The sequence below is a fragment of the Streptomyces sp. NPDC043896 genome, from assembly GCF_056435605.1.
In genome coordinates this window covers 1-54581 of the sequence record NZ_JBWKEE010000028.1, presented here as the reverse complement: position 1 = coordinate 54581, position 54581 = coordinate 1, and the positions used below count along the sequence as shown (strand labels likewise).

56 protein-coding genes and 1 tRNA gene (1 of these 57 running past the window's edge) are annotated in these 54581 nt (G+C 73.3%); 31 read left to right on the top strand and 26 right to left on the bottom strand.

The genetic code is table 11. From position 1 onward, the window contains the following. Nucleotides 1-207 carry the 3' portion of a putative protein N(5)-glutamine methyltransferase gene (locus tag AC069X_RS31905; RefSeq protein ID WP_478734166.1) on the top strand. 579 nt of this gene lie to the left of the window's left edge, so only the last 207 of its 786 coding nucleotides appear in the window; its start codon lies beyond the left edge, outside the window; it ends in the stop codon at nt 205-207. A 59-nt stretch (nt 208-266) separates the two neighbouring features. Continuing rightward, on the top strand, nt 267-1181 hold the full coding sequence (locus AC069X_RS31900) for a sigma-70 family RNA polymerase sigma factor (protein ID WP_478734164.1): 915 nt from the start codon (nt 267-269) through the stop codon (nt 1179-1181). Between the two features lie 87 nt (nt 1182-1268). On the opposite strand, the gene AC069X_RS31895 is transcribed toward AC069X_RS31900, so the two are convergent. After that, nucleotides 1269-2174, bottom strand: coding sequence for an NAD(P)-dependent oxidoreductase (locus AC069X_RS31895; RefSeq protein ID WP_478734072.1), 906 nt, complete (start codon nt 2172-2174; stop codon nt 1269-1271). Between the two features lie 84 nt (nt 2175-2258). Here AC069X_RS31895 and AC069X_RS31890 point away from each other — a divergent pair, with 84 nt between their 5' ends. Continuing rightward, nucleotides 2259-2627 carry a winged helix-turn-helix transcriptional regulator gene (locus AC069X_RS31890; RefSeq protein ID WP_478734070.1) on the top strand — a complete coding sequence of 123 codons (369 nt, stop codon included), beginning with the start codon at nt 2259-2261 and terminating at the stop codon, nt 2625-2627. Nucleotides 2628-2727: 100 nt separating this feature from the next. Here AC069X_RS31890 and AC069X_RS31885 read toward each other — a convergent pair whose 3' ends face one another. Next, the gene (locus tag AC069X_RS31885; RefSeq protein ID WP_478734068.1) at nt 2728-3390 is read right to left on the bottom strand and encodes a maleylpyruvate isomerase N-terminal domain-containing protein; all 663 of its coding nucleotides are present in this window, start codon (nt 3388-3390) and stop codon (nt 2728-2730) included. A 294-nt stretch (nt 3391-3684) separates the two neighbouring features. Between AC069X_RS31885 and AC069X_RS31880 the strand changes: the two genes are divergently transcribed. The 3 genes from AC069X_RS31880 to AC069X_RS31870 all read left to right on the top strand — a co-directional run bounded on the left by AC069X_RS31880 (nt 3685) and on the right by AC069X_RS31870 (nt 5149). Then, nucleotides 3685-4107 (top strand): helix-turn-helix domain-containing protein, encoded by a 423-nt coding sequence (locus AC069X_RS31880; protein ID WP_478734066.1) that lies wholly within the window; start codon nt 3685-3687, stop codon nt 4105-4107. A 23-nt stretch (nt 4108-4130) separates the two neighbouring features. Continuing rightward, complete coding sequence (locus tag AC069X_RS31875) at nt 4131-4694, top strand: hypothetical protein (RefSeq protein ID WP_478734064.1); 564 nt, start codon at nt 4131-4133, stop codon at nt 4692-4694. A 116-nt stretch (nt 4695-4810) separates the two neighbouring features. Then, nucleotides 4811-5149 (top strand): DUF2516 family protein, encoded by a 339-nt coding sequence (locus tag AC069X_RS31870; RefSeq protein WP_478734062.1) that lies wholly within the window; start codon nt 4811-4813, stop codon nt 5147-5149. Nucleotides 5150-5173: 24 nt separating this feature from the next. Here AC069X_RS31870 and AC069X_RS31865 read toward each other — a convergent pair whose 3' ends face one another. The 3 genes from AC069X_RS31865 to AC069X_RS31855 form a co-directional block, all read right to left on the bottom strand. Further along, nucleotides 5174-6436, bottom strand: coding sequence for a PP2C family protein-serine/threonine phosphatase (locus tag AC069X_RS31865; protein ID WP_478734060.1), 1263 nt, complete (start codon nt 6434-6436; stop codon nt 5174-5176). Between the two features lie 299 nt (nt 6437-6735). Beyond that, nucleotides 6736-7848 carry a C40 family peptidase gene (locus AC069X_RS31860; RefSeq protein ID WP_478734058.1) on the bottom strand — a complete coding sequence of 371 codons (1113 nt, stop codon included), beginning with the start codon at nt 7846-7848 and terminating at the stop codon, nt 6736-6738. 233 nt (nt 7849-8081) lie between these two features. Next, a complete protein-coding gene (locus AC069X_RS31855; protein ID WP_478734057.1) occupies nt 8082-8894 on the bottom strand; it encodes a class I SAM-dependent methyltransferase in 813 nt (270 codons plus the stop codon). Nucleotides 8895-9117: 223 nt separating this feature from the next. On the opposite strand from AC069X_RS31855, the gene mshA reads away from it, so the two are divergent. Beyond that, the gene (gene mshA, locus AC069X_RS31850) at nt 9118-10500 is read left to right on the top strand and encodes a D-inositol-3-phosphate glycosyltransferase (protein ID WP_478734055.1); all 1383 of its coding nucleotides are present in this window, start codon (nt 9118-9120) and stop codon (nt 10498-10500) included. Continuing rightward, nucleotides 10493-11002, top strand: coding sequence for a type III secretion system chaperone family protein (locus AC069X_RS31845; protein WP_478734053.1), 510 nt, complete (start codon nt 10493-10495; stop codon nt 11000-11002). The genes mshA and AC069X_RS31845 overlap by 8 nt, the downstream gene beginning before the upstream one ends. A 65-nt stretch (nt 11003-11067) precedes the next feature. Here AC069X_RS31845 and AC069X_RS31840 read toward each other — a convergent pair whose 3' ends face one another. Next, nucleotides 11068-12351, bottom strand: a complete 1284-nt coding sequence (locus tag AC069X_RS31840) for an MDR family MFS transporter (protein WP_478734051.1) — start codon at nt 12349-12351, stop codon at nt 11068-11070. A gap of 138 nt (nt 12352-12489) precedes the next feature. Between AC069X_RS31840 and AC069X_RS31835 the strand changes: the two genes are divergently transcribed. Both AC069X_RS31835 and AC069X_RS31830 read left to right on the top strand, forming a co-directional pair. Then, complete coding sequence (locus tag AC069X_RS31835) at nt 12490-13248, top strand: phosphoglyceromutase (protein ID WP_478734049.1); 759 nt, start codon at nt 12490-12492, stop codon at nt 13246-13248. 151 nt (nt 13249-13399) lie between these two features. Beyond that, on the top strand, nt 13400-13843 hold the full coding sequence (locus AC069X_RS31830) for a hypothetical protein (RefSeq protein WP_478734047.1): 444 nt from the start codon (nt 13400-13402) through the stop codon (nt 13841-13843). A 77-nt stretch (nt 13844-13920) separates the two neighbouring features. Here the strand turns inward: AC069X_RS31830 and AC069X_RS31825 are convergent, their stop codons facing one another. Further along, on the bottom strand, nt 13921-14070 hold the full coding sequence (locus AC069X_RS31825; protein ID WP_165365008.1) for a hypothetical protein: 150 nt from the start codon (nt 14068-14070) through the stop codon (nt 13921-13923). Between the two features lie 108 nt (nt 14071-14178). Beyond that, the gene (gene phoU, locus AC069X_RS31820; protein WP_007265512.1) at nt 14179-14856 is read right to left on the bottom strand and encodes a phosphate signaling complex protein PhoU; all 678 of its coding nucleotides are present in this window, start codon (nt 14854-14856) and stop codon (nt 14179-14181) included. Between the two features lie 206 nt (nt 14857-15062). Between phoU and phoR the strand changes: the two genes are divergently transcribed. Next, nucleotides 15063-16313: a two-component system sensor histidine kinase PhoR gene (gene phoR / locus AC069X_RS31815; protein ID WP_478734044.1), complete on the top strand. Its 1251-nt coding sequence runs from the start codon at nt 15063-15065 to the stop codon at nt 16311-16313. A gap of 5 nt (nt 16314-16318) precedes the next feature. Beyond that, nucleotides 16319-16990 carry a two-component system response regulator PhoP gene (gene phoP, locus AC069X_RS31810; protein WP_466527820.1) on the top strand — a complete coding sequence of 224 codons (672 nt, stop codon included), beginning with the start codon at nt 16319-16321 and terminating at the stop codon, nt 16988-16990. A gap of 83 nt (nt 16991-17073) precedes the next feature. Here the strand turns inward: phoP and AC069X_RS31805 are convergent, their stop codons facing one another. Further along, the gene (locus tag AC069X_RS31805) at nt 17074-17751 is read right to left on the bottom strand and encodes a copper chaperone PCu(A)C domain-containing protein (protein WP_478734042.1); all 678 of its coding nucleotides are present in this window, start codon (nt 17749-17751) and stop codon (nt 17074-17076) included. Between the two features lie 555 nt (nt 17752-18306). On the opposite strand from AC069X_RS31805, the gene AC069X_RS31800 reads away from it, so the two are divergent. From AC069X_RS31800 to AC069X_RS31775, 6 genes are all read left to right on the top strand, one after another. Beyond that, nucleotides 18307-18789: a CarD family transcriptional regulator gene (locus AC069X_RS31800; protein ID WP_003953493.1), complete on the top strand. Its 483-nt coding sequence runs from the start codon at nt 18307-18309 to the stop codon at nt 18787-18789. Between the two features lie 447 nt (nt 18790-19236). Then, nucleotides 19237-19983, top strand: a complete 747-nt coding sequence (ispD, locus tag AC069X_RS31795) for a 2-C-methyl-D-erythritol 4-phosphate cytidylyltransferase (RefSeq protein WP_478734040.1) — start codon at nt 19237-19239, stop codon at nt 19981-19983. Continuing rightward, a complete protein-coding gene (gene ispF / locus AC069X_RS31790) occupies nt 19973-20470 on the top strand; it encodes a 2-C-methyl-D-erythritol 2,4-cyclodiphosphate synthase (protein ID WP_125813842.1) in 498 nt (165 codons plus the stop codon). The genes ispD and ispF overlap by 11 nt, the downstream gene beginning before the upstream one ends. Nucleotides 20471-20585: 115 nt before the next feature. Next, entirely contained in the window at nt 20586-21986 is a 1401-nt protein-coding gene (cysS, locus tag AC069X_RS31785; RefSeq protein ID WP_478734038.1) for a cysteine--tRNA ligase, read from the top strand. A 100-nt stretch (nt 21987-22086) separates the two neighbouring features. Further along, nucleotides 22087-23058, top strand: coding sequence for a 23S rRNA (guanosine(2251)-2'-O)-methyltransferase RlmB (gene rlmB, locus AC069X_RS31780; RefSeq protein WP_478734037.1), 972 nt, complete (start codon nt 22087-22089; stop codon nt 23056-23058). A 156-nt stretch (nt 23059-23214) separates the two neighbouring features. Further along, nucleotides 23215-24780 (top strand): DoxX family protein, encoded by a 1566-nt coding sequence (locus tag AC069X_RS31775; protein ID WP_478734035.1) that lies wholly within the window; start codon nt 23215-23217, stop codon nt 24778-24780. 144 nt (nt 24781-24924) lie between these two features. On the opposite strand, the gene AC069X_RS31770 is transcribed toward AC069X_RS31775, so the two are convergent. The 4 genes from AC069X_RS31770 to AC069X_RS31755 all read right to left on the bottom strand — a co-directional run bounded on the left by AC069X_RS31770 (nt 24925) and on the right by AC069X_RS31755 (nt 29113). Beyond that, nucleotides 24925-25695, bottom strand: a complete 771-nt coding sequence (locus AC069X_RS31770; RefSeq protein ID WP_478734033.1) for a nucleotidyltransferase family protein — start codon at nt 25693-25695, stop codon at nt 24925-24927. Nucleotides 25696-25750: 55 nt separating this feature from the next. After that, complete coding sequence (locus tag AC069X_RS31765) at nt 25751-26164, bottom strand: hypothetical protein (protein ID WP_478734031.1); 414 nt, start codon at nt 26162-26164, stop codon at nt 25751-25753. A gap of 190 nt (nt 26165-26354) precedes the next feature. Next, complete coding sequence (locus tag AC069X_RS31760; RefSeq protein WP_478734029.1) at nt 26355-27431, bottom strand: ABC transporter ATP-binding protein; 1077 nt, start codon at nt 27429-27431, stop codon at nt 26355-26357. 299 nt (nt 27432-27730) lie between these two features. Next, entirely contained in the window at nt 27731-29113 is a 1383-nt protein-coding gene (locus AC069X_RS31755; protein ID WP_478734027.1) for an RNA-guided endonuclease InsQ/TnpB family protein, read from the bottom strand. Nucleotides 29114-29274: 161 nt separating this feature from the next. Here AC069X_RS31755 and AC069X_RS31750 point away from each other — a divergent pair. Beyond that, nucleotides 29275-29347, top strand: a tRNA-Thr gene (locus AC069X_RS31750). A gap of 87 nt (nt 29348-29434) precedes the next feature. On the opposite strand, the gene AC069X_RS31745 is transcribed toward AC069X_RS31750, so the two are convergent. Continuing rightward, entirely contained in the window at nt 29435-30814 is a 1380-nt protein-coding gene (locus tag AC069X_RS31745) for an NAD(P)/FAD-dependent oxidoreductase (protein WP_478734025.1), read from the bottom strand. Nucleotides 30815-30949: 135 nt separating this feature from the next. Between AC069X_RS31745 and AC069X_RS31740 the strand changes: the two genes are divergently transcribed. Both AC069X_RS31740 and AC069X_RS31735 read left to right on the top strand, forming a co-directional pair. Further along, nucleotides 30950-31771, top strand: coding sequence for an aminoglycoside phosphotransferase family protein (locus AC069X_RS31740; protein WP_478734024.1), 822 nt, complete (start codon nt 30950-30952; stop codon nt 31769-31771). A gap of 56 nt (nt 31772-31827) precedes the next feature. After that, nucleotides 31828-32301, top strand: coding sequence for an N-acetyltransferase family protein (locus tag AC069X_RS31735; protein ID WP_478734022.1), 474 nt, complete (start codon nt 31828-31830; stop codon nt 32299-32301). Nucleotides 32302-32376: 75 nt separating this feature from the next. Here the strand turns inward: AC069X_RS31735 and AC069X_RS31730 are convergent, their stop codons facing one another. The 4 genes from AC069X_RS31730 to AC069X_RS31715 all read right to left on the bottom strand — a co-directional run bounded on the left by AC069X_RS31730 (nt 32377) and on the right by AC069X_RS31715 (nt 36674). After that, complete coding sequence (locus AC069X_RS31730) at nt 32377-33369, bottom strand: zinc-binding dehydrogenase (protein WP_478734162.1); 993 nt, start codon at nt 33367-33369, stop codon at nt 32377-32379. A gap of 196 nt (nt 33370-33565) precedes the next feature. Then, nucleotides 33566-34069, bottom strand: coding sequence for a hypothetical protein (locus tag AC069X_RS31725; RefSeq protein WP_478734020.1), 504 nt, complete (start codon nt 34067-34069; stop codon nt 33566-33568). A 94-nt stretch (nt 34070-34163) separates the two neighbouring features. Continuing rightward, the gene (locus AC069X_RS31720; RefSeq protein WP_478734018.1) at nt 34164-35255 is read right to left on the bottom strand and encodes a M4 family metallopeptidase; all 1092 of its coding nucleotides are present in this window, start codon (nt 35253-35255) and stop codon (nt 34164-34166) included. Between the two features lie 195 nt (nt 35256-35450). Further along, on the bottom strand, nt 35451-36674 hold the full coding sequence (locus AC069X_RS31715) for a serine hydrolase domain-containing protein (protein WP_478734016.1): 1224 nt from the start codon (nt 36672-36674) through the stop codon (nt 35451-35453). Between the two features lie 229 nt (nt 36675-36903). Between AC069X_RS31715 and AC069X_RS31710 the strand changes: the two genes are divergently transcribed. After that, a complete protein-coding gene (locus AC069X_RS31710) occupies nt 36904-37692 on the top strand; it encodes a GbsR/MarR family transcriptional regulator (protein ID WP_478734014.1) in 789 nt (262 codons plus the stop codon). Here AC069X_RS31710 and AC069X_RS31705 read toward each other — a convergent pair. Together AC069X_RS31705 and AC069X_RS31700 are read right to left on the bottom strand one after the other, a co-directional pair. After that, a complete protein-coding gene (locus tag AC069X_RS31705; protein ID WP_478734013.1) occupies nt 37689-38312 on the bottom strand; it encodes a response regulator in 624 nt (207 codons plus the stop codon). The two genes, AC069X_RS31710 and AC069X_RS31705, sit on opposite strands and share 4 nt — an antisense overlap. Further along, a complete protein-coding gene (locus AC069X_RS31700) occupies nt 38309-39628 on the bottom strand; it encodes a sensor histidine kinase (RefSeq protein WP_478734011.1) in 1320 nt (439 codons plus the stop codon). The genes AC069X_RS31705 and AC069X_RS31700 overlap by 4 nt, the downstream gene beginning before the upstream one ends. Before the next feature lie 374 nt (nt 39629-40002). Here AC069X_RS31700 and AC069X_RS31695 point away from each other — a divergent pair, with 374 nt between their 5' ends. The 3 genes from AC069X_RS31695 (at nt 40003) to AC069X_RS31685 (ending at nt 42810) form a co-directional block, all read left to right on the top strand. Further along, nucleotides 40003-40533 (top strand): GlcG/HbpS family heme-binding protein, encoded by a 531-nt coding sequence (locus tag AC069X_RS31695; RefSeq protein ID WP_478734009.1) that lies wholly within the window; start codon nt 40003-40005, stop codon nt 40531-40533. A 28-nt stretch (nt 40534-40561) separates the two neighbouring features. Next, nucleotides 40562-41965 carry a M1 family metallopeptidase gene (locus AC069X_RS31690; protein WP_478734007.1) on the top strand — a complete coding sequence of 468 codons (1404 nt, stop codon included), beginning with the start codon at nt 40562-40564 and terminating at the stop codon, nt 41963-41965. A gap of 128 nt (nt 41966-42093) precedes the next feature. Further along, complete coding sequence (locus tag AC069X_RS31685; RefSeq protein WP_478734005.1) at nt 42094-42810, top strand: serine/threonine protein kinase; 717 nt, start codon at nt 42094-42096, stop codon at nt 42808-42810. A gap of 61 nt (nt 42811-42871) precedes the next feature. On the opposite strand, the gene AC069X_RS31680 is transcribed toward AC069X_RS31685, so the two are convergent. Beyond that, nucleotides 42872-43417 (bottom strand): GNAT family N-acetyltransferase, encoded by a 546-nt coding sequence (locus tag AC069X_RS31680; protein ID WP_478734003.1) that lies wholly within the window; start codon nt 43415-43417, stop codon nt 42872-42874. Between the two features lie 83 nt (nt 43418-43500). Further along, nucleotides 43501-44076, bottom strand: a complete 576-nt coding sequence (locus AC069X_RS31675) for a TerD family protein (protein ID WP_478734001.1) — start codon at nt 44074-44076, stop codon at nt 43501-43503. A gap of 143 nt (nt 44077-44219) precedes the next feature. Between AC069X_RS31675 and arfB the strand changes: the two genes are divergently transcribed. Next, a complete protein-coding gene (gene arfB, locus AC069X_RS31670) occupies nt 44220-44645 on the top strand; it encodes an alternative ribosome rescue aminoacyl-tRNA hydrolase ArfB (protein ID WP_478733999.1) in 426 nt (141 codons plus the stop codon). Between the two features lie 24 nt (nt 44646-44669). Here the strand turns inward: arfB and AC069X_RS31665 are convergent, their stop codons facing one another. After that, on the bottom strand, nt 44670-45155 hold the full coding sequence (locus AC069X_RS31665; RefSeq protein ID WP_478734160.1) for a flavin reductase family protein: 486 nt from the start codon (nt 45153-45155) through the stop codon (nt 44670-44672). Between the two features lie 402 nt (nt 45156-45557). Here AC069X_RS31665 and cdgB point away from each other — a divergent pair, with 402 nt between their 5' ends. Both cdgB and AC069X_RS31655 read left to right on the top strand, forming a co-directional pair. Next, complete coding sequence (gene cdgB / locus AC069X_RS31660) at nt 45558-47300, top strand: diguanylate cyclase CdgB (protein ID WP_478733998.1); 1743 nt, start codon at nt 45558-45560, stop codon at nt 47298-47300. Nucleotides 47301-47368: 68 nt separating this feature from the next. Continuing rightward, nucleotides 47369-48379, top strand: a complete 1011-nt coding sequence (locus AC069X_RS31655; RefSeq protein WP_478733996.1) for a CBM35 domain-containing protein — start codon at nt 47369-47371, stop codon at nt 48377-48379. A gap of 12 nt (nt 48380-48391) precedes the next feature. On the opposite strand, the gene AC069X_RS31650 is transcribed toward AC069X_RS31655, so the two are convergent. The 3 genes from AC069X_RS31650 to AC069X_RS31640 form a co-directional block, all read right to left on the bottom strand. Then, on the bottom strand, nt 48392-49309 hold the full coding sequence (locus tag AC069X_RS31650; RefSeq protein WP_478733994.1) for a 1-phosphofructokinase family hexose kinase: 918 nt from the start codon (nt 49307-49309) through the stop codon (nt 48392-48394). A 103-nt stretch (nt 49310-49412) separates the two neighbouring features. Beyond that, nucleotides 49413-50564 carry an N-acetylglucosamine-6-phosphate deacetylase gene (gene nagA, locus AC069X_RS31645; RefSeq protein ID WP_478733992.1) on the bottom strand — a complete coding sequence of 384 codons (1152 nt, stop codon included), beginning with the start codon at nt 50562-50564 and terminating at the stop codon, nt 49413-49415. Then, the gene (locus AC069X_RS31640; RefSeq protein WP_478734158.1) at nt 50564-51496 is read right to left on the bottom strand and encodes an ROK family protein; all 933 of its coding nucleotides are present in this window, start codon (nt 51494-51496) and stop codon (nt 50564-50566) included. The genes nagA and AC069X_RS31640 overlap by 1 nt, the downstream gene beginning before the upstream one ends. A gap of 210 nt (nt 51497-51706) precedes the next feature. Here AC069X_RS31640 and AC069X_RS31635 point away from each other — a divergent pair, with 210 nt between their 5' ends. From AC069X_RS31635 to otsB, 3 genes are all read left to right on the top strand, one after another. Next, nucleotides 51707-53008, top strand: a complete 1302-nt coding sequence (locus tag AC069X_RS31635) for an extracellular solute-binding protein (RefSeq protein WP_478733990.1) — start codon at nt 51707-51709, stop codon at nt 53006-53008. Between the two features lie 55 nt (nt 53009-53063). Beyond that, a complete protein-coding gene (locus AC069X_RS31630; RefSeq protein ID WP_478733988.1) occupies nt 53064-53363 on the top strand; it encodes a DUF3263 domain-containing protein in 300 nt (99 codons plus the stop codon). Between the two features lie 104 nt (nt 53364-53467). After that, the gene (gene otsB / locus AC069X_RS31625) at nt 53468-54325 is read left to right on the top strand and encodes a trehalose-phosphatase (RefSeq protein ID WP_478733986.1); all 858 of its coding nucleotides are present in this window, start codon (nt 53468-53470) and stop codon (nt 54323-54325) included. Nucleotides 54326-54581 lie beyond the last annotated feature (256 nt).

The following is a 54581-nucleotide window of genomic DNA, read 5'->3' as shown; positions in this document are numbered from 1 at the left end:
GACGGGCTGGACGTGCACCGCCGGGTCGCGGCGGAGGCGCTGCGCTGGCTCGCGCCGGGCGGGCACCTGCTGATCGAGACGAGTGCCCGGCAGGCGCCGCTGACGGCGTCCGCGCTGACCGGCGGCGGTCTCGTGGTGCGGGCGGTCACCTCGGAGGAGCTCTACGCGACGGTGGTCATCGGACGGGCGCCGGCTGCGGCTGCCTGAGGGAGCTGAGGGGACGGGTGGACGTGGACGTGGACGCGGGTGTGGGTGTGGGTGTGGGTGTGGACGAGGGCCGGGGCGACGGCGAGGGCCGGGACGGCGGGGTTTCGCTGACGGAGCGTTTCGAGGAGCACCGCGGGCATCTGCGGGCGGTCTCCTACCGGATGCTCGGTTCGCTCAGCGAGGCCGACGACGCCGTCCAGGAGGCCTGGCTGCGGCTGGACCGCACCGACGTGAGCGGGGTCGGGAACCTCGGCGGCTGGCTGACGACGGTGGTCTCGCGGATCTGCCTCAACCTGCTGCGGGCGCGCGAGACGCGGCGCGAGGACCCGGTGGAGCGGCTGGAGGTACGGGTCCCGGACCCGCTGATCAGCCCCGGGCGGCGGATCGACCCCGAGCAGGAGGTGCTGCTCGCGGACTCGGTCGGGCTGGCGCTGATGGTGGTGATGGAGTCGCTGGCCCCGGCGGAGCGGCTGGCGTTCGTCCTGCACGACATGTTCGCGGTGCCGTTCGAGGAGATCGCCCCGCTGATCGAGAAGTCCGCCGCGGCGACCCGGCAGCTGGCCAGCCGCGCGCGCCGCAAGGTGCAGGGGCAGGCCCCGGCTCCGGACGCGGACCTCGCCCGCCAGCGGGCGGCGGTGGACGCCTTCTTCGCCGCCGCGCGGGACGGGGAGTTCGAGGCGCTGGTCGCGGTGCTGGACCCGGACGTGGTCCTGCGCTCCGACGGCGGTGCGGGCGGCGCGGCGGACGCGGTGCTGCGCGGGGCGCGGACGGTGGCGGGCCGGGCGGTCACGTACAGCTCGCTGTCGCCGTTCGTGCGCCCGGCGCTGATCAACGGCGCCGCCGGTGTGGTGGTGGTGCGCAAGGACCGGGCGGTTTCGGTGATGGCCTTCACCGTCGTCGACGGCAGGATCGCCGCGATCGACGCCCTGTCCGATCCGGAGCGGCTGAAGCTGCTCGACGTCACGGGGCTCTAGGGCCGACGGGGCGGCCGGGGCGAGGGGCGGCCGGGGCCGAGGGGCGGCCGGGTGGCAGCCCCTCGGCCCGCCGGGCCGTGCGGGGTGTCAGGCCGTGGCGGGCACGGCCGTCCTGCCGAGGAGTTCGGCGACGCGGACGAAGCCGTCGCCGCCGTGGCCGTGGGCGATCGCCCGCTGGGCCAGGCCCTCGGTCGCGCGCATCAGGGACGCCTCGATGCCGTGCGCCTCGGAGGCGTGGATGATGTGGGCCATGGACGAGGCTCCCGAGGTCAGCGGGTTGAGCTCGCCGGAGTAGCTCCCGCTGTCCACGTCCGCGGCGAACTCCGCGAAGAGCGGCGGCAGGATCGCGGCGATCCCCTGGGCGAACGGGGCCAGTTCCCCGGCGCTGACGCCCTCGGCCTTCGCGACCGCCAGGGCGTGGGCGTAGCCGGCCATCGAGGTCCAGAAGATGTCCAGGAGGGCGATGTCGTACGCCGCCGCGCGGCCGATGTCCTCGCCGAGGTGGGTGTGGGTGCCGCCGAGGGCGTCCAGCACCGGCCGGTGCTCGCGGTAGAGCTCTTCCGGGCCGCTGTGGATGAACACGGCGTCCGGGGTGCCGATGGTCGGCGTCGGGGTCATGATCGCGCCGTCGAGGTAGGGGATGCCGTGGCCGGCGGCCCAGGCGCCGGTGTCCCGGGCGCGGCCGGGGGTGTCGGCGGTCAGGTTGACGAGGGTGCGGCCCTTGAGGGCGGTGGTGACGGCGTCGGACCGCAGGATCGCGTCGGAGGCGTCGTAGTTGACCACGCAGACCACGGTCAGGGCGCTGGCGGCGACCGCCTCCTGGGCCGACGGCGCGGTGATCGCACCCCGTGCGACGAGGTCGCCGTCGCGGCCGGGGGTGCGGTTCCAGACGGTGGTGCGCACTCCGGCGGCCAGGAAGGCGCCCGCCAGGGCCCGGCCCATCGGGCCGAGGCCGAGTACGGTGACGGTCGGCTGCTGGGTGGACGAGGACATGGCTCAACTCCCATGAAAATATGAGCTATACGAGAAAAGGTCGTGTGAAAGACGTGCGGGGCAGCACAGGGGGAGGGCAGGGGAATGACGCGCAGTCGCGCCCAGGATCCGAACGTCTGCGGGGTGACCGCGGCGATGGCCGTGATCGACGGGAAGTGGAAGACGTCCCTGCTGTGGATGCTGGAGGACGGTCCCCAGCGTCCGGGTGAGCTGCGGCGCCGGCTGCCCGGCCTCAGCGAGAAGGTGCTGACCCAGGCGCTCCGCGAGATGGAGGCCGACGAGATCGTGCACCGGGAGGTGCACGACGTACTGCCGTTGAAGACCGAGTACTCCCTGACCGACTTCGGCCGGGCACTCGCGGAGGCGGTGGCGCCGCTGTCCGACTGGGGCCACCGGCGGCTGGACCGGATGGCGGAGTCCCGGATGGCGGAGTCCCGCCGCGCGGCTTCCTGAACCCTTCCTCCCGGCCGCCGGACCAGCATCACCCGGCGGCGGCCACCCGCCAAGTACCCACAAAAAGGTGGGTACTCGGGTGGGTCCGGCGGGCGTCCGGCTAGCTCAGGACGAGCGGCACCCGGGTGCCCAGCTGCCCGGCCCCCTCCAGTGCGGCCTTCTCGGCGGCGGTCGGGGCGCGGCGGCCGGTGCCGACCAGCAGGGCGTCCTCGTCGGAGAACGACGGCGGGAACGCCGCCCCCGCGATGCGCTCCAGCAGGGCCCGGGCCCCGGCGAGGCCCTCGGCGGGCGGGCGCGGCGCGTGCGGGAGGTGCGCGACGAGGTCGAGGTGGTGCAGCGTCCACTCCAGGACGTACGCGGACAGGTAGTCGCCGGCGGTGAGCACCTGGTCGCGGGTGCCGACCCGGGCGCAGCGGTCGGCGAGCCCGGCGGCGCGGCCGGCGGCGGAGCCGACGTCGTCGAGGTGGAACGTGAGCAGCCACGGCTCCCCGTACGCGGCGGCCAGCCGCACGGTCAGCGCGTCGAGGGGATCCTGCGCGGCCGGGTCCGCACCGGTCTCCCAGTAGCTCGCGGCGTCGCGGGTGGGCTCGGCGTCGGCGGGGGTGGCGAGGGTGATCAGCACGTCCTGGGCGTCGATGACCAGGTGGCACACCAGATCCCGCACGAGCCACCCCCGGCAGCCGGACGGCTGCCCGAAGTCCGCGTCGGAGAGCCCGGCGACCGCCGCGCGCAGCGCCGCCCACGACCGTGAGAAGAGGTCCACGCCCGCAAGCTAGCAGCGGCCGGGTGCCGGCGGGCGGGATCCGACGCGGCCCTGGCCGAAAGCCGGGCCGGGGCGGCCGGTCCGGCGCAGGTGGTAGGCCCGCGTCACCCCGGCCGGCAGCGGCCCCCGGGCCGCCATGCTCCCGCGCACCGGCGGGGCGCCGCGTCCCCCGGCGGTTCCGGCCGCCTCCCCCGGACGGGGGAGGCGCGGGGGTACCCGGGGGCGAGGCCCGGGGGTGGGAGCTATTGCTAGCAAGCGCTTGCAATAGTTAGCAGGGTGCGGCAGGATCGGGGCATGGCATCGCTCAACGTCGGAAACCTCGGCGAATACCTCCGTGAGCAGCGGCGGCAGGCCCAGCTTTCGCTGCGGCAGCTGGCCGACGCGGCGGGGGTGTCGAATCCGTACCTGAGCCAGATCGAGCGCGGGCTGCGCAAGCCGAGCGCGGACATCCTCCAGCAGCTGGCCAAGGCGCTGCGGATCTCCGCCGAGACGCTGTACGTGCAGGCCGGGATCCTCGACGAGCGGGACCGGGACGAGGTGGAGACGCGGGCCGTCATCCTCTCCGACCCGTCGATCAACGAGCGGCAGAAGCAGGTGCTGCTCCAGATCTACGACGCGTTCCGCAAGGAGAACGCGCTGGAGGCCGACGAGGCTCCCGGTGACGGCGCGGCAGCCGGCGGTGCCGGTGACGACGCCGCGATGCCCCCTACGAACTGACTGTGATCCGGGAGGACCCGCACATGGCCATCGCCGATGACCTGAAGAAGACCCTCACCGACCCCACCCCGCTCTACTTCGCCGCCGGTACGGCCGACCTCGCCGTCCAGCAGGCCAAGAAGGTGCCCGCGCTGATCGAGCAGCTGCGCACCGAGGCCCCCGCGCGCATCGAGGCCGTGAAGAACACCGACCCGAAGGCCGTGCAGGAGGCCGTCACCGCCAAGGTCACCGAGGTGTTCGGCTCGATCGACCCGAAGAAGCTCGGCGAGACCGCCCAGGACCTCGCGCTGCGCGGCGTCGGGGTCGCCGCCGAGTACGCCGTCCGGGCCAAGGAGACCTACGACAAGGTCGCCGAGCACGGCGAGCAGACCGTACGGGCCTGGCGCGGCGAGGTCGCCGACGAGATCGTCGACATCGCGGAGGCCGTCGAGCCGGAGCCCGCGCAGGAGCCCGCGCAGGAGCCGGCCGAAGCCCGGGACGAGGCGCCGGCGGAGGCCGCCGGCGAGGAGAAGCCCGCCGCGAAGAAGTCCGCCGCGCGTCGCGGAACGGCCAAGAAGGCCGCCGCCACGCCCGGCGAAGAGGCCTGAACGGCCGGAAATCGGGCCGGGCACCCGGCGGGTGCCCGGTTCGTTGCCGTTTGGGAAGGCGGCTCCGGCGGTAGCGTGGAGTCAGTGGTGCCGGATGCGAAAAGGCGGTCGAGACGATGCTGATGCAGGGATTCGATAACGGGGTCCTCCCCTTGCTCGGCTACGCCATGCTGGCCCTCGCCGTGGCGGCCTTCGTGCTGGCGCTGCTCGCGCGCGAGGACGCGTACCGGGCCGCCGACAAGCAGACGAAGACCTTCTGGCTGGTCATCCTCGGGGTGACCGTCCTCGTGGACTTCTTCCTCGGGATGCTGTTCCTGCAGATCGCGGGCCTGGTGGCGAGCATCGTGTTCTTCGTCGACGTCCGCCCCGCGCTCAAGCAGGTTTCGGGCGGCGGTCCGCGCCGCGGCGGCAGCAGCAGCGACGGCCCGTACGGGCCGTACAACGGCGGCCGCTGAGCCGCCGCCCGGGTCCGCGGGGCCCTAGCCGGCCGCGCGGGAGAGCAGGACGACGGCCACGTCGTCCGTCAGCTCGCCGCCGTTGAGGCGGCGGGCCTCGGTGACGGACGCCTCCAGCAGCGCCTCGCCGCTCAGGCCGCGCTCGATGTGCCGGTTGATCATCTCGACCATGCCGTCCTGCCCGAGGCGCTCGCGGCCGTCGCCGATGCGGCCCTCGATGAGGCCGTCGGTGTAGAGCATCAGGCTCCACGTGCCGCCCAGGTCGACCTGGCGGCGGGGCCAGCGGGCCCGGGGGAGCAGCCCGAGCGCCGGGCCGCTGTTCTCGTACGGGAGCAGCCGGGCGGGCCCGCCCGGCCGGGATATCAGCGGCGCCGGGTGCCCGGCCAGGCACAGGCCCGCGCGCCGGCCGTCCGGGGAGATGTCCACCGTGCACAGCGTCGCGAAGATCTCCTCGCAGGGCCGCTCCACCTCCAGCACCTCCTGGAGGGTGGCGAGCAGGTCGTCCCCGCACAGCCCGGCCAGGGTCAGGGCCCGCCAGGCGATCCGCAGCTCGACGCCGAGGGCCGCCTCGTCGGGGCCGTGCCCGCAGACGTCGCCGATCATCGCGTGGACGGTGCCGTCCGGGGTGCGGACGGTGTCGTAGAAGTCCCCGCCGAGCAGGGCCCGGCTGCGGCCGGGACGGTAGCGGGCGGCGAAGCGGAGGTCGGAGCCCTCCAGGAGGGGAGTGGGGAGCAGTCCGCGCTCCAGGCGGGCGTTCTCCTGGGCGCGCAGTTTCGATTCTGCAAGCTTGTACTGGGCGATGTCGGCCCGTTTTCTCTCCACGGCGTAGCGGATGGCCCGGCTCAGCAGCCGGCCGTCGAGCTCGTCGCGGTAGAGGAAGTCCTGGGCACCGACGCGCACGGCCTCGGCGGCGCGGTCGGCGTCGGCCTCGCCGGTCAGTACGAGCACGGCGTGCCGCGGGGCGATGCGGAGGACCTCGCGCAGGGCGCCGAGACCGTCCTCGCCGGGGCCGGGCAGGGCCAGGTCCAGCAGGACGCAGTGCACGTCGGGGGTGAGCAGCCGCGCGGCCTCGGTGAGGTTGCGGGCGCTGCGGATGCGGATCCGGTGGCCGTCGGCGTCGAGGATCTCGGGGACGGTGAGGCCGCCCGCGGGGTCGTCCTCCACCACCAGCAGCGTCAGCGACGCCTGCGGTGCGGGGCCGCTGTCCGTGGCCGGGGTGTCCCTCTGCCGCGGTACGGGTACGGGCATCGTCTCCGGTTCCTTGCCTCCCCCCGAAGGTGCGCTCATGCGGCAGACCCTAGCGGGCTGGTGCGGGCGAGCGGAATGGCCGCCGGGGGAGGGCCGCCGTCATATGCCCTCATCGCGGGGGAAAACCGTGCCGCCGGGATGACCAACGTCACGGCCGGGCCGGTGGGCGTCCCGCCCACCGAGACCCGGGCTCCGCCCGGGGCGGTAGCGCCCTGTAGTGACCCGTACGCGGGCCCGGCAGGGCGGCTCCGGAGCGGGGTCCGGGCAGGCGGCTCCGGACCGGGGTGCCGGCACCCCGGCCCGGAGCCCCGGGGTACCGGTCACCGCCCGGCCAGGGCCTACGCGTCGGGGCGGACCACCGCCTTGATCGGCATCGAGCCGGCGCCCGCCATGGTCACCGAACGGCCCGGGCGCGGGGCGTGGACCATCGCGCCGTCGCCCACGTACATGCCCACGTGGGTCGCGTCGTCGAAGTAGATGATGAGGTCCCCCGGGCGCATGTCCTTCATCGCGACCTTCGGCAGCAGTCGCAGTTGCTCCTGCGAGGTGCGCGGGATCCCCCGCCCCGCCGCCAGCCAGGCCTGCGAGGTCAGTCCGGAGCAGTCGAAGGAGTCCGGACCCGTGGCGCCCCACACGTACGGCTTCCCGATCTGCGCCGTCGCCCACTGCACGGCCCGCTTGCCCGCGTCCGTCGCGGCGCCGTTGACGTCCTTCATCGCGCCCGACGACAGCCACGCCGTCTGCGCCTTGTACTGCGCTTCCTGCTCCAGCTGGAGCAGCCGGGCCTTCTCCTCGGCCTCCAGCCTGCTCTCCAGGGCCTCCGCCGCCTTGATCTTCTCCTCGATCTCCTTCTTGGCGGCTTCCTTCTTGACCCTGTTCTCCTCCATCTTCTGCCAGAGCGCGCCCGCTTCCTTCGCGTACCGCTCCAAGTCGGTCTGGGTGCGGTTCAGTTCGGACAGCAGGTCCGTGGTGGCCTTCTCGCCCTGCCGCAACCGCCCCGTCCCGTCCAGGAAGTCGGACGGGCTGTCGCTCAACGCCAGCCGCGCGCCCGGCGGGAGTCCGCCCGAGCGGTACTGGGCGCGGGCCGCGGCGCCCGCGCGGTTCTTCAGGGAGGAGATCCGGTCCTGGCCCGCCACCACCAGGTTGGCGATCTGCACGATGCGCTCGGACTGCGCCTTGGTCTCGCCCTCCGCGAGGTTGTACGCGTCGGTCGCGCTGCCGGCCTGCCGGTAGAGGCCGTCTATCTCCTTGCGGACCTGCTCCAGGGACTTGGCGCCCGGCTCGGGCGCGGGAGCCGCCGGCGCGGCGGGGGCCGAGGGGGCCGAGGGTGCGCCGGGAGCCGCGTACGCGGTGCCCGCGATCCCCGGGGCCGCCAGTATCGCCATGGCGCACAGCAGCGTGAGGGCGGACACTCCCCGCCGGCGCGACGACGCTCGCTTCACGGTCCCCATGGCTCCCCCAGGTGCCCCGGGTCAGACCGATGTCGCGGGGCGGACCGGGCGTACCGGACCGGACATCAGATCTGACTATTCATCAGTAACTTGGCACTGTCACCGGGATGGTGCCATGACTCGGTGAATTCCAACACCCTCCGGATGCCTCCCCGATCATGACCGGCCACACCCCGACCGTCCCAGCCGACTCAACGGGCCGCCCCCGACGCCGGTTCCCCACCGCGCGAGGTTCACCCCGCCGGGCGCAACGCCTCCCAGCGCACCGTCAGTTCCCCCTGCCGCCACCGCACCGGACCGTCCGCCAGCGGCCAGTCCGCGGCCAGCGCCCGCGCCGTCCGGATCCACCGCTGCCGCGCCCCGTACGAGGCGTACGGAGCCGCCGCCGCCCACGCCCGGTCGAAGTCACGCAGGAACGCGTGCACCGGCTCACCCGGCACGTTCCGGTGGATCAGCGCCTTCGGCAGCCGCTCCGCCAGGTCCGACGGCCGCTCCAGCGACCCCAGCCGCGTCGCGAACGTCACCGTGCGCGGCCCCTCCGGCCCCAGCGCCACCCACACGTGCCGCCGGCCGATCTCGTCGCAGGTCCCCTCCACCAGCAGCCCGCCCGGAGCCAGCCGGCCGCACAGCCGCTCCCACACCTCCGCGACCTGCTCCTCGTCGTACTGCCGCAGTACGTTCGCCGCCCGGATCAGCGCCGGACGCTCCCCGCCGTCCAGCGGCACCTCGAAGCCGCCGTGCCGGAAGGCCAGCCCCTCCCGCTCGTACGGCTTCGCCCCCGCCACCCGCGCCGGCTCGATCTCGATGCCGACCACCCGCACCGCCGGAGCCGCCGCCCGCAGCCGCGCCAGCAGCTCCACCGCCGTCCACGGCGCCGCCCCGTACCCCAGGTCCACCGCCACCGGCGCGTCCGCCCGGCGCAGCGCCGGCCCGTGCGCGGCGGCGATCCAGCGGTCCATGCGGCGCAGCCGGTTCGGGTTCGTCGTCCCGCGCGTCACGGTGCCCACGGGGCGCTTCGGGGAGGGCGGAGTACTGCGGGAGACCATGCGCCGAGCGTAAGCGGAGCGCGCGGCCAGGATGAAAATCCGGAAAACGCACAGGAACTTCCCGGCTCCCGGAATGCGGCGGACCGCCATCCGGGTTGCACTCCTTGCAGGGCGCCGACCGCGCTCCCGCAGCCATGCCGCCCCACCGGCGCTGCCGTCCCGCCCGCCAGGGCGGGGACGCAGTGGACCGCAGACCGTCGTCCGAGCGAGAGGAACTGCTCCCTTGAGCCAGTACGTGTCCCGCCTCGGCGGCAGCATCAGCGGCCGCATCGCCGCCGCCCGCGGCGCCCGACCCGACGCCCCCCGCCTGCGCCTCCCGGCCGTCGGCCACCACCGCAAACCCCGCCGGGTGGCCATGCTCAGCGTGCACACCTCACCGCTGCACCAGCCCGGCACCGGCGACGCCGGGGGCATGAACGTCTACATCGTCGAGCTGGCCAAGCGCCTCGCCGCGATCAACATAGAGGTCGAGGTCTTCACCCGCGCCACCGCCGGCGGCCTGCCGCCCGTCGTGGAACTCGCGCCCGGAGTCCTCGTACGGCACGTCGACGCCGGCCCCTACGAAGGCCTCGCCAAGGAAGAGCTGCCCGCCCAGCTGTGCGCCTTCACCCACGGCGTCATGCAGGCCTGGGCCGGCCACCGCCCCGGCTACTACGACCTCGTCCACTCCCACTACTGGCTCTCCGGCCACGTCGGCTGGCTCGCCGCCGAACGCTGGGGCGTACCGCTCGTGCACGCCATGCACACCATGGCCAAGGTCAAGAACGCCGCGCTCGCCGAGGGCGACACCCCCGAGCCCGCCGCCCGCGTCATCGGCGAGACCCAGATCGTCTCCGCCGCCGACCGGCTCATCGCCAACACCGCCGAAGAGGCCGAGGAACTCGTACGCCACTACGAGGCCGACCCCGGCAAGGTCGCCGTCGTCCACCCCGGCGTCAACCTCGACCGCTTCACCACCGGCGACGGCCGCGCCGCCGCCCGCGCCCGCCTCGGCCTTCCGCAGGACGCCGTGATCCCGCTCTTCGCGGGCCGGATCCAGCCCCTGAAGGCCCCCGACATCCTGCTCCGCGCCGTCGCCGAACTCGTCGACCGGGACCCCTCGCTGCGCCGCCGCCTCTTCGTCCCCGTCGTCGGCGGCCCCAGCGGCAGCGGCCTCGCCAAGCCCGAGGGGCTGCAGAAGCTCGCCGCGAAGCTCGGCATCACCGACCTCGTCCACTTCCACCCGCCGGTGGCCCAGGACCGGCTCGCCGACTGGTTCCGGGCGGCGTCCGTGCTGGTCATGCCGTCGTACAACGAGTCCTTCGGGCTCGTCGCCATCGAGGCCCAGGCCACCGGCACACCCGTCCTCGCGGCGGAGGTCGGCGGGCTGCCAGTCGCCGTCAACGACGGGGTCACCGGGATCCTCGTACCCGGACACGACCCGGTGGACTACGCCCGCGAGCTGCGGCGCTTCGTCGACGACCCCGGCCTCACGGCCCGCATGGGCGCCGAGGCCGCGCGGCACGCGCAGTTCTTCGGCTGGGACACCGCGGCCGCCGGCACCGCCGACGTGTATACGGCGGCCATGCACGATCACCGCCGTCGCGTACGCTCCCACCATGGCTGACACCGCCGCGGACGCCGTCGCCGACACGGCCGCGATCATCGAGTCCACGCTGGCCGGCGCCGAGCTGAGCTGGGAGAGCCCCGAGCCGGGCTCGTACGTCGTACAGCTCCCCGGCACCCGCAAGCTGAGCACCACCTGCTCCCTGCGGATCGGCCGGCACTCGCTGTCGGTCAACGCCTTCGTCATCCGCCACCCCGACGAGAACGAGGCCGGCGTCCACCGCTGGCTGCTGGAGCGCAACCTCAAGCTGTACGGGATGGCGTACGCGGTCGACCCGCTCGGCGACGTCTACCTCACGGCCCGGCTCCCGCTGTCGGTGGTCACCCCCGACGACCTGGACCGCCTCCTCGGCACGGTCCTGGAGGCCGCGGACGGCGCCTTCAACACCCTGCTGGAGCTCGGCTTCGCGGGGGCGATCCGGCGCGAGTACGAATGGCGCGTCGCGCGGGGCGAGTCGACGCGCAACCTCGACGCCTTCAGGAACCTGACGAAGCCTTCCTGACGCACCGGCCCGCTCCGGGGCCCCCGGGCCCCCGGAGCGCAGCGCCACCCCGCCCCCCGGAGGGGTCAGGCGGCCGACGCCGACGCCGCCGGACGCGTCCGCCCGGCAGCGGACCCGGCGGCCGGGACGGCGTCGGCCTCCGCCCCCTCCGGGAGCCCCCGCATCAGCAGCCAGTACCCCGCCGCCGCCACCGTCCCCAGCACACCCGTGGCCGCCCACAGCCACCCCGCCCCGTACCGGTCGATCACGAAACCGGCCATCAGCGGGGCCACCAGCGACGCCACCGCCCACGACATCGTGTACATGCCCTGGTAGCGCCCCCGCCCGTGCACCGGCGACAGCCGCACCACCAGCCCCATCTGCGTCGGCGAGTTCACGATCTCCGCCAGCGTCCACACGCACACCGTCAGCGCGTACGCCCACAGCGACCCCGCGAAGGCCGTCATCGCGAACCCGTACCCCGCCAGCAGCGCCGAGATAACCAGCAGCCGGCCCGGGTCGCGGTGCTCGATGAACCGCGTCACCGGGATCTGCAGCAGCACGATCAGCAGCCCGTTCGCCGCGACGACCAGCCCGTAGTCACCCGGCGAGAACCCGGCCTGCCCCATGGCCGCGGGCAGCCCCACCGAGCCCTGCGTGAAGATCAGCGAGATCAGGAACGACAGCCCGACCACCGCCATGAACGGCCCGTCCCGCAGCACGGTCCCCAGCCCGATCTCCGGAGCCGCCTCCGCGACCTCCCCCGCGTCCTTCACCGGACGCGACTCGGGCAGCTTCACGAACACCAGCACCGCGCACACCAGCGTCAGCGCCGCCTCGCCCAGGAACCCGGCCAGGTAGCTGTACTCCGCCACCACGCCCGCCACCACCGCGCTGATGCCGAAGCCCATGTTGATCGCCCAGTAGTTCAGGGCGAAGGCCCGGACCCGGTCCTCCGGCCGGACGATGTCCGCCATCATCGCGGAGACCGCCGGCCGCGAGGCGTTCGAGGTCATCCCGACCAGCGCCGCCACCGCGGCGATCGCCGCCGGATGCTCCATGAACCCCAGCAGGGCCACCGACAGCGCCGTCGACACGTTCGCCGCCAGCATCGTCGGCCGCCGCCCCAGCCGGTCGGTCATCACCCCCGCCACCAGCGAGGACACCACGCCGCCCAGCCCGTGCAGGGCCACCACCAGTCCCGCGAACGAGGCCGAGTAGCCCCGCTCCAGGGTCAGGTACAAGGTCATGAACGTCGCGACGAAAGCCCCGAGCCGGTTCACCAGCGTGCTGGCCCACAGCCACCAGAACGCACTCGGCAGCCCCGAGACGCTCTCCCGGGCAGCCCGTCTCAAACTGGCAGCGGACATGCGGATTCCCCCGAAGACGTAAGTACCAATGGATCTCCTGGCACGTTACGAACGGGGCCCGCGGCCGTCCACTGGATTGACGCCGTACGTCAATCGGGCGCGCGCGACCGCCCGCCGCCGTCCACTAGGCTCGTACGCATGGCCGACGCACCGTACAAGCTGATCCTCCTCCGCCACGGCGAGAGCGAATGGAACGCGAAGAACCTGTTCACCGGCTGGGTGGACGTCAACCTCAACGAGAAGGGCGAGAAGGAGGCGGTCCGCGGCGGTGAGCTGCTCAAGGACGCCGGTCTGCTCCCCGACGTCGTGCACACCTCGCTCCAGAAGCGCGCGATCCGCACCTCCCAGCTCGCGCTGGAGGCCGCCGACCGCCACTGGATCCCCGTGCACCGCTCCTGGCGCCTGAACGAGCGCCACTACGGCGCCCTCCAGGGCAAGGACAAGGCCCAGACCCTCGCCGAGTTCGGCGAGGAGCAGTTCATGCTGTGGCGCCGCTCGTACGACACCCCGCCGCCGGCCCTTGAGGACGGCACCGAGTTCTCCCAGTCCGAGGACCCGCGCTACGCCTCGATCCCGCCGGAGCTCCGCCCGCGCACCGAGTGCCTCAAGGACGTCGTCGTCCGCATGCTGCCGTACTGGTACGACTCGATCGTCCCGGACCTCCTCGACGGCCACACCGTCCTGGTCGCCGCCCACGGCAACAGCCTCCGCGCCCTGGTCAAGCACCTGGACGGCATCTCCGACGCCGACATCGCGGGCCTGAACATCCCCACCGGCATCCCGCTCTCCTACGAGCTCGACGCCGACTTCAAGCCCCTCAACCCGGGCGGCACCTACCTCGACCCGGCCGCCGCCGCGGCCGCCATCGAGGCCGTCAAGAACCAGGGCAAGAAGTAGCCCCCGGGCACGGAACAGCCCCCCACCTGCCGGTTCCCGGCGGGTGGGGGGCTTTTCGGCGTCGCGGGCGGTGAAAGCGATCGGCCGTACGGGTGAGCCGTTCGTTTCTGCGCTGTCGCACGAGCGGGCGGGGCGGCTAGAAACCGGGGTCATGATCATGAACCTCGCGCGGCGGGTCCTGCCCGTGCTCGCGCTCGCCCTGCTCCCCGTCACCGCCACCGTCCCGGCCGCCGACGCCGCCCCCGCGGCCGCCGCCCGCAGCGACGCCCGTTTCAACGCGCCGTCCAGCATCTCCAGGAACCAGGCCTGGACCTCGGGCAACGGCCGCACCGTGCTCCGCGTCCAAGAGGACGGTAACTTCGTCCTCTACAAGGACGGCAAGGCCGCCTGGCAGGCCCCCGGCGTCTGGCCCCGGGCCGACCGCGCCGTGATGCAGGAGGACGGGAACTTCGTCGTCTACGACAAGGACGGCAAGGCCGTCTGGGCCGCCGGTACCTGGAACAAGGGCCGCTACCTCGCCGTCCAGGACGACGGCAACGCCGTCGTCTACAACGCCGCCGGCCAGCCGGTCTGGGCCACCAACACCGGCGACTGACCCGCCACCGCGTACGCGTACGCACGGCAGAGGGCCCCGTCCGGGACGGACGGGGCCCTCTCGGCTCGGTGGCCGGATCAGCCGCCGCACTGGCACGGGGCGCCGGACTGGCAGCCGCAGCCGCAGCCCGAGCCGCAGCCGCAGGCCGCGAGCAGCGGGAGGCGCAGCGGCTCCGGACGGGGCGGCTGCTCCTGTTCCGGGGTGATGGGGACAGGGGTCTCGGGCATGGTGCCTCCTCGCAGGCGGCGTACGGGAAGTCGTGGTGCCTTCGCCTCATTCATGCCCAGCCTCACCGGCGCGTCAACGGCGCATTGGGGCGTGCCGCGCGGAGCGGCTCAGACGCCCTCGACCTGCGTCGGCTGCTGCAGCTCGTCCGCGTGCTCACCCGTCACCAGGTACACCACGCGCTTCGCCACCGACACCGCGTGGTCCGCGAACCGCTCGTAGTAGCGGCCCAGCAGCGTCACGTCGACGGCCGTCTCGATGCCGTGCTTCCAGCGGTCGTCCATCAGGTGCTGGAACAGCGTGCGGTGCAGCTGGTCCATCTCGTCGTCGTCCTGCTCCAGCTGGAGCGCCAGGTCCACGTCCTTGGTGATGATGACCTCGGCGGCCTTCGCCATCAGCCGCTGCGCCAGCTGTCCCATCTCCAGGATGGTCGCGTGCAGGTCGCGCGGCACCGCCGTGTCCGGGAACCGCAGCCGCGCCAGCTTCGCCACGTGCTGCGCCAGGTCGCCGGAGCGCTCCAGGTCGGCGCTCATCCGCAGCGAGGTCACCACGATGCGCAGGTCGGTCGCGACCGGCTGCTGGCGGGCCAGCAGCGCGATGGCGCGCGCCTCCAGGTCGTGCTGGAGGTCGTCCACCTTCTGGTCGGCGGCGATGACGCTCTCCGCGAGCTTCAGGTCGGCGTCCAGCATGGAGGTCGTGGCCCGCCCGATCGCGGAACCGACGAGCCGGGCCATCTCGACCAGGCTCTCTCCGATCGAGTCCAGTTCCTCGTGGTACGCGTCGCGCATGGTGTCTCTCTCCTGCCTGCTTGCCTACTCGCCACTGCTTGTGCGGACCGTTCCGTCCCACGGTTGCACGTTCGGTCGTCAACGCGTCCGACTCCGGCATCACAAGTGAATCAACCCCGTCGTCAGGGTGAACTCTGGGCGACGACTGTTCGAGGTGCCACCCGAACGGCTGTGGAAGTGTCCTCTGGCCTGCTTAACCTGGATCCATGGACGTGAACGCGGCGGTCGCCGCAGCTGCTGCGATCGCCGGTCTCTGCACCGGTGTGATCGCCATGCTGGCGTTTCGCTGGAGCGAGCGCGACCAGGCCCGCCCCACCCGGAGCTCCATGCGCCCCGACATCAACGCGGTGCTCCCGCCCGGAGTGGACACGGTCCTCTCCGTGCTCCGTTCCTCCGCCGTCGTGCTCGACGAGGGTGACGCGGTGGTCAAGGCCAGCTCGGCCGCGTACGCCCTCGGGCTGGTCCGCGGCGGCAAGCTGGCCGTGGAGCCCATGCTCCACATGGCCCGCGACACCCGACGGGACGGCGAGATACGCCAGATCGAGCTCGACCTGCCCCGGCGCGGCACCGGCCGCGGCGAGGCCCTCGCGGTCTCCGCCCGCGTCGCCCCGCTGGGCTCCCGCCTGGTGCTGCTGCTCGTCGAGGACCTCACCGAGGCCCGCCGCATCGAAGCGGTCCGGCGCGACTTCGTCGCGAACGTGTCGCACGAGCTGAAGACCCCGGTCGGCGCGATCTCCCTGCTCTCCGAGGCGGTCATGGACGCCGCCGACGACCCCGAGGCGGTCAGCCGCTTCGCGGGCCGCATGCAGATCGAGGCCACCCGCCTGATCAACCTCGTACAGGAGCTCATCGACCTCTCCCGGGTGCAGAACGACGACCCGCTGGAGGACGCCGAACCCGTACGGGTGGACACGCTCGTGGCGGAGGCCGTGGACCGCTGCCGGCACACGGCCACCTCCAAGCAGATCACCATGGCCGCCGGCGGCACCGCCGACCTGCGCGTCTGGGGCAATCGCGGCCAGCTGGCCGCCGCCCTCGGGAACCTGGTGGAGAACGCCGTGAACTACAGCCCCGCCCGCACCCGCGTCGGCATCGCCGCGCGCCGGGTGACCGCGCCCGGCGGCGACCTGATCGAGATAGCCGTGACCGACCAGGGCATCGGCATCCCGGAGAAGGACCGCGAGCGCATCTTCGAGCGCTTCTACCGCGTCGACCCGGCCCGCTCCCGCGCCACGGGCGGTACCGGGCTCGGCCTCGCGATCGTGAAGCACGTCGCGGCCTCGCACGGCGGGGAGGTGTCGGTGTGGAGCTCCGAGGGCCAGGGCTCCACGTTCACCCTGCGACTCCCCGAGGCGGCCGCGCCGGCCCCGGCGGCGGCCTCGGCGACCGCTCCCGAACCCGCCAGACCCCTGCTTGACCCAGAACCAGTCATCCCTGCCCCGGAGGTCCTTCCGTGACCCGAGTGCTCGTCGTCGAGGATGAGGAATCCTTCAGCGACGCCCTGTCCTACATGCTCCGCAAGGAGGGTTTCGAGGTCGCCATCGCCGCGACGGGGCCCGACGGACTCGACGAGTTCGAGCGCAACGGCGCCGACCTCGTCCTGCTCGACCTGATGCTGCCCGGCCTGCCGGGCACCGAGGTCTGCCGGCAGCTGCGCGGGCGCTCCAACGTCCCGGTGATCATGGTGACCGCCAAGGACAGCGAGATCGACAAGGTCGTCGGGCTGGAGATAGGAGCGGACGACTACGTCACCAAGCCCTTCTCCTCGCGGGAGCTGGTCGCCCGCATCCGCGCGGTCCTGCGCCGCCGCGGTGAGCCGGAGGAGGTCACCCCGGCGGCCCTGGAGGCCGGTCCGGTGCGGATGGACGTGGACCGGCACGTGGTCACGGTCGCCGGAGCCAAGGTCGACCTCCCGCTGAAGGAGTTCGACCTGCTGGAGATGCTCCTGCGCAACGCGGGCCGCGTCCTGACCCGCATGCAGCTGATCGACCGGGTCTGGGGCGCGGACTACGTCGGCGACACCAAGACCCTGGACGTCCACGTCAAGCGCCTCCGGGCCAAGATCGAGCCGGACCCGGGCGCCCCGCGCTACCTGGTCACGGTCCGCGGCCTGGGCTACAAGTTCGAGCCGTAGGCCGGCCGCGAGGCCCAGCCGGACAAAGGGGAGGGCCCCAGCCGCATCGCGGCTGGGGCCCTCCCCTTCTGCTGCTGCCGTGCTCAGTGGCCGGCGCTGCGCGACGGCGACGCGGACGCCGAGCCCGAGGCGGAGCCCGACGGGGTGGCGCCGGCGGCCGGGGAGCCGGACGCGGCGGGGGAGCCCGAGGCGGCCGGGGAGGCCGAGCCCGACGGGCTGCCGGACGGGGCGGGGGCGGGGGCCGGGGCCTCCGTCGGGCCGTAGCCCGCGTACATGCCGGTGGCGGGGACGACGAACGCCTCCAGCTCGACGTCGCCGGTGCTGCTCAGCTGGAAGACGACGTTCTGGACGTCACCGTTCTTCACGGCCTCGCGGCCGCCCTCGATGACGGCGGAGGCGTTGCCCTTGCCGCCGAGCACCACGGAGCCGCCGGCGGGCACGGTGATCTTCCCGGAGCCCTCGGCAGCCTTCAGGACCACCTTGGACTTACCACCCTTCAGGGTGATCCCGTCCAGGGTCTGGGCCTTGGCGCCGGAGTTGAACACGGTCGCCGAGACGGAGGCCGGCCCCTTCTTGTCCTTCTCGCCCTTGGTGAGCACCAGAGCGTTCTGGATCTGGATGTCGCCCTTGGTGACGGCGGCGTTGTCCGGCTTGATCTGGAGAGTCTGCGCGTCGTTGCCCGCGCCGCACGCGGCGAGCGAGGCAAGGGAGAACACGACGGCGGTAGCGGCGAGAGCGCCGCGTCGAAGGCTGCGGCTCACGGCGGCGGCAACTCCTTGGACGTACGGACGGGACGGGTACAGGCTCAGGGTGGCCGAGGTAAAGCCGCCCTAAGGGTGTGTCAGCGCGCTTAGGTTACCGAGCCGCCGCCCCGCCCCCGCACCCGACCCTCCGCAGCGCGCGCACCGCGCTGCGCCGCTCCGGCGATCTTGCATTCCGCTATCCCGTCCGGGGCCGCCGTGTGATCAATTCCGGGATTCCCTCGAACGCGCCTCCGTGATCAATTCGGGATTGGGCCGGAACCCGTTGCGTACGGGCGGCCGCCAGTCGAACGGAGTACTTCGGTTTCCGGCCGAAGAACCCGGCAAAACGGGACGTACGTCACACCGATGGCCGCGGCCGCCAGGTGTAACGTGGTCGTTTCGCCCGGTCCGCACAGCGCCTCCGACCTGCGAATACCCCCCTCCGGAAGCCTTTCGCAGCACGTTCGTGTCGCTGTTGTCAAGCCCCGAGATGTGCCCTGACCTGCGAAAACGCCATTCATAACAGTCAGTTCTCGTGTTACCCTGGATAGCCACGGAAGGGGTACCTGTCACATGACGTTCAAGGTTGGCGACACCGTGGTCTATCCCCATCACGGGGCCGCGCTGATCGAGGCCATCGAAACTCGCCAGATCAAAGGCGTGGACAAGACCTACTTGGTGCTCAAGGTCGCCCAGGGCGACCTGACGGTTCGTGTGCCTGCGGACAATGCGGAGTTCGTCGGCGTTCGCGACGTAGTCGGCCAGGACGGGCTGGACCGGGTCTTCGAGGTGCTCCGCGCACCGTATGCAGAAGAGCCCACGAACTGGTCCCGTCGCTACAAGGCAAATCTGGAGAAGCTCGCCTCCGGCGATGTCATCAAGGTCGCCGAAGTAGTGCGCGACCTCTGGCGTCGTGAGCGTGAGCGCGGTCTCTCCGCAGGAGAGAAGCGCATGCTCGCGAAGGCGCGCCAGATCCTGGTGAGCGAGCTCGCGCTCGCCGAGAACACCAACGAGGACAAGGCCGAGGCCCTCCTCGACGAGGTTCTTGCGTCCTGACGCACGAACCGGCCACAGTGTGCCGCGGTGCCCGATGACCCGCCCTCTCTTCACGAGAGGGCTGTTGCCGGGCGCTGCGGCACGTCTGTGCCCGGACCCGGACGTCTGGGTACCGGAGCACCCGGAAACGCCGCGCCCGCGCACCCGGAACACCGGAACCACCCGCACCCGGGCCGCCCGCACCTTGCCCACCCGGCCCCGGCCGCACCGGCCCCGGGTCGTACAGCCATACCCTGACGGCCGTACCCTGCGCTCATCCAGCCGTACCCTGCGTGTGCGATCCCGCGCCGTTCCGCACCGGCGTGCCGGGTCCGGGCAGCCGGCTCGACCGGACGTCACGGAAGGGGCGAGGGCGTCGCACCCGGCACCGCCCCGGCCGGCGGCCGGGGGTACGCCCAAGGCCATACCCATGTCGGCCGAAGTCACAAACCTGGCTCGGAGCTACTGATGTCTGACGAATCCCGCCCCCACCGCACCGCCGCGGTGATCCCGGCCGCCGGCCGCGGGGTACGCCTCGGCCCGGGCGCCCCCAAGGCCCTGCGGGCCCTCGGCGGGACCCCGATGCTGATCCACGCCGTCCGCGCCATGGCCCGCTCCCGCGCGGTCGCCCTGGTCGTGGTCGTCGCCCCGCCCGACGGCGCCCCCGAGGTGCGTCACCTCCTGGACGAGCACGCCCTGCCCGACCGCACCGAGATCCTGGTCGTGCCCGGCGGCGACACCCGCCAGGAATCCGTACGCGCCGGCCTGGCCGCCCTCCCCGCCGACATCACCTCCGTACTGATCCACGACGCGGCCCGCCCCCTGGTCCCCGTCGACACCGTGGACTCCGTCGTCGAGGCCGTCCGCGACGGAGCCCCCGCCGTGGTCCCCGCACTGCCCCTGGCCGACACCGTCAAGGAGGTCGAGCCCGGCCGGCCCGGCGAGCCCGAACCCGTCGTCGCCACGCCCGAGCGGGCCCGGCTGCGCGCCGTGCAGACCCCCCAGGGCTTCGACCTCGCCACCCTGCTGCGCGCGCACGAGGCCATCGCCGTCAGCGGCGAGGGCGCCACCGACGACGCCGGCATGGTGGAGCGCACCGGCGTCACCGTGGTGACCGTCCCCGGCCACGAAGAGGCCTTCAAGGTCACCCGCCCGCTCGACCTGGTCCTCGCCGAGGCCGTACTCGCCCGCAGGAGGGCCACCGATGTCTACTGACCTGCCCCTGATCCCGCTCGTCGGCATCGGCACCGACGTGCACGCCTTCGAGACCGGCCGCGAGCTGTGGTGCGCCGGGCTGCTCTGGGAGGGCGAGGACGGCCTCGCCGGCCACTCCGACGGCGACGTCGCCGCCCACGCCGCCTGTGACGCCCTCTTCTCCGCCGCCGGCGTCGGCGACCTCGGCGCGCACTTCGGCACCTCCCGCCCCGAGTGGTCGGGCGCCGCCGGCGTCACCCTCCTGGCGGAGGCCGCCCGGATCGTCCGCGCGGAGGGCTTCGAGATCGGCAACATCGCGATCCAGGTGATCGGCGTGCGCCCGAAGATCGGCAAGCGGCGCGAGGAAGCGCAGAAGGCGCTCGCGGCGGCCGCGGGCGCCCCCGTCTCCGTCTCCGGCACCACCACCGACGGACTGGGCCTCACCGGCCGCGCCGAAGGCCTCGCCGCCATCGCCACGGCCCTCGTCTACCGGACGAACCGGGGCTGAGTACGACGTACGGCCACGGGCCGCCCGTTACGGATGTCACCTCTTCGGCAACAAACCGTGCGGGCGGCCTCAAACGGTCGCGGGGCACTGCCGTGGGCGCACTACCCTGGATGCCGTGACTATTCGCCTGTACGACACCAGCGCCCGGCAGATCCGCGACTTCGTCCCGCTCGAACAGGGCTGCGTCTCGATCTACCTGTGTGGCGCGACCGTGCAGGCCGCCCCGCACATCGGGCACATCCGCTCGGGCCTCAACTTCGACATGATGCGCCGCTGGTTCGCGTACCGCGGCTACGACGTCACGTTCGTCCGCAACGTCACGGACATCGACGACAAGATCATCACGAAGTCCGCCGAGCAGGGCCGTCCCTGGTGGTCCATCGGCTACGAGAACGAGCGCGCCTTCAACGACGGCTACAGCGCCCTCGGCTGCCTGCCCCCCACCTACGAGCCCCGCGCGACCGGGCACGTCACCGAGATGGTCGAGATGATGCGCGGGCTCATCGAGCGCGGCCACGCGTACGAGTCCGAGGGCAACGTCTACTTCGACGTGAAGTCGTACGCCGACTACCTCTCGCTCTCCCGCCAGGAGCTCGACAACATCCGCCAGCCGGAATCCTCCGGCGAGACCGGCAAGCGCGACCCCCGCGACTTCGCCATGTGGAAGTCCGTCAAGCCCGGCGAGCCCTCCTGGGAGACCCCCTGGGGCCGCGGCCGTCCCGGCTGGCACCTGGAGTGCTCCGCCATGGCGCACAAGTACCTCGGCGAGGCCTTCGACATCCACGGCGGCGGGCTCGACCTGATCTTCCCGCACCACGAGAACGAGATCGCCCAGGCCAAGGCCTTCGGCGACGCGTTCGCGAACTACTGGGTGCACAACGCCTGGGTCACCATGTCCGGCGAGAAGATGTCGAAGTCCCTCGGCAACTCCGTGCTCGTCTCCGAGATGGTCAAGCAGTGGCGCCCGATCGTCCTGCGCTACTACCTCGGCACCCCGCACTACCGGTCGATGATCGAGTACAGCGAGGAGGCGCTGCGCGAGGCGGAGTCCGCCTTCGCCCGCATCGAGGGCTTCTACCAGCGTGTCATCGAGAAGGCGGGCGGTACCGTCGAGGCCGCCGCCGAGGTCCCGCCGGCCTTCGCCGAGGCGATGGACGACGACCTGGGCGTCCCGCAGGCGCTGGCCATCGTCCACACCACCGTCCGCCAGGGCAACAGCGCCCTCGCCGCCGACGACAAGGACGCGGCGATCGCCCGCCTCTCCGAGGTCCGCGCCATGCTGGGCGTCCTCGGCCTGGACCCGCTCGACCCGCACTGGGCCGGCGAGGCCGAGCGCGGCGAGGACCTCCACGGCGCCGTCGACACCCTCGTACGGCTGGTCCTGGACCAGCGCGAGTCCGCCCGGGCCCGCAAGGACTGGGCGACCGCCGACGCCATCCGCGACCAGCTCCAGCAGTCCGGCCTGGTCATCGAGGACAGCCCGACCGGCCCGCGCTGGACGCTCGGCCCGCGCTGACGCCTGACGCCGGACAGCCGGCTTGGTGGCCGCCCGGCGTTCCGGGCGGCACACTCTTCATACGTACATATCGCAGCACGAACGAAAACAGGTAGAGGTCATGGCCGGGAACAGCCAGCGCAGGAACCGCCGCACGTCCAACAAGAAGGGCGCGACGGTCGGCAGCGGTGGCCAGCGGCGCAGGGGCCTGGAAGGCAAGGGCCCCACGCCCAAGGCCGAGGACCGCAAGGGCCACAAGGCCTTCCGGGTCTCCAACGCCATGGCCCGCCAGGCCGCCAAGCGCCGCCCCGCCCCCCGCCGCGGCGGCCCCAAGGGCACCAGCGAGATGGTCGTCGGCCGCAACCCCGTCTTCGAGGCCCTGCGCGACGGCGTCCCCGCCACCACCCTGTACGTCCAGCAGTTCATCGACAACGACGAGCGCGTCCGCGACGCCCTCAAGCTCGCCGGCGAGCGCGGCAACATCAACCTGATGGAAGCCCCGCGCGCCGAGCTGGACCGCATGACCAACGGCCTCAACCACCAGGGCCTCGTGCTCCAGGTCCCGCCGTACGAGTACGCGCACCCCGAGGACCTCACCGAGGCCGCCTACGACAACGGCGAGGACCCCCTCATCGTCGCCCTCGACGGCGTCACCGACCCCCGCAACCTCGGTGCGATCGTCCGCTCCGTCTCCGCCTTCGGCGGCCACGGCGTCGTCATCCCCGAGCGCCGCGCCGCCGGCATGACCGCCGGCGCCTGGAAGACCTCCGCCGGCACCGCCGCCCGCACCCCGGTCTCCCGCGTCACCAACCTCACCCGCGCCCTCCAGGACTACAAGAAGGCCGGCATCACCGTCGTCGGCCTCGCGGCCGAGGGCACCCACGAGGTGCAGGACCTGGACGCCCTCGGCGGCCCGGTCGTCATCGTCGTCGGCTCCGAGGGCAAGGGCCTCGGCCGCCTCGTCGGCGAGAACTGCGACTTCCTCGTCCGCATCCCGATGCCCGGCGGCGCCGAGTCCCTCAACGCCGGCGTCGCCGCCGGCGTCGTCCTCTACGAAGCCGCCCGCAAGCGCGGCGAGCGCGGCCGCGTCTGACCCGGACGGCCCACCGCGCCTGATCCACTTGGCCCACGGGGCATGACCCGTGAGCGTGTCGCCCCGCCCGTCACGGGCGGGGCGACTTGATCTTGACGGGTCTCGGACAGATCCCTCGTGTCAAGGCAGTGTCCTAAACACCCATCACTCGGTTAGATGAGTGTGGACACCAGAACGTCAGGGTTCGACGACCAGCCCGCGCTGAGCATGGTCAAGGTGCCGTGCGACCCCGCACAGGTCATCGTCAACCACGCCAGCTTCCGCGTGCGGCTCGCACCGAGCCCGAGCGCGCGTTCCAAGCCCGCGAATGCCCCCGGCCGCGCGCCCCTCCTCGGCGCCGCCGCCGTCGCGACCGCCGGAGCCACCCGCCGCCGCGCCCCCGTCGTCTGGAGCGGCAAGTCCGCCCCCGGCGACGCCGCGGCCATGGGAGGACTCCTCCAGGCCGTACGGGAAGCCGGAAGCCGCGGCCACGACGACTACGACGGCGGAGCCGCCACCCAGACCATCCCCCGGGTCGACCTGGCACACGACCTCGGCGAGGACACCCTCGCCACCCCCACCGTCATCGGCCAGCGCACCTACGGCGACCCCGACGAGACCCGCCCCCTCGCCGCCGTACGCGACCTCCGGCGCGGCCCCCACCAGCCCTACGGCCCGTACGACGCCCCCGACGGCCCGTACGACGCCCCCGACACCGGCCCCGACGGCCGCCGCCCCGCCGCGGACACCCGCGGCCAGGCCTCCTACTACCCCGGCCGCCGGATGAACCTCGGCGTCGTGCTGCTCCCGCTGCGCGTCTTCCTCGGCTTCATCTCCATCTACGCCGGCATGGGCAAGCTGTGCGACCCCGTCTACTTCGACGGCGGCGAACGCGGCTCCATGGTCACCTGGCTCCAGACCCTGCACCCCTGGGCCCTCGCCGAACCCCTGCGCGACTTCGCGCTCGCCCACCCCGTCGGAGCCGGCCTCAGCGTCGCCTTCCTCCAGGTCATCGTCGGCGTCCTGACCGTCTTCGGCCTCTGGCAGCGCTTCGCCGCCTGCATCGGCGCCCTGCTCTCCGCCGCCCTCCTCATGACGGTCAGCTGGAAGACCGTCCCCGCCTACGACGCCCCCGACATCATCTACCTCGCCGCCTGGAGCCCGCTGATCATCGCCGGCGCCCCCGTCTACTCCCTCGACGGACGCCTCGCCGGCGAAGCCTGGCGCACCCTCGGCCCCCGCTCCGAGGTCTGGCGGCTGCGCCGCCGCGTCCTGCGGCGCGGCGCCGTCATGGCCACCGTCGTCTGCGGACTCACCCTCCTCATCGGCTCGCTCCTCGGCGGCGCCGTCCGCTCCTCCACGGTCGTCACCGTCCCCGGCCCCGGCCAGGCCCCGAGCAACTACCTCCCCGGCAGCCCGCTCCCGCAGCCCCCCGCCAAGCAGCCCTCCACCGGCCGGCAGCAGCAGCCCTCGAAGCAGGCCTCCCCCTCCGCCGCGCCCTCCGAACCCGCCGCCAAGTCCGGCCGCACCGGCAGCGGAGCCCCCACCCGCGAGAGCGCCGCCACCGGATCCGGAGCGCCCAGCGCCAGCAAGAGCTCCGGCGGCAGCCAGACCCCGCGCGGCAGCACCCCGAAGCAGTCCAGCCCGCAGCAGCCGCCGGCCACCTCCTCGGGCACCCGCAGCGGCTCCGGCGGGGACACCGCGACCAAGAAGCCCGGCCTCGTCGGCGGTCTCCTCGGCTGAACGGCCACGACAGGAACGGCCACGACAGGAACGGCCACCACCGGAACGGCCCGACCGGCCGGTCCGGCCCGAAGGGCCCGGCGCGCACGCGCCGGGCCCTTCCCCGTGCCGGAGCACGGGACGACGTAGCAACACGGAAAGCGCTCAGACGGCTCCCTGCGCCGCCAACTCCCGCGCCGCCTCGCCGAGGTCCTTCGCCGTGTCGATCGCCCGCCAGTAGGCCCCCTGGGGCAGCGGATAGCCCGCCAGCCGCCGCTCCCGGGCCAGCCGCGGGAACGTCGTCCGTTCGTGGTCCCCCAAGTCCGGCAGCAGCGCCGCGAATTCGGGCGCGAAGACGTACACCCCGGCGTTGATCGGATAAGGCGACGGCGGTGCCTCGATGAAGTCCAGCACCTGCCCGAACTCGCTCGTCTCCACCACCCCCCACGGCATCCGCGGCCGCGCCAGCGCCAGCGTCGCCACGGCCTCCCGCTCCGCGTGGAAGGCCGCCATCTCCCGCAGCGGGAAACGCGTCCACACGTCCCCGTTCGCCGCGTACCAGGCCCGGTCCGGACGCGGCAGCCGCCGCGCCGCGTACTTCAGGCCCCCGCCGCGGCCCAGCGGCTCCGCCTCCACCACCGTCGTCACCCGCAACGGCAGCACCGCACCCGCCAGCCACTCCTGGAGCACCTCCGCGAGGTGCCCGCACGAGACCACCGCGTCGGTCACCCCCTCGGCCGCCAGCCACGCCAACTGGTGCCCGATGATGGGCAGTCCCGTACCCGGGATCTCCACCATCGGCTTCGGCCGGTCGTCCGTGTACGGCCGCAGCCGCGTCCCCTGCCCGCCCGCCAGGACGACCGCCTGGGTGGGAGGGACCGGGAACGCGGCTGCGTCATCGGTGGATTGGAGTGGCCCGGGGCCGGTCGCGTTCATGGCCGCCAGCGTAGGGACGGCCCCCGCCCCGGCCCGGGCAGGCGCGGCGGGCGGTTCAGCCCATCGAGGCGACGCCCGTCGCGTACGAGGTGTCGCAGACGGGCCGCGCGTACGACTGGGCCTTCGTCGGCCCGTAAGCCTCCACGGCGGCCCGGCCCAGGGCCCGCGCGATGCTCACGCAGTGCTCGGCCAGCGACGGCCGGCCGTTCACCTCCTGCTGGAGGTGCGTGAGCACCGTGCCCGGCTGCTCACCCTGCTGGAGCTCGCCGAGGAGCTTGTCGCGCAGCAGGTCCTGGGGGGCGGCCGGCTTCTTCGGGACGGAGACGTCCTCGGCGGAGGCGGTCAGGATCTGGGAGGAGGAGTGATCCGCCCAGGGGACCATCGTGACCGCGAGCGTCCCGGACAGGACCAGGACGACGGGCAGGACCAGGGCGAGGGAACGGCCGATTCGGCGGGCAGTGTGGGTCACGAGGGCGAGAGTAGCGCTCGGTGAGGATTTGGCGACATTTAGTCACCCGGTCGGGGGATGGTTCGACGCGGCTTTTCGATTTAAGGGTTGACGCGTGCGGCCGAATGGCCCGGTCTGCCGGGGTTCGCGGGGCACGCCGCGCAACTGCCGCGGCAGGGGCGCCCCTTGGCGGAACGCCCCTGCCCGTTGCTCAGTTGGAGAGCCGTGCACCGGTCGACGTCGAGAAAACATGGATCTCGTCGGGACGCGGCACGACGTGCAGCGAGGAGCCCTTCTCGGGCACCTGGCGGCCGTTGACGCGGACCACGATGTCCTGGCCGTCGTGGCTGCCGTAGACGTAACCGTCGGCGCCCAGCTCCTCGACCACGTTCACGGTGATCGTCAGACCGCCGGTGTCGCCGATGTCGAAGTGCTCGGGGCGCACGCCGACGGTGACGGTCTTGTCGCCGGAGGACGCGGCGGCGGACAGCGCCTCGCGCGACACCGGGACCACGCTCTCGCCGAACTTCACGCCGCCGTCGGCGATCGGCACCTCGACGAGGTTCATGGCGGGCGAACCGATGAACCCGGCGACGAAGAGGTTCGCCGGCCGGTCGTACATGTTGCGCGGGGTGTCGACCTGCTGGAGCAGACCGTCCTTCAGCACGGCCACCCGGTCGCCCATGGTCATGGCCTCGACCTGGTCGTGGGTGACGTACACGGTGGTGATGCCGAGGTCGCGCTGGAGCGCGGCGATCTGCGTACGGGTGGACACGCGGAGCTTCGCGTCGAGGTTCGACAGCGGCTCGTCCATGAGGAACACCTGCGGCTTGCGCACGATGGCCCGGCCCATGGCGACGCGCTGGCGCTGGCCGCCGGAGAGCGCCTTGGGCTTGCGGTCGAGGTACTGGGTCAGGTCCAGCATCTTGGCCGCCTCCTCCACCTTGCGGCGGATGGTGGCCTTGTCCTCACCGGCGATCTTGAGCGCGAAGCCCATGTTGTCGGCGACGGACATGTGCGGGTACAGCGCGTAGTTCTGGAACACCATCGCGATGTCCCGGTCCTTGGGCGGCAGGTGCGTGACGTCGCGGTCGCCGATGCGGATGGCACCGCCGTTGACGTCCTCCAGGCCGGCCAGCATGCGCAGGGAGGTGGACTTGCCGCAGCCGGAGGGGCCGACGAGGACGAGGAACTCGCCGTCCGCGATCTCCAGCTCCAGCTGGTCGACGGCGGGCTTGTCCCCGCCGGGGTAGAGGCGGGTCGCCTTGTCGAAGGTGACAGAAGCCATGGGTGATGATCCCTTCTACCGGCAGGAACGTGCCGGACGATCCGAGTGGAAGGTCTAGTCCAGTCGACTGGACTCCGCCCGACGCTACCTGGCGGTACGGCTCCTGTCAGCAATCTGACGCCCCGGATTGTGGGCACTCGGTCGGTGGTGGCGCATGGCAGAGCACCCAACTTTTGACCATGATTCCTGCTTCGACGCCCGCCGCCGGCCGGGTGCGACCCTGGGGGCGCATCCGGCCGGACCTACGCAGGCTCCACAGGCATGACGGCCGACGGCCCGTCGGTCCGTACATCTCTCCGCTACGCCGCCGGTACGAGGTCCAGCAGCTCAGAGGCCTTGATCACACTCGGCGGCATCCGACCTGGCGGCAACGCCATCGCCACCGTCCAGTACAGCCGCATCCCCTCGTCCCGGAGGTTCACCGCTGCGTTCGTGTCCCGGTCGTGGGCGGCCCCGCACTCCGCGCAGGTCCACTCACGCACCGACACGTCGAGCTTCGGCCCCCTCGCGTGGCACGCGGAGCAGCGCCGCGTCGACGGGAAGAACCGGTCCACGATCACCAGCGTCCGCCCGTACCACGCGCACTTGTACCGGAGCTGGCGCAGCAGCTCGCCCCAGGCCGCGTCAAGGATCGATCGGTTCAGCGCGGCCTTGCGGCGGCGCCCCTTGCCCCTCGCCGCTTGCAGGAGATTGGCGATCGGCAGGTCCTCCACCACGAGCACTTGGTTCTCGCGCACGAGGCGGGTCGTCAGCTGGTCCAGCTGATCACGACGGACATCACCCATCGAGGCGTACAGGCGGGCGATACGCTCCCGCACCTTCCCCCGGTTCTTCGAACCCCTCCGCTTCCGGTGCAGAGCGCGCTGGAGGGACGCGAGCTCCTTCTCGTACTTCGCCAGCAGGCGGGGATGCGGAAGCTTCTCCCCGTCGTCCAGCGTCACCAACGTCGCGAGCCCGAGATCCAGGCCCACCGCCTTCGGCGCCCGACTGCCGGGCAGGAACACCTCGGGAAGCGGCGCGATCACCTCCTCCACCAGCACGGACAGGAAGAACCGGCCGGCACGGTCACGCGTCACCGTCAGTTTCACCGGTAGCTGCCCGGGCGGCAGCGCACGGGACCACCGGACATCCAGCGGGACCTTCTGCTTCGCGAGCGTGACGGCTGCCGTGCCCGGCCGCTCCGGGTCCTCGACCCACCGGAAGCCGGTGCGGACGTAGGTCGCGGAGTCCTTCGACCGGCGCTTTGACTTTCGCTTCGGATACTTCGCAGAGCCTTTGAAGAACCGCGAGAACGCAGAGTCCAGATGTCGCAGGGCCTGTTGGAGCACCGTGGACGAGGCCTCTTTCAGCCACGCCGTCTCCGGTATTCGCTTCCACCCGGTCAGCGCCCGGCAGGTTTCCGCGAAGCCCAGCGACACCCGGTGCTCCTCCCAGGCCTTCACCCGGAGGGTGAGGCCCTCGTTGTAGACCCAGCGGCACGCGCCGAAGGTCTGGGTGAGCTGGGCCGCCTGGTCGGGGGTCGGGTAGAAGCGGAAACGGTACGTGCGTTGCTGCGCGCCCGGCTGCCTGATCAGGCCCTTCAGTGACGTGGCTGCTCGGCCCTGGTGTTTGGTCCGGTCGCCCACCCCGAGGAGTTCGCGCTTGATGCGCCGGACCTCCTCCCCCGTCGTGCGGTCTGCCATCGCCCCTCCCACGATCCGATCTTCGGAACGGCACACCAGTCCGTACAACGAACATGTGGCTGAGGGGTCACGGGTGCGGGATCAATGTGATGGCTCGGGGATTCGGGCGCTGTGTAGAGTGATGGCGGCTCCATCCGCGGTGGGTTTGCGGGTGGGTTTGTGCCGCCTTAGCTCAGTTGGCAGAGCGGGATACTTGTAATATTCAGGTCGTCGGTTCGATTCCGACAGGCGGCTCCGTCCCAGGTCAGAGAGTGTCTGGCCGAGGGAATTCGTACAGAAGCGGAAGGCCCCGGGTGATCACCCGGGGCCTTTTCGCGTGCCTCAGGCGCGGCCCGAGACGCGGTTCGCCAGGCGGGCCAGGGGGGTTGTGGTCGGGGTGTGGGTGGCGGCTTCGTGGCGGTCGGCCTGGCGGTAGGCGGCGTAGAGGGCGTGGACGCCGAGCCAGCGGAAGGGTTCCGGCTCCCAGCGGCGGACGCGGTGGTGGACCCAGGGGAGGGCGGTCAGGTCCGTGGAGTCGCCGAGGACCAGGTCGCGCAGGGTGCGGGCGGCGAGGTTGGCGGTGGCCACGCCGGAGCCGACGTAGCCGCCCGCCCAGCCCAGGCCTGTCGTGGGGTCCAGGGTGACGGTGGCGCACCAGTCGCGGGGGACGCCGAGGACGCCGGACCAGGCGTGGGTGATCTCCGTGCCCGTGAGGATCGGGAAGAAGGTGGTGAGGAGCTCGCGGAGGGAGGCGATGGTGGCCGGCTGGGTGCGGCCGTCGTTGTCGGTGCGGGAGCCGAAGCGGTACGGGACCCCGCGGCCGCCGATCGCGATGCGGTCGTCGGCGGTGCGCTGGGCGTACATGTAGGCGTGGGCCATGTCGCCGAGGAGCGGGGCGTCCTGCCAGTTGAGCTGTTCCCAGGTGGAGGGCGGCAGGGGCGCCGTGACGATCATCGAGGAGTTCATGGGGAGCCAGGTGCGCTTCTGGCCCTTGAGGGCGGCGGTGAAGCCCTCGGTGCAGCGCAGTACGTAGGGGGCGCGGACGGTGCCGTACGGGGTGACGGCGCGGCGGGGGGCGATCTCGGTGACCGGGGTGGACTCGTGGAGGGTGACGCCGAGGCGCTCGCAGGCGGCGGCGAGGCCGCGGACCAGCTTGAGGGGGTGGATGCGGGCTCCGTGCGGGGTCCAGCTGGAGCCCACGGCGTCGGCGATGTCGATGCGGGCGCGGGTGGCGGGGGCGTCGTAGAGCTCGCGGTCGGTCTCGCCGAAGGAGAGCTCGGCGGTGTGGAAGGCCCTGAGGCGGGTGAGCTGGGCGGGGGTGCGGGCGACTTCGAGGACTCCGCCGCGGTGGATGTCGGCGTCGATGGATTCCGCGGCCGCCACGCCGATGACTTCGGTGACGGTGTCGTTCATGGCGTGCTGGAGGCGGCGGGCGGCTTCGTGGCCGTGCAGGGCGGCGTAGCGGTCGCGGCCGGCGATGCCGTTGTAGAGCCAGCCGCCGTTGCGGCCGGAGGCGCCGTAGCCGCAGAACTTCTGCTCCAGGACGGTGACGCGGAGGTCGGGGGCGGCGCGCTTGAGGTAGTAGGCGGTCCACAGGCCGGTGTAGCCGCCGCCGACGATGACGACGTCCGCCGTGGCGTCGGTGGTGAGGGGGGCGCGGGGTGGCCGGGGGGCCGAGGTGTCGGTCGCGTACCAGAAGGAGATACCGCCGTTGATCGTCATGGGGGAGTTGGTACACGGGGTCGCGCGGGGGTGTCCAGGGACCGGGTGTCGTGGCCGGGGCCCGGTTGCGCGGCGGGATGTTCGATGTGCGGGCGGGGTGGTCCCCCGTAGGGTGGCACGGGGTTTCGTACCGGTTTGGGAAGGGGTGTTCGGGTGGTCGAGGAGTTCCTGGAGCGGTGGGGGCTGCGGGTGACCGGGCCGGGGATGCGCGGGATGACGGCGGTGGTGCTGCCGGTGGAACGGGCGGACGGCACGGCGGCGGCGCTGAAGGTGCTGACCCCGGACGAGGAGACCGAGGGGGAGCCGCTCGCGCTGCGCGCGTGGGGCGGGCGGGGCAGCGTACGGCTGCTGGAGCACGACGCGGCGACGGGGGCGATGCTGCTGGAGCGGCTGGACGAGAGGCGGCCGCTGTCGGGGCCGGCGCGGCGGGACGCGCGGGCGGCGGTGAAGGTGATCGGGGAGCTGCTGGCGCGGCTGTCGGCGGTGCCGGCGCCGGAGGGGTTGCGGGGGCTCGGGGGGATCGCGGCGGGGATGCTGGCGGCGGTGCCGGGGGCGGCGGCCGGGCTGGCGTCGGCGGCGGACCGGCGGGTCCTGCGGGATTGCGCGGCGGCGCTGGCGGAGGTGGCGGACGAGCCGGGCGACCGGCTGCTGCACTGGGACCTGCACTTCGGCAACGTGCTGGCGGGGGAGCGCGAGCCGTGGCTGGCGATCGACCCGAAGCCGCTGGCCGGGGATCCGGGCTTCGAGCTGCTGCCGTCGCTGGTGAACGAGTACCGGGAGCGGGACGTGCGGTGGCGGTTCGACCTCCTCACGGAGGCGGCGGGCGCGGACCGGGAGCGGGCGCGGGCCTGGACGCTGGGGCGGGTGCTGCAGAACTGCCTGTGGGAGGTCGAGGACGGCTGCCGGCGGCTGCCGCGCCGGGAGGTGGCGGTGGCGGGGCTGCTGCTGCGGCGGTGAGCGGCCGGGAGCGCGGGGGCTGCGGGGGTCGGGGTGGCCAGGCCTAGGGTGGCGGCATGATTCGTGAAGCCGTGCCTGACGATGTCGCCGAAATCCACGCCATGATCCGGGAGTTGGCCGATTACGAGAAGGTGCCGCACGAGGCGCGCGCGACGCCGGAGCAGTTGCGCGAGGCGCTGTTCGGGGAGCGCCCGGCGGTGTTCGCGCACGTCGCGGAGGCCGAGGGCGGGGAGGTGGTCGGCTTCTCCGTGTGGTTCCTGAGCTTCTCGACGTGGCGCGGGGTGCACGGGATCTACCTGGAGGACCTGTACGTACGGCCGGGCGCGCGCGGGGGCGGGTACGGGAAGGCGCTGCTGGCGGAGTTGGCGCGGATCTGTGTGGAGCGCGGCTACGAGCGGCTGGAGTGGTCGGTGCTGAAGTGGAACGCGCCGACGATCGCGTTCTACGAGGCGCTGGGCGCGCGGCCCCAGGAGGAGTGGTCGGTGTACCGGCTGACGGACGGGCCGCTGCGGGGACTGGGCGGTTCCTAGGCCTGCGGTGCTCCGGGGGCCGGGGGCCGGGGGCCGGGGGCCGGGGGCCGGGGGTGCTCCGGGGTCCCGTGGGGCTCAGGGTTCGAGGACGACCTTGCCGGTGGTGGCGCGGGTTTCGAGGTCGCGGTGGGCGGCCGCGGCCTGGGCCAGGGGGTAGCGCTGGAGGGCGGGGCGCAGGCGGCCGGCGGCGGCTTCGGCGAGGGCGCGGGTTTCGAGCGTGCGCAGGGGGTCGGGGGTGCCGACGGCTTCGAGCATGGCGGGGCCGAGGACGTGGTGGGTGGTGATGCGGCGGGCGGTGAGGCCGGCGCGTTCGGCGTCGGTGAGGTCGAGGGGGGCTTCGGACCAGCCGAAGACCAGGTGCCGGGCGCCGGGGGCGAGGAGGCCGAGGGCGGTGCGGGCGGTGGTGCCGCCGACGGAGTCGAAGAGGACGGTGGCGCCTTCGGGGTGGTGGGCGCGGATGGTGTCGGCCCAGTGGGGGGTCGTGTAGTCGACGGCGAGGTCGGCTCCGTTGGCGGCGGCCCGCGCGGTCTTGGCGGGGCCTCCGGCGAGGGCGATGACGGTGGCGCCGGCGTTCTTGGCGTACTGGACGAGGAGGGTGCCGATTCCTCCGGCGGCGGCGGGGATCAGGGCGGTGGCGCCGGGGTGGAGGTCGGCGAACTGGAGGATGCCGAGGGTGGTGCGGCCGGTGCCGATCATGGCGACGGCCTGGGCGGGGTCGAGGCCGGCTGGCAGCGGGTGGAGGCGGGTGGCGTCGGCGACGGCGTGTTCGGCGTAGCCGCCGGGGGCGAAGCCGAGGTGGGTGACGACGGGGCGGCCGAGCCAGGAGGGGTCGGTGCCGGGTCCGAGGGCGTCGACGGTGCCGGCGACCTCGCGGCCGGGGACGGTGGGGAGTTCGGGGAGGGGTGCGGGCGGGCCCTGGACGCCCTGGCGGAGGGCGGTGTCGAGGAGGTGGACGCCGGCGGCGGCGACCCGGATGCGTACCTGCCCGGGGGCGGGGACGGGCCGGGGGACGGTCTCGTAGGTGAGGTTCTCGGCGGGGCCGAAGGCGTGGAGGCGGACGGCCTTCATGGTGGCGGAGTGCGTGGGTGCGTTCATGGCGCCAGCGTCCGGCCTCAAGCGCGGTTGAGGTCAAGGGGCCGTTGTCAGTGCCGTGGGTCACGATGGGAGTGTGTGGTCGGCCGGCCCGTACGGACGGGGGTCGTTCGGGCCGGCCGGGCGCCGGCGGGGGACCGGGCGGGGGAGGGGCGGCCCGGGCGGGTACCGCTCAGGCGGGGACGCGGGGGAAGCGGGCCTGGAGCGTCCAGATGACGGGGTTGTCGGCGAGGCCCTCGTGCATGTCGACGAGGTCGGCGATCAGGTCGTGGAGGAAGTCGCGGGCCTCGCGGCGCAGCAGGCGGTGGCTGAAGGTGAGGGGTTCTTCCTCGGGGGCCATCCAGTCGGCCTCGACGTCGACCCAGCCGAAGCGGCGTTCGAAGAGCATGCGGTCGGCGGACTCGGTGAAGTCGAGTTCGGCGTGGCGGCGGTCGGCGGAGCGGCTGCCGCGCGGGTCCTCGTCGAGCTGCTCGACGATGTCGCACAGGGCCCAGGCGAAGTCGAGTACGGGTACCCATCCCCAGGCTGTGGACAGTTCCGTGTCCTTCTCGGTGTCGGCGAGGTAGACGTCGCCGCAGAACAGGTCGTGGCGCAGGGTGTGGACGTCCGCCGAGCGGTAGTCGGTCTGCGGGGGGTCGGGGAAGCGCCGGGAGAGGGAGTAGCCGATGTCGAGCACGTTCCCGATGGTGTCACGGCCGTGCCCCTCCCGGCGCGGGGGGCGGTACGAGGGGTGGTGCGGAGGTGCTCCGGGGGTGGTGCGGGGGTGTGGGTCAGCGGACGTTGACGGCGGTCCAGGCGGCGGCGACGCGGGCGGTCTCCGGGGCGGTGGGGCCGTACAGGTCGGCGGCGGCGCGGAGGGTGGCGGCGCGGGCGCCGGCGTAGTTGGTGGTGGAGCGCATGTGGACGGTCAGGGCCCGGTACCAGATGCGGGTGGCCTTGTCGCGGCCGATGCCGAGGAGCTTGGAGCCGTCGTGGGTGGGGGAGTCGTAGGCGACGCCGTCGATGACCTTGGGGCCGCTGCCCTCGGCGAGGAGGTAGTAGAAGTGGCGGGCGGGCCCGGAGGCGGCGTGCGGGCCGAGGCCGGCGATGTCGGGCGACCAGTGGTCGCGGGACACGCCGTCCGCGCTGGGGCGGTCCATGCGGCGGGGCGGGCCGTCGAAGACGCGCTCGCCGAGGAGGTAGTCGCCGGGGTCGGCCTTGTTCTCGGCGAAGAACTCGCCGGCGGTGGCGAGGATGTCGGAGGTGGCCTCGTTGAGCGCGCCGGGCTCGCCGCTGTAGCCGAGGCGGGCGGTGGAGGCGGTCAGGCCGTGGGCGAGTTCGTGGCCGACGACGTCGAGGGAGGTCGGTGGGCGGCCGGGGGTGGTGCCGTCGCCGTACGTGACGCAGGCGCAGCTGTCGCTCCAGAAGGCGTTGCCGAAGCCGGTGCCGTAGTGGACGCGGGAGGTGGTGCCGACGCCGTCGCCGCGGACGCCGTTGCGGTTGAAGGCGGCCTTGTAGAAGTCCCAGGTCACGGCGGTGGCGTAGTGCACGTCGGCGGCGGCGGTCTGGCGGTGGGCGGGGGTGCCGTCGCCCCAGGTGTTGTCGGCGTCGGTGAACGGGACACCGGGGTTGTTGGTCTGGCCCAGGGCGTCGAGGGTGCGCTGGCCGCCGCGGGTGGGGTCCTGGAGCTGGTACGCGGTGCCGGTGTGGGTGGTGCCGAGGGGGACGGTGCCGGAGTACTGGGTGATGCCGGTGCCGGTGGCTCCGCCGGCGGCCGCGGTGGCCGCCGCGGTGGCCTGGGGGGCGGGCAGGACGGCTGCGCCGAGCAGGGCTGCGGTGGCTGCGGTGAGGGCGAGGCGGCGGGTGCGGTGGGGGTGTGACACGCGGGCTCCTTCGCGGTGGCCGGGGTGACGGCGGGCCGAGCGTGCCATTCGGGGGTGCGGGTGGGGCAGGCCCCGGCGGGGGGTTGTCCGAAGAGCGGGGCGGAGTGTCCGGATCCGCCCCTCCCCTGGCCGCGGCGGGTGGGGAGGGGCGGATCCGGGGCGTGCCGGGGCCGGGGCGTGGTGTGGCCGGGTGGGTCAGTCCTCCAGGGCCTGGTACGTGGTGGTCCAGAAGTCGTGGATGACCTGGGCCGGGGCCGGGGTGGAGAGGCCCACCTGCATGAGGAGGACGCCGGTGAGCTGGTTCTGCGGGTCGGCGTAGGCGGAGGTGCCCGTGCCGCCGTCCCAGCCGAACTGGCCGACGGGCGCGTAGTCGCCGCGGTACGTGCGCACCGCCATGCCGAAGCCCCAGCCGCCCTGCTGGCCCTGGCCGAACGACACGTGGACGCTGTTGCGGGCCAGGGCGGAGCGGGTGGCCTCCTGCTCGGCCGTGAGGCGGTTGGTGGTCATCAGCTCGACGGCGGGCCGGGAGAGGATCCGCTCGCCGCCGTGCGTGCCGTGGTTCAGCAGCATCCGGAAGTAGGCGTGGTAGTCGTCGACGGTGGAGACCAGGCCGCCGCCGCCGGACTGGAACGCCGGGGGCGCGCTGTACCGGCCGCCCTCCGCCTCGTCCCACACGTGGAACTCGCCGGTCTGGGGGTCGGGGGCGTAGCTGGGGGGCAGCCGGTCGATCTTGTCGGCGGGCACGTGGAAGCCCGTGTCCTTCATGCCCAGCGGGTCGAGGACGCGCTCGCGCAGGAACGTCTCGAACGGCTTGCCCGTGACGCGGGAGACGAGGACGCCGAGCACGTCGTGGCTGATGTGGTACTGCCACTGCTCTCCGGGCTGGCGCATCAGGGGGAGCGTGGCGAGGCGGCGCATCCACTCGTCCTGCTCGGGCGCGGGCTCGCCGCCCTGGGTGAAGACGCCCCGCTCGAAGAGGGCGCCCGTGATCGGGGAGCCCATCGCCGTCAGGTCGATGCCGAGGCCGAAGGTGGAGTTCAGCAGGTCCCGTACGGTGATCGGCCGCCGGGCGGGGACGGTCTCGTCCAGCGGGCCGTCGATCCGCGCCAGTACCTGGCGGCCGGCGAGTTCGGGCAGCCACTGCTCCACGGAGTCGTCCAGCCGGATCTCGCAGTCGTCGACGAGGGCCATCGCGGCCGACATCGCGACCGGCTTGGACGTGGAGGCCATCCGGAAGATCGTGTCCCGGCGCATCGGGGCACCGCCGTCGTGGCGCAGGGTCCCGATCGCCTCGACGTGCGTCTCGTCGCCGCGGCTGACGAGGGCGACGAGGCCGGGGACCTTCCCCGACTCGACGTGCCGGGTCAGCACGTCGCGCATCCTGCGCAGGCCCGCCTCGGTGAAGCCGTTGTGTCCCATCGTCAAGTCTCCCCGTGAGTGTTTGGGAACTGCTGAACTCGCTCGAAGCTACATTGCGTTTACGGATGCGTCAACGCATTTGGCGAGCAAGTCGACCTGATGAATTGGGTGGTTGGAGGTTGACATTGCAATGGCTGTGGTGGTGAACGCAAGGGGCGGTCGCAGTGTGGATTGCAATGGGGTGGGGGCGGGGGCATACTGCGGCTGTCGACGAGGGGAGACGGGACCGATGCCAGGAGGACGGCTCACCGGCGAGGACCGCCAGCACATCGCCGCCTGGCTGGCCGAGGGGCACGGGTACACGGAGATCGGCCGGCGACTGGGGCGGCCCGCCTCGACCGTGATGCGGGAGGTCACCCGCAACGGCGGCCCCGAGGGCTACGGGGCGGACCGGGCGCAGGAGGCCACCCGGCACCGGGCGCGCCGGCGCAAGGAGGCGCGGCCGGCACCGCCGCCGGTCCCCGACGGCGGCCACGGGCGGGATCCGCGGCAGGTGCGGGAGTTCACCGAGTCCTTCACCGGTCTCCTCGCCGGGCAGGGCCTGCCCCCGATGGTCGCCAGGGTCCTGGCCTGCCTGTACACCACGGACTCCGGCGCCCTCACCGCCGCCGAGCTGGTCGAACGGCTCCGCGTCAGCCCGGCGTCCGTCTCGCACGCCGTCGCCTGGCTCGAAGGACAGGCGATGCTCCGGCGGGAGCGGGTTCCCGGGGAACGCCGCGAGCGCTACGCCATCGACGACGAGCTCTGGCTCCGGTCGCTGCTGGCGGCCGCGCAGATGAACGAGGTCCTGGTGGCGGCGTCGCAGCGCGGGGCCGAGGTCCTCGGGGCCTCGACTCCGGCGGGGGCGCGCTTCGAGTCCTCCGTGGAGCTGCTGACGCTCGTGAACGAGGCCCTGCGCGGGGCGATGGAGCAGTGGCGGCGGAGGCTGGCCGAGCGCGACGCCGGGCGCGAGGCCGGGCGCGGCGCCGGACGCGACGTCGAGCGCGGCGCGGGGCAGGACGCGGCGGACACCCCCTAGGAGGGCAGCAGGCGCTGTTCCTTGGCCACGGCCACCGCGCCCGCGCGGGTGTCGACGCCGAGCTTGTCGTAGATGCGGCCCAGGTGGGTCTTGACCGTGGCTTCGCTGATGAACAGCGCGCGGGCGATGTCACGGTTGCCCAGGCCCCGGGCCAGCTGGCCCAGGATGTCCAGCTCGCGGTCGGTGAGGGTGGGGCGCGTACCGCGCATGTGGGCCATCACCCGGCTCGCGACGGGCGCGGACAGCGTGGTGCGCCCGGCCGCCGCCGAATGGATGGCGGCGAACAGCTCCTCGGGCCGTTCCGCCTTCAGGAGGTAGCCGGTCGCGCCGGCGCCGATGGCCCGGGTGATGTCCGCGTCCGTGTCGTACGTGGTGAGGACCAGGACGTGCGGCGGGCGGGGGAGGGCCGTGATGCGGCGGGTGGCTTCGACGCCGTCGATGCCCTCGCCCAGCTGGAGGTCCATCAGGACCACGTCCGGGTTCAGCTTGGCGGCCAGCGCGACCGCCTCCTCGCCGCTGCCCGCCTCGCCGAGCACCTCGATGTCCGGCTCGCTGCCGAGGAGCGCGAGGAGTCCGGCGCGGACCACCACGTGGTCGTCGCAGAGGAGGATCGTCGTCATCCTGTGGGCTCCAGGGGGAGGGAGGCGGAGAGGACGGTGCCCTCGCCGGGGGTGGATTCGATGGTCAGGGTGCCGCCGAGCTGGCGCACCCGGGCGCGCATCGCCGGGAGGCCGTGGCCGCGGCCCGGGTCCCGGCCGGGGCGGGACCCGGGGCGGGCACCGGGGCCGGTGGCCCGGGCGGGTTCGGGGAAGCCGGAGCCGTCGTCCGCGATGTCCAGGACCACCTGGTCGCCGAGGAAGCTGAGGGTCAGGGCGGCGGTGCGCGCGTGGGCGTGCTCGCGGACGTTGGCCAGGGCGCCCTGGGCGATGCGCAGCAAGGCCGATTCGGTGCGGTCCGGGAGCGGGACGGGTACGCCCTCCAGGTGGAAGCGGACCTCGACGCCGGGGCCGGCGTCCAGGACGCGCAGGGCGTCGGCGAGGCCCGCGCCGTTGTCCAGCTCGGGCGGGGCGAGGTCGTGGACCAGCCGCCGGGCCTCGGCGAGGCCGCGGGCCGCGATGCCGGTCGCGGTACGGACGTGCGCGCGGGCGGTGGCCGGGTCGCTGTCCCAGGTGCGGTCGGCGGCCTGGAGCAGCATCTGCTGGCTGGAGAGGTGCTGGGCCAGGGTGTCGTGGATCTCCATGGACAGCCGCTGCCGCTCGGCGAGGGTGCCCTCGCGCCGTTCGGTGGCGGCGAGCTCCCGGCGGGTGCGGATCAGGTCGTCGATCAGCGCGCGCTGGGCGCGGGCCTGGCGCTCCATGTGGACGTAGACGGCCGTGGCGAGGGCGGCGATGGCGGGCGGTGCCAGCAGGAGGTTCGGGTCGAAGGCGGTGGAGAGCTTCATCTGTGCCGCCACGACGAAGACGGTGAGTACGGCGACCAGGGCGACGGCCGCGCGCGGGGGGAGGGTGCGCAGGGCCGTGAAGAACAGCGGTACGGCGCACCAGGCGAAGCTCGGCGCGAGCACGACGAGGACCACCCAGGTGGCGACGACCAGGCCGAGCCAGAGCCTGCGGCGCAGGGTGGGGGGGGGGCGGGGGGGGGGGGGGGGGGGTCCCCCCCCCCCCCCCCCGCCCCGCCCGGCCTGGGCGACGTGGGCGGCCTGGGTGACGCCGACGGCGGGGCCGAGGACGTAGAGCAGGGCGAGGGCGATGCCGAGGGAGATCACCCACGGGGTGCGGGGTTCGCCGGGGTGGCGCAGCAGGAACCGGGCCACCGAGGCGCCGAGCAGCAGGAAGAACGCCGTGTGCATGACGGCGGCGAGGGTGCGGGTGTCCGGGGCGGTGGCGGGGTGCCGGGTCACGGCGTGGCTCCTGGTGGGTGGGGTGGTGGTATCCATGCTGCCGCAGCCCCGGCGGGGCGGGGCGGGCGCCGGGTGCGGGCGGGGTGCCGCTGCGCGGGGCAGGGCCCCTGCCCGCCGTTCCGCCGGGCCCAGGCCCGCCCCCGGCCCCGTACGGGCGCTGCGTGCCCGTCGCCTCGGACGCCGGCGGGGCCGGAGGGCCGGAAGGGCCGGCCCGCCGGTGACGGGTGGCCGCGCCGGTGACGGGTGGCCCCGTCCAGGGAAACGGGTGGCGGGCCCCACCGCATCGGCCGATCGGATGACCCCCGCGTCAACCGGTGCGGTCGGCGGGCCGAGCCGGTACGGGGACGGGGCGGGGCCCGGTCCGGGCCGAGTCTTGGAGGGAGCCAGTCGACGACCCAACAGGAGCTGACATGAACACCCGCACCCGCGTTCTCACCGGTACCGCCCTCGCCGTCGTCCTCGGCGCCGGCACCTTCGGCGCCGTCAGCGCGAGCGCGACCCCCGCCGCGCCGGCGAAGAAGGACTCGGACCAGAACTTCACCACCTCGACGCACCTCACCATCGGTGCCGCCACCCGCGCCGCCCAGGCCGCGCTGGAGGCCGCGCAGAAGGAGAACCAGAAGGTCACCGTCGCCGTGGTCGACCGCAACGGCAACACCATCGTCACCCTGCGCGGCGACGGTGCGGGCCCGCAGTCCTACGAGTCGGCGCAGCGCAAGGCCTACACCGCCGTGTCCTGGAACGCCCCGACCTCCGTGCTCGTCGGCCGTCTCGCCCAGGCCCCGAACCTGAAGGACATCCCCGGCACCCTCTTCCTCGGCGGCGGCGCGCCCGTCCAGGCGAACGGCGCCCCGGTCGCCGGCATCGGCGTGGCCGGCGCCCCGAGCGGCGACCTGGACGAGAAGTTCGCCAAGGCCGGCGTGGAGTCCCTGCAGAAGTAAGGGCCGTTCCGCTCCTTAGGATCGGTACGTGGAACTCAAGCGCCTGGCCGTCCCCGCCGTCACCGCCCTGCTCGTGCTCGCCACGGGATGTACGGGCGCGACGGTGCAGGGGCGGCCCGGCGCGTCCGGGGTGCGTGATCCGCTCTTCCCCCGGGCGGGCAACGGCGGCTACCAGGTCGAGCACTACGCGCTGGACCTCGCCTACGACCCCGCCGACGGGCAGCTGCACGGTACGGCCGTCATCACCGCCCGCGCGGAGCAGGGGCTCAGCTCCTTCAACCTCGACTTCAGCGGCCTGAAGGTCGAGGCCGTGGACGTGCAGGGCGTCGACGCCCGGTACAACCGGACCGGCAACGAGCTGACGGTGCGTCCGGCCAAGGACCTGAGGAAGGGTCAGGTCTTCCGTACGACGGTGGACTACACCGGGCGGCCCCGGCCGGTCGTCGATCCGGACGGGGCGCACGAGGGCTGGATCACCACCGACGACGGGGCGGTCGCCGTCGGCGAGCCGATCGGGTCGATGGGGTGGTTTCCCGGCAACCACCACCCCAGCGACAAGGCCGCGTACGACGTGACGATCACCGTGCCGGACGGCTACGAGGCGGTGTCCAACGGCGAACTGCGTTCCCGGCAGCGGACGGACGACGGGCGGACCGAGTTCGTGTGGCACAGCCCGGAGCCGATGGCGAGCTACCTGGCGACCGTCGCCGTCGGCAGGTTCAAGGTGACGACCGGGCGGACCCCGTCGGGTGTCGCCGTGTACGACGCCGTCGCCCCGGGGGAAGCCGCGGCCGGCGAGCCGGCGCTCGCGCGGCTGCCGGAGATCGTGGAATGGGGGAGCGCCAGGTTCGGCCCGTACCCCTTCGGTACCGCCGGGTCGATCGTGATGCCCGCGGGGACCCTCGCGTACGCGCTGGAGACGCAGACCAAGCCCGTCTACTCCGGGGCGCCCGATGAGGAGCTGGTGCTGCACGAGCTGGCCCACCAGTGGTTCGGGAACTCGGTCTCGCCGAAGTCCTGGAAGGACATGTGGCTGAACGAGGGCTTCGCCACGTACGCGGAGTGGCTGTGGTCCGAGGACCGGGGCGGGCCCTCCGCGCAGCGCCGGTTCGACGCGTTCCTGGCGGGTGACACCACGGTCGATCCGCACGCGGACGGGGGCTGGGACGCCTTCGCGCCCGCCGACCCGCCGGGCCCGGACCGGGTGTCGGACGCGCCCGTGTACTACCGGGGTGCGATGGTGCTGCACCGGATCCGGCAGGAGGTGGGGGACGAGAAGTTCTTCGGCCTGCTGCGCGGCTGGGCCGCCGACCACCGGTACGGCAACGCGAGCACGGCGGACTTCACCGCGTATGCGCAGCGGCGGACGGGCCACGACCTGAAGAAGGTGTGGGACGTGTGGCTGTACGGGGAGGGCCGCCCCAAGGGGTAGCGGCCCGTACGCGGCGCCGCTCGCCTGCGGCGTGGCTCGTACGGCGTGGCTCGTATGCGACCGCGCTTATGCGGAGCTTGCACCGGTCATGTCAAGATCCCCCGGATGTCTGGGGGAGGGGGCCCGTGATGTCGGGGCTGGTGGTGCACACGGAGCACGGGCGGCTGGAGCTCGGGCCCGGTGAGGCGGTCCGGTTCGGCCGGGGCGCGCCCGGGGTGCCGGTGGGGCTGGTGCTCGACGACCCTGCGGTGCCGCGGCTGGCCGGTGAGATCCTCGCCACCGAGGACCACTGGCGCCTGAGCAACCTCGGGTGCGAGCGGAGCCTGCTGGTGGAGAACCCGGAGGGGGCGGGCGAGTACTTCCGCGTCGCCCCGCGCCGGATCGGGGCGCCGGTGCCGTTCGAGTTCGCCCGGGTGGTGCTGCCGACGCGGGCGCCCGGGGGTGTCGCCGTCCACGTGTACGCGCCCGGGCACAGCTACGCCGAGACGTTCGGGGTACCGGACGGGGGACTGGCGGGGCTCGGGACGGTCGCGGCCTTCAGCCTCGACGAGACGGCCACCTACTTCCGGGTGCTGGTCGCCCTGTGCGAACCGAGGCTGCGGGACCAGTCCGCATCCGCCATCCCGACGACCCGGCAGGTGGTCGAGAGGCTCACGGGTCTGAGCGAGCAGGCGGTGAGCTTCCACATCGACTACCTCGCCCGCAGCAAGCTGCGGGTGAAGCCCGCCGAGGGCGCCCCGGGGCGCCTGGAGTGGAAGCGGGAGCTGGTGGTGAGCCTCGCCCTGCGGTTCGGGCTCGTGCGCGAGGAGCACCTGGCCCTGCTGCCGGGCAGGCGGCGGCGGTGAAGGCCCCGACGGGCCGGGGATCCCGGCCGGCTGCCGGGCGGGCACGCCGGCGTCTCCGTCGTCACCGCGGTGCCGCAGCCCGGTCCGCGGTCCGGAGGTCCTTGCGCAGGACCGTGCACGGGCGGCCCATTTCGCGGTCCCGGGCCTGGCGGAGGAAGGCGTAGCCCTGGGCCTGCCAGAAGGCGAGGGCCTTGGTGTTGGCCTCCAGGACGGCCACGCGTACGCCGGTGCGGCCCGCCGCGCGGAAGCGGTCCTCGACGAGGGCGGTCACCGTGCGGCCGTATCCCTCGCGGTGCGCGGTGGCGTCGACGAGGAGCAGGCCGATCCACGGGTCCGGGTCCCCGGCGGCCGGGTCCGGGTGGTGGGCCAGGGTGGCGGCCAGGCCGACGAGGCGGCCGGCGGAGCGGGCGAGCAGGACCTCGGCGCCGTCGTGGGCGAGTTCGTCGGCGAGTGAGGCCGCGACCTGCTCCACGGTGATGCGGGCCGGGTCGGGGAAGTCGCCGCTCAGCTCGAAGAAGGCGTGGTTGGTCGCGTAGAGGGTGGCGACCTCGGTGAGGACCGGGCCGGGCAGGGCGCCGTCCACGGGGACGAGCGGTTCGAGGATCATCCGCCGAACGGTAGCGAAGCCCCCTGCCCGGAAGGGTCCGGGCAGGGGGCTTCGGCCTACCGGCGCGTCGGCGCGGATCCGGGTCAGACGTTGACGCCGAAGTCCTGGGCGATGCCGACGAGGCCGGAGGCGTAGCCCTGGCCGACCGCGCGGAACTTCCACTCGGCGCCGTTGCGGTAGAGCTCGCCGAAGACCATGGCGGTCTCGGTGGCCGCGTCCTCGGAGAGGTCGTAGCGGGCGATCTCGGCGCCGCCGGCCTGGTTCACGACGCGGATGTAGGCGTTGCGGACCTGGCCGAAGTTCTGGCTGCGGGTCTCGGCGTCGTAGATCGAGACCGGGAAGACGATCTTGTCGACGTCGGCGGGGAGGCCGGCGAGGTTGACGTTGATGGCCTCGTCGTCGCCCGAGCCCTCACCGGTGCGGTTGTCGCCGGTGTGGACGATGGTCTGGTCCGGGGTGGACTTGTTGTTGAAGAAGACGAAGTGGCCGTCGGAGACGACCTTGCCCGTCGCGTTGACCGCGATGGCGGAGGCGTCGAGGTCGAAGTCGACACCGGTCGTCGTACGGACGTCCCAGCCGAGGCCGACCGTGACGGCGCTGAGGCCGGGGGCCTCCTTCGAGAGCGATACGTTGCCGCCCTTGGACAGGCTTACTGCCATTTTGACTGGTGTCCTTCCTCGTCACATGACCGCGATACGGGGTCAAGTTACCGCTGCCCTTCATAACGCGTGGAGAGGGCGCGAAGGTTCCAGGGGCGGAAATGCGGGTGACGGCGGAGCGGGCGGGGGCCGATCATAGGGCCATGCCTGGTCCCCATGTCATCCGCGGTTCCGTCGTGCTCCCCGAGGCGGAGCTCGCCTGGCGGTTCTCGCGTTCCTCCGGGCCGGGCGGGCAGCACGTGAACACCTCGGACTCGCGGGTGGAGCTGCTCTTCGACCTGGCGGCGACCAAGGGGCTGCCGCAGGTGTGGAAGGAGCGGGCGCTGGAGCGGCTCGCTTCGCGGCTGGTGGACGGCGTGCTGACGGTACGCGCCTCCGAGCACCGCTCGCAGTTCCGCAACCGGGAGATGGCGCTGGTCCGGCTGGCCTCCCTGCTGGCGGAGGCCACGGCCCCGCCGCCGAAGCCGCGCCGCGCCACGAAGATCCCCCGCGGGATCAACGAGCGGCGCCTGCGGGAGAAGAAGGCCCGCGGCGAGACCAAGCGCAACCGCAGCGCGCGCGACTGGTAGGCGGTCCGCCGCGCCGGCCGGCCGCTACGGGGCCAGGTGCCGGTAGCGGCCGCGGAAGTACGTCAGCGGCGGCGCCTCCGGGGCCGGCAGGGCGGCGCCGAGGACGCGGCCCACCACCAGGGTGTGGTCACCCGCCGTGACCCGGGACTCGGTGCGGCACTCCAGGGTGGCGAGCGCCCCCGACAGCAGCGGCGCGCCCGACAGGGCCCCGCGTACGTACGGCAGCCCCTCGAACAGCAGCCGGTCGCTGATCCGGCCCTTCATCGAGAAGCGGCTCGCGACCTGGAGCTGGCTGTCGGCGAGGAGGGAGACCGCCCACAGCGGCTGCTCCGCGAGCAGGTCGTCCATCCGGGAGCCCTCGCGCACGCTCACCAGCACCAGCGGCGGGTCCAGGGAGACCGACATGAAGGCGGTGGCCGTCATGCCGACGTCCTCGCCGCGCGGCCCGCCGGCGCCGAGCGGCGGCTCGTGCGCGGTGATCAGGCACACGCCGGCGGCCAGCCGGGACATGGCGGCGCGGAACTCGTCGTTGCTCACCCCCTCAGGATGCGGGCTGACCACGTGGCTCGGGCGGATGGGAACGGGGTGTACGGGGGTCGTCTCGGGCACGTACCGAACGCTAGTCCCGCGTCCGCGCGGCGCACATCGGCCCCTGGTCCGAGCCGCGTCCCCGCCCCCCGGCCTAGGCCCCGGCGTATCGTTCGCTTCCGGGAAGGGGAGGGAGCGCTCCCACTCGTTTCCCCTCTCTCGGCACGCCCTTGTTCATCTCATGTGACTTGAGTCACAGAGGGCAAGATTTGTTGACCCTGTGTACCTGCCGCACAGCTCACTGTGATTCAGTGGACGGGACACCGCAACGAAACGCCGATGACAAACCTGGAGTTGCTGTCGAGGTCTCGGGGAGAGCGAGCAATGGAGACCGAGTCGGAGCCGTACGTCCGTCTTGCGACCCTGCGGCAGCTGCACCAGGTGGTGGCCGAGCTCAACACGGCCAGGAGCCTCGCGGACACCCTCCAGACCGTCGTGGACGGCATCGTCAGGGGCCTCGGCTACGAACTCGCCTGTGTCAACCTCGTACGCCCTGACGGGGATCTCGTCGTCGCGGCCTTCGCGGGCGACCCCGCCGCCGAGGCCCTGATCACCGGCCGCGTCGGCTCCCGCGCCGCCTGGGACCGCCGCCTGACCATGGGCGAGGACTGGGACGGCCTGCGCTTCATCCCGCACACCGAGGGCTGGGTCCTGATGGAGGACGACGTCCCCCAGTGGCACACCGACGGCCCCGACCCGCGCTTCCAGGACGAGTGGCACCCCGAGGACCGGCTCTACGCCCCCATGTACGCGACGGGCGGGGAACTCCTGGGTGTCATTTCGGTGGACAGACCGCGCAACGGGCGCCGGCCGGGCGCCTGGGGACGCGAAGCGCTCCAGATGTACGCCTTCCAGGCCGCCATTGCGATCAGCAACGCGCGGCTGCGCGCGAACATGCAGCGGGCCCTCGTCCGGCTGGAACGCGAGCAGCAGGCACTGCGGGCCAGCGAAGAGTCGTTCCGGCAGGCCTTCGAGTACGCCCCCAGCGGCATGGCCATCGCCGAGATGGGCGGCGACCAGCACGGCCGGCTGCTGCGCACCAACGACGCCCTGTGCCGCCTCCTCGGCCGGCCCGCCTCCGTGCTGCGCCGCTACTCCTTCTCCGACCTCGTCCACCCCGAGGACATCGGCACCCTGCTGCGCACCTCAGCCGAGGGCGGCCGCGCCGAGCTGCGCCTCGGCCGGCGCGACGGCACGTACGTGTGGGTCTCGCTGCGCAACTCCGTGGTCGCCGACGCCGCCGACGGACCCCGCTTCCTGCTCACCCACGTCGAGGACATCGAGGAACGCAAGCGGCACGAGCTCCAGCTCGCCCACCGGGCCAGCCACGACTCCCTCACCGGCCTGCCCAACAGCGCCGAACTGCGCTCCCGCCTCGGCGCCCGGCTGTGCAGGCGGCCGCAGTCCGTACGCGCCAGCGCGGTGGAGGCGCTGGACGCGGCGTACGAGGGCCGCCCGGAGGGGGGTGGTGCCGGCGAGCACGGCTTTCCACCCGACGCGCCGCACCACGGCTACGACGGCGGCTACCCCGCCGCCCCGGCCCCCGGACAGCCCGCCGGGCAGGCGGGCGACGCCTTCGACTTCCCCGGCGCCTTCCCGGGGCGCCCGGACGGCCCGTACGACCACCACGTGCACACGGTGGCGCCCGCCACCGACATCGACGACGGCACGAAGGGCCTCGCCGTCCTCTTCTGCGACCTCGACGGCTTCAAGTCGATCAACGACCGGTTCGGCCACCACACCGGCGACGCCGTCCTGATCGAGGTCGCCCGAAGGCTCACGACGTGCGTCAGGGACGGTGACACCGTCGCCCGGCTGGGTGGTGACGAATTCGTCGTCCTCGCCGACGGTCTGGGCGCCGCCGACGCCGCCGACCTCGCCGTGCGGCTGCGCAACGCGATCATCCCGCCGATCCGGGTGGACGGCCGCGCGGTGCGGGTGGGAGCGAGTTTCGGCATCGGCTGGGCCAGCTGCGGGATGTCCGCGGACGAGGTGCTGCGCTCCGCCGACCAGCGCATGTACATCGAGAAGCGGTCCCGCTCCAAGGCGCACCGGCGGGCCGGCTGAGGCCGTGGGCCGCCCGTGTGCGCACGTGTTCGGGGTAGGCTCCCGGGGGTCGAAAGGAGTGACCTGCGATGACGACGCCCGCGAACAACGGCCCGCACGGTGGGGCCAACCAGCCCGGGGACGATGACCCGTTCGGCTACCTCTACGCGGACGGCCAGGCCGCCGGAGCCACCCCGCCCGGTCAGGGCGGCGGATACGGCTACCCCGGCCCGACGGCCGGCGGACCGCCCGGCGCGCAGCCCGGCGTCCCCCGGACCTCGTACAACCAGGTGCGCACGGTCGGCGAGCGGACGTACGGCGGCCAGCGCGGCGCCGTCCCGCAGCAGCAGCCCCCGCAGGCCTACCAGGCCCAGTACCAGGCGCCCGAGGCCCTCCAGGCGAACGGCTACGGCGTCCCGCAGCAGCCGTCCGGCCAGACCGCGCACATCCGTCCCGCCCCGTCCCGTGGCGGCAACCGCGGCGGCGGCTCCAGCCGCCGGGGTCTGCTGATCGCGGCGATCGCGGTCGTGGCGGCCGTCGGCATCGGCATCGGCGCGGCCCTGGTCTTCGGCAAGGACGACGACAAGAAGAACGACCAGGCGACGGGCCCGGCGCAGTCCGTACAGCCCAGCCAGCCGCAGGGCTCCGCGGAGCCGAGCAGCACCCCCCAGCCCTCGTCGACCCCGCTGCCGAAGGCGGACGCCTCGGGCGCGGGCATGGCCCTGACGGGGGGCGCGTCGCTGCAGACCACGGTCCCGGGCGCGAAGAGCGCGGGAGGCCAGTACGTCGGCAACTTCAACCAGACGGGCGCGGCCGTCACTTGGACGCTGGACGTGCCCAAGGCGGGCCAGTACAAGCTGAAGATGACGTACGCGGTGCCGGGCAAGGACGCCAGCACCACGCTCACCGTCAACGGCGAGGCGCAGACCCGGCCGATAAACATGAAGAACTTCGCCCTGGCCAAGCCGGGCGAGTGGGGCTGGACGAACACCTACTCGCTGGTGCAGCTGAAGAAGGGCACCAACAACGTCAAGATCTCGTGCGAGACGGGCAACCAGTGCGAGATCAACATCGACCAGCTCTGGCTCGAACAGGGCTGACCGGCCCGCGCCCTACAGGGACGTGACCTTCACCGACCCCCGTACCTCCTCGTAGGTGCGGGGGTCGAATTCTCCCGCCGTCGGGGCGTGGACGGTGGCCGCCGAGAGGGCCACCGCCCGGGTGAGGCGGTCGGGCCAGTCCAGGCCGCGGGTCAGGGCGGAGAGCAGGCCCGCGACGGCGGAGTCGCCCGCGCCGGTGGGGTTGCCGCGCAGCGGGCGGGGCGGGGCCGCCTCCCAGGTGCCCTCGGGGGTGGCGGCGAGCAGGCCCGAGGGGCCGAGCGAGGTGACCACGGCGTGGGCGCCCCGGCGGCGGGCGTCACGGGTGGCGGGGAGCGGTTCGCGGGAGCCGGTCAGCTCCGCCAGCTCGGCGGCGTTCGGCTTGATGATCTCCGGCCGGGCGGCGACCCCGCGGCGCAGGGCCTCGCCGCTGGTGTCCAGCAGCACCGGGACGCCGGCCGCGCGGGCCGCCCGTACGAGGACCGCGTACGCGCCGACCGGCACGCCCGGGGGCAGGCTGCCGCACAGGGCCACCGCGCGGGCGCCGGTGAGGAGTTCGGTGTACCGGTCGAGGAAGGCGGCCCATTCGGCGGCGGAGATCTGCGGGCCGGGTTCGTTGAACTGGGTGGTGTCGCCGGTGCTCTCGTCGACGACGGCCAGGGTGCGGCGGGTGGTGCCGGCGCAGGGGACGAGGGCGTCGGTCACGCCGGGTGCGGAGGCGAGGAGCTCGCGTACGGTCTGGCCGGCCGGGCCGCCCGCGAAGCCGGTCGCGGTGACGTCGTCGCCGAGCGCGGCGAGCACCCGGGCCACGTTCAGGCCCTTGCCGCCGGCGCGTTCGGTGACACCGGTGACCCGGTGGGAGGTGTGCGGCAGCAGTCGCGGCACCCGGTGGGTGACGTCGAGCGCGGTGTTGAGCGTCACGGTGAGGATCATGGCCAGCCCCGGTCTTGGTGTGTGCCGGGATCATGCCAAATCGAGGGCGGCCAGCCCAGTCCCGTGGGCGGGCCGCCTCCGTCGGACCAGCCGAAAGGCCGGTTCAGAGCGCCGGGCTGACGATCCATTCGCCGCGCCGCATGACGCCCTTGACGTCGAACGAGGCGTCCAGGACCACCAGGTCGGCGTACTTGCCGGGCTCCAGCGAGCCGACCTCGTCGTAGAGGCCGAGCAGCTTCGCCGGGTTGGCCGAGATCGCCTGCACCACGGACTCGACGGGCAGCCGGTCCACCGTCACCGACCGCTTGAAGGCGGTGTCCAGCGTCAGGGTGGAGCCGGCGATGGAGCCGCCCTCCACGAGCCGGGCCACACCGTGCTTGACCTCGACCTCCAGCGGGCCCAGGTGGTAGGTGCCGTCGCCGAAGCCGGCCGCGTCCATGGCGTCGGTGATCAGCGCGACGCGGTGCGCGCCCGCGTGGTGGAAGGCCAGTTCCAGCATCGCCGGGTGCAGGTGGGTGCCGTCGTTGATCAGCTCGACGGTGACCCGCTCGTCCTCCAGGAGCGCGGCGATCGGACCGGGGGCCCGGTGTTCGAGGCGGGGCATGGCGTTGAAGAGGTGGGTGGCGACGGTCGCGCCGGCGTCGATGGCCTGGCGGGTCTGGTCGTACGTGGAGTCGGTGTGGCCGATCGCGGCGATGACCCCGTGCTCGGCCAGCAGCCTTACGGAGTCCAGGCCGCCGGGGAGTTCGGTGGCGAGGGTGACCATGCGGGCGGCGCCGTGCGCGGCGTCGACCAGCTTGCGGACCTCGGCCGGGTCGGGGTCGCGCAGCAGGTCCTCCTTGTGCGCGCCCTTGCGGCAGGGGTTGATGAACGGGCCCTCGAAGTGGATGCCCGCGATCTCGCCCTGCTGGGTGAGCTCGGCGAGCAGTCCGGCGCGGCGGGCCAGTTCGTCCAGGTCGCCGGTGACGGTGGAGGCGACGAGGGTGGTGGTGCCGTGCTCGCGGTGGGTGCGCACGCCCTTGAGGACCTCCTCGGCGGTACCGGAGGTGAAGGAGGCTCCGCCGCCGCCGTGGTTGTGCATGTCCACGAAGCCGGGGACGACCCAGTGCCCGGACAGGTCGACGACCGTGGCGTCCTCGGGGGCGCTGCCCGCGATGCGGGCGCCCTCGACGATGACGCGGCCGCCCGCCACGATCCCGGTGGGCAGCACCACCCTCGCGCCGGAGAGAACGGTGCTCTGTGCGCTTCCGGACATCAGGCAGGTACCTCCGTGGCGAGTAGGTCCCAGGCGAGCAGCCCTGCGCCCAGGCATCCGGCGGTGTCCCCGAGGGCAGCCGGAACGATCTCGGGCAGCCGCTGGAACGTCACGCGCTCCTCGACGGCCGTCCTCAGTGGTGCGAACAAGGTTTCCCCCGCCTCGGCCAGCCCGCCACCGATGATCAGCGTGCTCGGGTCGAGCAGGGTGATCGCGGTGACCAGGCCGTCGGCGAGGGCGCCGATGGCGGCCAGCCAGACCTCCCCGGCGCGCGCGTCGCCGGACTCGACGGCCTTGGCGCAGTCGGCGGCGTCGGCCTCGGGGTCGCCGGAGGCGGCGGCCCAGGCGCGGCTGACGGCGGAGGCGGAGGCCAGGGTCTCCAGGCAGCCGTGCTGGCCGCAGCCGCAGGCGGGGCCGCCGGGGCGGACCACGATGTGGCCGATCTCGCCCGCGTAGCCGTGGGCGCCGGCCTCGATGCGGCCGGCGATGCCGATGGCGCCGGCGATGCCGGTGCCGAGCGGGACGAAGAGGAAGCGGTCGGCGCCCAGGCCCGCGCCGATGCGGCCCTCGGCGAGTCCGCCCGTGCGGACGTCGTGGCCCAGGGCGACCGGGATCCCGCCGAGGCGGGCGCCGAGCAGCTCGCGCATCGGTACGTCGCGCCAGCCCAGGTTCGCCGCGTAGACGGCCAGGCCGCGCTCGGCGTCGACGATGCCGGGGACGGCGACGCCGGCAGCCGAGGCGGCCGTGCCGAAGCGCTCGCGGCCGAGGCCGAGGAGCTCGGCGGCGAAGTCCAGGATCGTCTCGACGACGGCGTCGGGGCCCCGCTCGCGGCCGGTGGCGCGGCGTGCCTCGTGCAGCAGGGTGCCGTCCGCCCCGATGAGGGCGGCCTTGATCCCGGTGCCGCCCACATCGAGGGCGATGACGTGTTTCACGGGTTTCACAGCAGACAGTCTCGCGTGCTCGGCGGGGAAAGGTCTAGTCCATTGGAGGGGATTGTTGAGCTGCCATACAAATCAGGACCGCCTTACGGACACGGTCCGGACACAGTCCGCGGCACACCGCGTTCCGGATGTGGAGGAGCCGCCAAAGTGGTGTAGACCTTACGTCGGATCGTACGTACAACCTGGGGTGGATCAAGAACTGTGAAGGGTTTCCTGAGGCCGGCCGCGTCCGGCGCCGCGCTCTGCCTGGCCGTGGCGACGCTGGCGGGCTGTGGAACGCTGTCCGGCCTCACCGGGGACAACGAGGTGACCCTCCGGGTCGTGGCGGCCGACTACGGGGACAATCCGCAGAACTCCTCCGCCGGCTACTGGAAGAACCTCGCCACCTCCTTCGAGAAGGACAACCCCGGCGTCCACGTCGAGGTCAGCGTCTACTCCTGGTCCGAGGTCGACGCCAAGGTCGCCGAGATGGTCAAGGCCGGCAAGGCCCCCGACATCGCCCAGATCGGCGCCTACGCCGACTACGCCGAGGCCGGCAAGCTCTACACCGCCGACGAACTGCTCTCCGTCACCACCGAGGCCGACTTCCTCGCCCCCCTCGCCGACGCGGGCAAGGTCAAGCGGGTCCAGTACGGGATGCCCTTCGTGGCCAGCACCCGGCTGCTCTTCTACAACACCAAGCTGCTCGGCGACGCCGGCATCATCCCCAAGGACGGCAACACCCCCTGGCAGCCCAAGAGCTGGGCCGACATCGAAGCCGCCGCCAAGAAGCTCAAGGCGGCCAACGTCCCCACCCCCTTCGCACTGCCCCTCGGCCGCGAAGAGGCCCAGGCCGAGACCATGATGTGGATGCTCGCGGGCGGCGGCGGCTACACCGACAACGAGGAGGCGTACTCGATCGACTCCCCGGAGAACGTCAAGTCGCTGGAGTTCCTCCGCGACAAGATGGTCGGCCAGCAGCTCACCGGCCCCGTCGAGCCCGGCAAGCTGGACCGCCAGGCCGCCTTCGACGCCTTCACGCGCGGCGAGGTGGGCATGCTCAACGGCCACCCGACGCTGCTCAAGCAGGCCGCCGGCAAGGGCCTGCGGTTCGGCATGGTCGCCATGCCGACCGTCGACGGCACCGACCACTCGGCCATGGGCGTCGCCGACTGGGTGATGGCCTTCAAGAACGGCCACAAGAAGGAGTCCGGGAAGTTCCTGGACCACCTCTTCTCCGCGAAGAACGTGACCACCTTCACCAACCAGTACGACCTCCTGCCGGTCACCACCAGCGGCTACCGGGCCATGGCCAACAGCACCGGCGGCTCGGCGACGCAGCTGAAGACCTTCCTGGCGGCCCTCCCGAACGCCCGCCTCTACCCCGTCGGCAAGAAGTCCTGGGCCGGGGTCAGCGAGGACGTCAAGCAGAACATCGGCAAGGCCGTCCAGCCCGGCGGCCAGCCAGCCAAGGTCCTGGAACAGATCGCCACGTCGGCCCGCAAGGCGGACGGCGAACGCTGACCCCGGCCCGGGGCACGCCCCGGGCGGTGTCGGTGGGCGGCGTTAATCTGGCCGTATGACGGACGGCGGGCAGGCGGGTGACACGGGCGGCGCGGCGGCGGAGACGGCGGAGACCACGGAGACGGCCCCGGGCCGGCTGACCGCCGCCGAAGCCGCCGTACTCGCGTACGAGGGCCGCAGCTGGCCCGGGCCCGGCGCCAAGGAACGGGCGATACGCGAAGGGCTCGGCCTCACCCCGGTCCGCTACTACCAGCTGCTCAACGCACTGATGGACGACCCCCGCGCCCTCGCCCACGCCCCGGGCACCGTCAACCGCCTCCGCCGCATCCGCGAAGCCCAGCGCGCACGGCGCTAGGCCCTGTCGCCGAAGTGGCGCCGGGCGAAACTTTGACGGCAGGGCCTGGAGCCGCCCTGGGGAACCCTGGGCGGCGCCCGCGCCACGCCGGTAGGGTCATCCGTATGGGGAGCCAGCCGCACGACCTGCCGCCGATGCCCGTACCCGCCACCGCAGCCGGACGCGAGGGCCTCGAAGCCCTCCTCCGCGACCCGCGCAGAGCGGTCGTCGCCCTCGACTTCGACGGCACCCTCGCCGAGATCGTCCCCGACCCCGACCAGGCACGCGCCCACCCCGACGCCGTACCGGCCCTCGCCGAGCTCGCCCCCCGCGTCGACGCCGTCGCCGTCGTCACCGGCCGCCCGGCCGGCGTCGCCGTCCGCTACGGAGGCTTCGCCGGAGTCCCCGGGCTGGAGCACCTGGTCGTCCTCGGCCACTACGGCGCCGAACGCTGGGACGCCGTCACCGGCACCGTCCACGCCCCCGCCGAACACCCCGGCGTCGCCGCCGTACGGGCGGAGCTGCCGGGCTTCCTCGACGCCATCGGGGCGTGGCGCGGGACCTGGATCGAGGAGAAGGGCCAGGCACTGGCCGTCCACACCCGCCGCGCCGAAGACCCGACGGCCGCCTTCGAAGCCCTGCGCGAGCCCCTCGCGGAGCTCGCAGCCCGGCACGGACTGATGGTCGAGCCGGGCCGCGCCGTACTGGAACTGCGCCCGCCGGGCATGGACAAGGGCGTCGCCCTGACGGAGTTCCTCACCGAACGCGGAGCCGAGGCCGTCCTGTACGCGGGGGACGACCTGGGCGACCTCGCGGCGTACTCGGCCGTCGAGAAGCGCCGCGCCGACGGCCTCCCGGGCCTCCTGGTGTGCAGCGGCTCGGCGGAAGTCCCCGAACTCGCGGCCCGAGCCGACCTGGTCCTCCCGGGCCCGGCCGCGGTGACGGCGTTCCTGGCCCAGCTGGCGGGGGCGCTCCGGGGGTAGGGGGTACGGGGCTCGCGGCGTGGGCGGGCGCGCTGTACGTGGGCTCGCGGCGCGGGCCCGCTATCTCCCCCTCGACCCCCCGGGGCGGGGCGGTGGTTGCCCACCCGCCCCCTCGTCTGTGGGCCGGGGGGCGGGGGGCGGTAGCCCCTTGGGCCGTGTCAGGGAGGTGCTGGGGGTTTCCCGTCAGTCCCATCGTCGTTCCGTGTCGGGCCGGCCTGTCAAGGGCGCTCCCTTCGGTCGCGTCACTTCGTGATCG

Bases quoted from the DNA above. Each gene is read 5' to 3' on its own strand.
- AC069X_RS31700 (WP_478734011.1), bottom strand. From the start codon at position 39,628: ATGGATACCACCACCCCACCCACCAGGAGCCACGCCGTGACCCGGCAC.
- phoU (WP_007265512.1), bottom strand. From the start codon at position 14,856: ATGCGCGACGCGTACCACGAGGAACTGGACTCGATCGGAGAGAGCCTG.
- AC069X_RS31770 (WP_478734033.1), bottom strand. From the start codon at position 25,695: ATGAACGCGACCGGCCCCGGGCCACTCCAATCCACCGATGACGCAGCC.
- AC069X_RS31630 (WP_478733988.1), top strand. From the start codon at position 53,064: ATGACGGACGGCGGGCAGGCGGGTGACACGGGCGGCGCGGCGGCGGAG.
- AC069X_RS31705 (WP_478734013.1), bottom strand. From the start codon at position 38,312: ATGACGACGATCCTCCTCTGCGACGACCACGTGGTGGTCCGCGCCGGA.
- AC069X_RS31675 (WP_478734001.1), bottom strand. From the start codon at position 44,076: ATGGCAGTAAGCCTGTCCAAGGGCGGCAACGTATCGCTCTCGAAGGAG.
- AC069X_RS31895 (WP_478734072.1), bottom strand. From the start codon at position 2,174: ATGTCCTCGTCCACCCAGCAGCCGACCGTCACCGTACTCGGCCTCGGC.
- AC069X_RS31845 (WP_478734053.1), top strand. From the start codon at position 10,493: ATGGCTGACACCGCCGCGGACGCCGTCGCCGACACGGCCGCGATCATC.
- AC069X_RS31855 (WP_478734057.1), bottom strand. From the start codon at position 8,894: ATGGTCTCCCGCAGTACTCCGCCCTCCCCGAAGCGCCCCGTGGGCACC.
- AC069X_RS31775 (WP_478734035.1), top strand. From the start codon at position 23,215: ATGAGTGTGGACACCAGAACGTCAGGGTTCGACGACCAGCCCGCGCTG.
- AC069X_RS31710 (WP_478734014.1), top strand. From the start codon at position 36,904: ATGCCAGGAGGACGGCTCACCGGCGAGGACCGCCAGCACATCGCCGCC.
- nagA (WP_478733992.1), bottom strand. From the start codon at position 50,564: ATGTCCGGAAGCGCACAGAGCACCGTTCTCTCCGGCGCGAGGGTGGTG.
- AC069X_RS31755 (WP_478734027.1), bottom strand. From the start codon at position 29,113: ATGGCAGACCGCACGACGGGGGAGGAGGTCCGGCGCATCAAGCGCGAA.
- AC069X_RS31695 (WP_478734009.1), top strand. From the start codon at position 40,003: ATGAACACCCGCACCCGCGTTCTCACCGGTACCGCCCTCGCCGTCGTC.
- AC069X_RS31825 (WP_165365008.1), bottom strand. From the start codon at position 14,070: ATGCCCGAGACCCCTGTCCCCATCACCCCGGAACAGGAGCAGCCGCCC.
- AC069X_RS31730 (WP_478734162.1), bottom strand. From the start codon at position 33,369: ATGAAGGCCGTCCGCCTCCACGCCTTCGGCCCCGCCGAGAACCTCACC.
- ispD (WP_478734040.1), top strand. From the start codon at position 19,237: ATGTCTGACGAATCCCGCCCCCACCGCACCGCCGCGGTGATCCCGGCC.
- AC069X_RS31830 (WP_478734047.1), top strand. From the start codon at position 13,400: ATGATCATGAACCTCGCGCGGCGGGTCCTGCCCGTGCTCGCGCTCGCC.
- AC069X_RS31655 (WP_478733996.1), top strand. From the start codon at position 47,369: ATGACGACGCCCGCGAACAACGGCCCGCACGGTGGGGCCAACCAGCCC.
- AC069X_RS31835 (WP_478734049.1), top strand. From the start codon at position 12,490: ATGGCCGACGCACCGTACAAGCTGATCCTCCTCCGCCACGGCGAGAGC.
- AC069X_RS31865 (WP_478734060.1), bottom strand. From the start codon at position 6,436: ATGAGCGCACCTTCGGGGGGAGGCAAGGAACCGGAGACGATGCCCGTA.
- phoR (WP_478734044.1), top strand. From the start codon at position 15,063: ATGGACGTGAACGCGGCGGTCGCCGCAGCTGCTGCGATCGCCGGTCTC.
- AC069X_RS31860 (WP_478734058.1), bottom strand. From the start codon at position 7,848: ATGGGGACCGTGAAGCGAGCGTCGTCGCGCCGGCGGGGAGTGTCCGCC.
- AC069X_RS31685 (WP_478734005.1), top strand. From the start codon at position 42,094: ATGTCGGGGCTGGTGGTGCACACGGAGCACGGGCGGCTGGAGCTCGGG.
- otsB (WP_478733986.1), top strand. From the start codon at position 53,468: ATGGGGAGCCAGCCGCACGACCTGCCGCCGATGCCCGTACCCGCCACC.
- AC069X_RS31880 (WP_478734066.1), top strand. From the start codon at position 3,685: ATGGCATCGCTCAACGTCGGAAACCTCGGCGAATACCTCCGTGAGCAG.
- AC069X_RS31890 (WP_478734070.1), top strand. From the start codon at position 2,259: ATGACGCGCAGTCGCGCCCAGGATCCGAACGTCTGCGGGGTGACCGCG.
- arfB (WP_478733999.1), top strand. From the start codon at position 44,220: ATGCCTGGTCCCCATGTCATCCGCGGTTCCGTCGTGCTCCCCGAGGCG.
- AC069X_RS31800 (WP_003953493.1), top strand. From the start codon at position 18,307: ATGACGTTCAAGGTTGGCGACACCGTGGTCTATCCCCATCACGGGGCC.
- AC069X_RS31870 (WP_478734062.1), top strand. From the start codon at position 4,811: ATGCTGATGCAGGGATTCGATAACGGGGTCCTCCCCTTGCTCGGCTAC.
- rlmB (WP_478734037.1), top strand. From the start codon at position 22,087: ATGGCCGGGAACAGCCAGCGCAGGAACCGCCGCACGTCCAACAAGAAG.
- AC069X_RS31680 (WP_478734003.1), bottom strand. From the start codon at position 43,417: ATGATCCTCGAACCGCTCGTCCCCGTGGACGGCGCCCTGCCCGGCCCG.
- cdgB (WP_478733998.1), top strand. From the start codon at position 45,558: ATGGAGACCGAGTCGGAGCCGTACGTCCGTCTTGCGACCCTGCGGCAG.
- ispF (WP_125813842.1), top strand. From the start codon at position 19,973: ATGTCTACTGACCTGCCCCTGATCCCGCTCGTCGGCATCGGCACCGAC.
- AC069X_RS31650 (WP_478733994.1), bottom strand. From the start codon at position 49,309: ATGATCCTCACCGTGACGCTCAACACCGCGCTCGACGTCACCCACCGG.
- AC069X_RS31875 (WP_478734064.1), top strand. From the start codon at position 4,131: ATGGCCATCGCCGATGACCTGAAGAAGACCCTCACCGACCCCACCCCG.
- AC069X_RS31665 (WP_478734160.1), bottom strand. From the start codon at position 45,155: ATGTCCCGGCTGGCCGCCGGCGTGTGCCTGATCACCGCGCACGAGCCG.
- AC069X_RS31745 (WP_478734025.1), bottom strand. From the start codon at position 30,814: ATGACGATCAACGGCGGTATCTCCTTCTGGTACGCGACCGACACCTCG.
- AC069X_RS31735 (WP_478734022.1), top strand. From the start codon at position 31,828: ATGATTCGTGAAGCCGTGCCTGACGATGTCGCCGAAATCCACGCCATG.
- AC069X_RS31840 (WP_478734051.1), bottom strand. From the start codon at position 12,351: ATGTCCGCTGCCAGTTTGAGACGGGCTGCCCGGGAGAGCGTCTCGGGG.
- AC069X_RS31760 (WP_478734029.1), bottom strand. From the start codon at position 27,431: ATGGCTTCTGTCACCTTCGACAAGGCGACCCGCCTCTACCCCGGCGGG.
- AC069X_RS31715 (WP_478734016.1), bottom strand. From the start codon at position 36,674: ATGGGACACAACGGCTTCACCGAGGCGGGCCTGCGCAGGATGCGCGAC.